Here is a 54,114-nt window from a genome sequence, read left to right as displayed (position 1 = left end):
GTTTTCCGCAGTTGGTTAACCGCTAGGGCCATTTGGTTAAGGTTTCGTGCTGATGACATGCTTCGCTGCACTGCAGCAACCCCTCCGATTCGTATCTAGAGGAGTGGGGCGGCCAGTCGCAGGACATTCTCCTGAAGGCGCCTGAATCGCGGCCTTGCTGTCCACTCTTCGTGCGTCAGCGGCACACAATTGGCCAGATACCGTTCGCGCAGGGCATCCATATCCCGGTTCAGCCCGCGATCATAGGCGATGAGGGTCAGCTCGAGATTCAGGTAGAAGCTGCGCGTATCCATGTTCACCGTGCCGACCATGGAAACCTTGTCATCAATCAGCACGCATTTGGTGTGAAGCAGGCCATCTTGATAGCGCATGATCGTGATGTTCGCGCGTAGCAGCTCGGAGAAGACCGACTCGCTCGCCGACTGCGCCATGCGGGAATCAATGCGCTCCGGTACAATGATGTCCACGGCCACGCCGCGCTTCTGCGCCGCCTTCAGCGCCAGGGTCAGTGTCTCGTCCGGTATGAAATAGGGCGTGATGATCGAGACACGCTTGCGCGCCGCGAAGATGGCCGAGACCACCCATTCATGGATAAGCGAGTCATGGATTTCAGGGCCCGAGGGCAAGAGCTGCAGCGCCACATCGCCCGGCGCCGTCTCGCGCGGATGGTCGGTCGGCAGGTCGCGAAGCGCCTTGCGATCAATATCGAGCCCGACCGTGTCGAAGATGTAATCGGCGTTGAACACGACGCCGAGGGAATCGACGATATGGCCTTCCAGCCGGAACATGATGTCGACCCATTCGCCGACCGCCTTGTTCTGCTTGAAGAAGCGCGGGTCGACCAAGTTGAAGCTGCCGACATAGCCAATCTGCTGGTCGATCGCGATCAGCTTGCGGTGATTGCGCAGGTCGGTTCGTTGCGACAGCGACTTGATCAGGCCGACGGGGAGCGACGCTTCGACATCCACCCCGGCCTGCCTCAGTCGTTGCAGCCAGCTTGACCGGAACAGGGCCTTGCTGCCGAAATGGTCAGCCAGAAGGTTGCAGTCGACGCCGCGCTTCGACGCCCGCACAAGCGCTTCCATCACAGCTGTCACCCGGCCTTCCGGCTCGACAATATAGAATTCGAGATAGCAGGTGTTGGTCGCCGCATCGATATCGGCCACCAGCCGGTCGAGAATCTCGCCGGCATCTTCCAGCATCTCGACCCGGTTATTGTGTGTGACATGGAAGCCGGAATCTGCGGCGATGCTTTCGCTCATGGCGCGGAAGGCGTCTGAGACGTCCAGCTCCTCGGCGGCGCCGCCATCATCATCAATGCCATAACGTTTCTGGTAAAAATTGCGCACCCAGGCGCTCTGATGCAGCCGTTTGCGGCCCATCCTGTGATCGCCGAACAGAAAATAGAAAAAGATGCCTATATAAGGAATGGCAAACAGGATGATGATCCATCCCAGCGTCGTGCTGACGGCCAGCTTGCGGTAAAGCAGGCGGAAGGTGAGCGCGACAGCGATCACGATATGGAGCGCAAAGACCAATGAACTTGGCAGCAAGGCCGTCCCCTTCAGTTTCTAGCGCCCAACGCTGCATGGAACCACCTGTTCCAGACTGCATATGAAGGCCATGACACAGACACTCCGGATCCTGACATGGAATATCCAGGCCGCCATCGGCACTGCACGATATTCACATTACCTGACACGCGCGCATCATCAGGTGTTCAATACCAGTGCCAAGCAATCCACGCTGGAAAAAATTGCCGAAATCGTCTCCGAACATGATGTCGTCTGCCTTCAGGAGGTCGACTTGGGCGGCAGGCGGTCGGGATTCGCATGTCAGGCCGAGCGCATTGCCATGCTGTCCGGCCACAACCACGTCGCCAAGCAGCAGAACCGCACCATCCCTGGCATCTCGCTGCACGGAAACGCCATCCTCAGTCGGTACGAACTGTCTCATATACATGATTTCAAGCTTCCGGGCCGCGTGAAAGGACGCGGCTGTCTGATCGCCAATGTACAGGTGGGACGGGGGATTTCGGTCGCCAACTTACACCTGAGCCTCGGTCGCAATGACCAGGCGTTGCAACTGGAGGCCATTGGCACACACCTGCCCCATAAAAAGGCCTTTCTGGTCGTCGGAGACTTCAACTGTACGAACAGTTCCACTCAGCTGGAGAGCTTCGCCGGGTCCGTCGGCGCGCAAATTGCCGACCAGCCGCCGATGCCGACCTATCCTTCCTGGCGCCCCAATCGCGACCTGGATCACATCATCTATTCCGACGCGGTTCGCCTCGAAGAGCGCCGCAGCCTGCCCCTTCAGCTCTCCGATCACCTGCCTCTGTCGGCTGAAATCAGTTTCTAGATCCCGCCAAATACATTGCGGGGCACCCTCCGGAGCCCCGCATGCAGGTGTCTTGACGGAAAAGCCCTAGTCTAGCGAGTCGATCTCGTCTTTCGCCGCATTCAGGATTTCGACGATCCGCCGTTGGCGCGCTTCGTCAGCCATCTTGTGACGCACGGTCTTGATGATGGCATGGCGCAACCGGTGCATCGCGGTGCGCACGTCTGTCGGATCAACGTCCTCCTCCGCCTTGAGCAGGTCTGCCAGCCGTTCATGGATCGCCTCGACCGTTGCGGCCTCGCGCTCCAGTTCGGCTTTGCCCTCATCGGTGATATGGAAGGTCTTCTTGCCATCCTCGGTGCGCACTTCAGCCAGGCCGAGGTCCTGGATGATCTCAAGCGCCGGATAGATGACACCGGGGCTCGGCTTGTAGGTGCCGCCGGTGCGCGTCTCGATTTCCTGGATCAGGTCATAGCCGTGGCGCGGGGTTTCATTGATGAGGCTAAGGATCAGCAGGCGCAGGTCGCCATGCCCCAGCGGGCGTCCGCCGCGACGTCCCATGCCACCGCGTCCATGGCCGTGTCGGCCGCCCATAGCCATTTTCATATGCCAGCGGGCGTGCCGACCGTGCCTGTGATGTCCGTGCATGTTCTCTCCTCTTTCCCGGCGCCTGTGGCTGCCAAAGATGTCGTCATTGTCCAAAAGCTCGCCTGACAGAACCATTCTGTCTTCGTTGTCTCTATTGTTCATTGATGCTCCTTTTAGATATATCGAAATCAAAAATAGTTTTCGATATATCTAAATGCAAGTGCCAAACGTGGGAAAATGGCTGCCGCAACGACTGCGCCACTCAATTCTTGACAATAAATCGAATAGTTACAGCGCTATGTCCGCCAGACAAAAGCGTCCAGATATTCAGCCACTTCCCGGATTGGCCGCCTCAGGCGCCCATCGGCATGGATCATTACGGCCGTAATCTCGGCTTCCGCGATGATCTGGCCATCGCGAAGGCAGGCCTGTTCAAAGCGAATACGCGGCCCATCCATACCGAGGTAACGCGTGCGAATATGCAGGAGGTCATCCACCTTCGCTGGCCGCTTGTAGGCGACGTTCACATTGGTCAGCGTGAAGGCCGCCGGGTCGGGTCGGTCGAGCAGCGACTGATGCGAAATGCCTGCATCACGCAAATGGTCCGACCGCCCCCGCTCAAAGAAGCGGAGGTAATTGGCGTGGTAGACCATGCCGGTGAAATCGGTGTCTTCGTAATAGACGCGCACACTGATCCAGTGCTGGCGGTCCGCATCGAAATTCTTGTCGTCGAGTACAGGCAGGGTCATGCCAATCGCGTTAGCAGATCACCCCTGATCCGTCATCACCAGCGGGTCGGTCTTGTAGCCGAGCGCCTCGGCGCGGGCCTTGATGCGGGCAAGCGTGTCAGCGTCCAGCGTTTTATCGCGGGCGAGGATCCAGAGATATTTGCCGCTTGGGTCACCCACGAGTACAGCCGAATAGTCCGGCTCGAGATGCAGGATCCAGTAATCGCCCCATGCGAACGGTACCCAGGACGGCGCGAACTTCACTTTCAGGCGCGCATTGCCGGAGCCTTCAACGACGCGTGCGACGCCATTGGCGACTTTCACTTTCCCCTCCGGGCTGCCCTTGTGGCACGTATTGGTGACACTGATACGGCCATCATCGCGCTGCGCATATTCGGCCGTCACGCCGGCGCAATCCTTCTCGAAACTGTTGGGATATCGGGCGATCTCGTACCAGAGGCCCGCATACTGATCGAGATCGACATTCGGCACGGTCGGCGGCGCAGTTTCCTGCGCGCGATAGTCGGGCTGGCTCATACAAGCCGTGAGGACGAGGCTAGCGATTGAGGCGGTTAGCAGATGCTTGATCATGAATAAGGTCTCCTGTGGCCTATACGCAGCCATGATGTGTTCGGTTGCAAGCCTGACTGGTCAGCAACTGTATGACGTGCAAAGCAGGAAACATCTGCCGGAGACGCCAATGACCCAACCAACTGATCCCGGCCTGAAACCCATCCTGCGCGGCCTGCGCGGACGATGCCCCGCCTGCGGCAAGGGCCGCCTCTTCTCGGGCTACCTGCGACAGGAACCGGCCTGCTCACATTGTGGCGAACCGACGGGCCTGATCCGCGCCGAAGACGGCCCGCCCTGGCTGACTGTGCTGATCCTCGGGCCCGTGCTGGCGCCGCTCTCGTTCATGGTATCGATGAAATCGCCAGCCCCGCTCTGGATCAGTCTCATCGCGCTTGGCGCGTTCGCGATTGGCGCAGTTCTGTTCCTGCTGCCGCGCATAAAGGGCGGTTTCATCGGCCTGCTCTGGCGCATGCAGCAGAAGGAACAGACTTAAGCCGGTTTCGGAAAAGCTTCAGGCAGGCGCGGCAGGCCGTCCTCGAAGTCGAAGAAGTCGGCCTTCTGGCTCGTCCAGATATGCACCACGGGCTTGGATGGCAGAGGGGAATCGAGGCTCCCGACACGAACGATCACCGCATCCTGATCGTGCCATTCGGCCATCATATGCGTCCCGCATTTCGGGCAGAAGTGCCGCGTTTTCCCGGGCGTGGATTCAATGCCCGCAACGACATCGGCGCCCTTCGTCCAGCGAAAGCCAGCGCGTGATGCGCGCGCGGTTGTGGCGAAAGCGGCCGAATGCGTCTTCTGGCATGTCTTGCAATGGCAATGGCCGACGGGCCCGAGCCCTTCCACTTCATAGGCCACCGCGCCACAAAAGCAGCTTCCTTGCAGAGCTTCCATCAGATCACTTCTCTCCAAAAAGGCCGGACTGGACACCGCCGGGAACGGGCAGGCCGAGCCGCTCATACGCAAGTGGCGCTGCCGTGCGTCCGCGCGGGGTGCGGGCGACATAGCCTTTCTGCATGAGGTAAGGCTCGATCACGTCTTCCACCGCATCGCGCGCCTCTGACAGCGCAGCGGCCAGTGTCTCTACGCCCACGGGGCCGCCCGCATAGGTGTGTACCAGCGCGTGCAGGTAGCGCCTGTCGAGCGAATCCAGCCCGTCCTGGTCAATCTCCAGCCGCTTCAGGGCGCGGCCTGCAGCAGCCGAATCGATCTTCGCGCCCTCGGCCTCGGCAAAGTCTCGCACACGGCGGAGCAGGCGCAGCGCAATGCGGGGTGTGCCCCGCGCGCGGCTGGCAATTTCGACCGCGCCATCTTCGGTAATTGCCGCACCCAGTTTGCGCGCCGCCGCCATGACGATGCGCGCCAGCTCTTCCGGCTCGTAGAATTCGAGCCGCAGCGGAATGCCGAACCGGTCGCGCAAAGGCGTCGCCAGGAGGCCTGCCCGCGTCGTCGCACCGACCAGCGTGAAGGGCGACAGGTCCAGCCGCACAGAGCGCGCCGAAGGCCCCTCCCCGATCACGATATCGAGGGCATAATCCTCCATCGCCGGGTAGAGGATTTCCTCCACGATGGCCGGCAGGCGGTGGATTTCGTCAATGAACAGAACGTCGTTCGGCTCGAGGTTCGTCAGGATCGCGGCGAGGTCGCCCGCCTTGGCAATCACCGGGCCGGACGTTGCCCGGAAACCGACGCCCATTTCCCGCGCCAGGATCTGCGCCAGTGTTGTCTTGCCGAGGCCGGGCGGGCCGAACAGCAGTACATGGTCGAGCGCCTCGCTGCGCCCGCGCGCGGCGTCGACATAGACTTTCAGGTTCGACTTGGCTTTGCGCTGGCCGACATAATCGTCGAAGGTCTGCGGACGTAGCGCGCGGTCCAGCGCGTCGCCGCCCTGCGCGTTGGGATCGGAGAGTTCACCCTCGCGGCTCATGCCGGCTCTCCGCTCCCGAACTCGCGCACAAGGGTGTTCAGTGTCAGCTGCGAGATTGGCACATCTTCCAGACGATCCCCGTTCTTTAGCCAGATGGTCATCGTCTCTTCGCCGCGTGCGGCGAGGATGTCCGTCAGGTTGACGAGGATCGAGCCGGACCCCTGCACATCGCGATTAATGACGCCCATGGAATTGCGGCCACTGCGCGATGTCTCGACCATGATATTGTCGATTTCGCGCGTGCCGACAGGCTTTTCCGGGTGATCGGCAATGAAGAAGAGTTCCTGTTCCGGAACATGATAGGTCTTGCGGTTCTGAATGTATTTCATCGCGACAGTTCCTTCAGCGCCGCCTTTACCAGCGGGCCGACCTCCTTGTCATCCGTTGTCGAAGCTGCTGCCGCAACGGCCCGCGCTGCATCGCCCTGCGTATAGCCAAGGTTGACCAGCGCCGAGATCGCCTCGGAGCGCGGGCCTGTCGTGGCGGCGGCAGCAGGCGCTGTTGCCATGCCGGCCGCGCTCGCCGCATCGAAGCGTCCGAACCGGCCCATGGGGGGCGCCTTGCCGGAGAGATCGAGCACGATCCGTTCCGCCAGTTTCTTGCCGACGCCCTTGGCGCGCTCCAGCACTTTGGCGTCGCCGAGCGCAATGGCATCCATCAGTTCGGCGGGCGTCAGCGCGTCAAGAATGGCCATTGCGGCCTTACCCGCCACCCCATGCACGTCCTGCAAGCGGACAAACCATGCCCGTTCTTCGTCCGTTCCGAAGGCATAGAGCGTGATCGCCGCCTCGGAAACCTTGGTCTCGACGTGCAGCACGGCATTTTCGCCCGCATGGACGCGGCTCAAGAGGCGCGTGCCCGCCTGGCAGACATAGCCGACGCCGTTGACGTCGATCAGCACATGATCGAGCCCCATGGCCGCGATCGTTCCGGTCAGGCGTCCGATAATCATGCAGCGCCCCGCTTCATCTCCAGTGGCATATGGTGCGCGGCGCAAATGGCACAGGCGAGCGCATCGGCCGCGTCTTCCTTCATCTCCCCGGCGCGGGGGAGCAGGCGTTTGACCATGAACATGACCTGCGTCTTGTCGGCCGTGCCGGTGCCCACAACCGAGAGCTTGATCTTGCGCGGGGCAAACTCGGCCACGCTTATGCCCGCCATGGCCAGCGCTGCCATGGCCGCGCCGCGCGCCTGGCCCAGTTTCAGGGCTGAACGGGGGTTTGCGTTGACGATGGTTTCCTCGACGCCGGAGGCATGCGGCGCGTGATGGCGCGCCAGTTCGCCCACCGCCTCGAAGATGCCGCCGAGGCGTTCCGACATGGGCAGGTTCGGATCAATCGAGATGATGCCATGGGCCACATGCTGCAGCCGGGCGCCGGTCTGCTCGATCACGCCCCAGCCGGTATGGCGCAGGCCCGGATCAATCCCGAGGATACGAATCGTCGCTGTCATGGCGCCTACCCTATCAGGCAGCGAGGTTAATGACAGCTTGCATTTTCCCCATTTGTTCCTGCGGATATGCAAAGCGATTACCAATCAGCTGTGCATCAAGCGCTATACCACTACCGATCACCCGCCTCGAACATATCAATCAACTCTGGAATGGAACCGATAGTGCGACTTATTCCACAATGCATCGGAGTTGAAATACTGAGTCTATATTTTTCGCACTCGTCTATCCAAAGAGCGTACCACTCGGTCTCAATTATGTCTGCGATATCCCCTCGATCAGCAGCCCGGAAAACGTCCGACAATTTGTGTACGTCTGCCTCTGCATCAGAATCGCCATAATGACTCGCATATGTTTGTGCTGATTCACTCATTTTCTGAATCGGATGTGGCACCCTTACGACCCACAGGTCTTGGGCAAGGCGGATCGCTTTTTCACTTGCCCCTACCTTGTGATAGGCATCGACATACCGCCACAGTGAATGTTGCCCCTCATCCATTGCCTCGTAACGACTACCGACAGATTCGTATAGGTAATCTACATAAGGCTCAGCAGCCACTGCGTTATCGCTGCGGATGAGCAGCCGAATTATCATCCATGCGAAATGCCCCTGAAGAGCTGTTAGCTCACCAGTCGCGAAAATGCGCTCGATTGTTTCGGCCACCAGAGTATACTGGCCCGCCCCCTCATAGGCCGTCATCCGCATGATCGCCGCATCAATCAGCTCACGGCAGTTCAACCCGGTGGCTTCGAGGGTGACGATGGCATCCAGTTTGGCCTCCAGCGGCGCATCGGACGCCACGAACTCGCTCGTTTCGTTTCGGAGGGACTGATAGGGCTCGGTTTTGCTCAACTTCGCTTCACACTGATCGGCCCATGACACCTGGCCAAACATACATGCAAGAACCACAGATATTGATATCACTCGAAAACGCACACCGGCCCCCACAAGAAGGTCCAAATTGTTACAGAATAACTTTCAGGAGTCGACATCTGCTTTCTGATTTTACTTCCAGAACCGGCCCATACGAATGAACTCAAACTAAAACGACCGCACCTCACGTGAGGCGCGGTCGCAAAATTAGATCAGGCTGGAATGCCTATTCTTCGAAGCGGGGCAGCAGCACCGTGTCGATCACGTGGATGACGCCGTTCGAAGCTTCGATATCGCCCATCTTCACGGTGGCGGTGTTGACCATCAGGGCGTCGCCGGTGCCGTCGATCAGCATGTCCTTGTTGTTCAGCGAGGCCAGCGGCACGGACTTGCCGGCGAGGTCAGACGAGCTGAGTTTGCCGGGCACGACATGATAGCTGAGCACGGTGACCAGCTTGGCCTTGTTCTCAGGTTTCATCAGGTCTTCCAGCATGGCCGGGTCCATCGCGGAGAAAGCCTCGTTGGTGGGCGCGAAGATCGTGTAGGGGCCAGTTCCGGAAAGCGTCTCGGTCAGATCAGCCGCGCCAATGGCGGCGACGAGCGTCGAGAAATCGGGGCTGGAGCCCAGCACGTCGACCAGTGTTGGGAGGGCGATCGGCTCAACCGGCGTTGCGGCCGTTTCGCTTGGCATCGTCTCGACCGTTTCAGCTGGCGTTACCGCCGGCGTTTCCGTCACGGTTTCGGTCTTGTCGGAACAGGCCACCAGGAAAAGCGCGCTGGCAGCAATCGTCGTCAGGAGCAGGGTCTTCATAGGTGTATCCTCGTAGCAGGACGCGCGCGGTGGTTCAGGGATATCGCGCTGTCAAATGGGTCCGCTTCAGTTATCCGAGCGGCTGAATGTAAAACGCGATGATGGCAGAATTGGTTCCGCGCGGGCGGCGTCAGCTCATCCAGCGCAGGACACGCGGCTCGATCGGGTTCGTGAACTCACGCCCCTCCGAGCGGGCTTCGACCCATTCGCGCTTGAGGCGCTGATACCATTTGGCCTGCACGTCGATATCGTCGATCCAGAGCATCGCCTTCTGGTGCGCCATGCCCTGATTTTGCAGGTCGACCATGTCGCCATCCTGACGCAGGAACTTGCGGCCCGCCGGCTTGGCGATGGGCACAGCGAGGCGCAGGAGCGGCGCGCCTGTCCACCAGGTGAACTGGGTGATGCGTGTACGCTTGGGGCCTTCCGGTGTCAGGCAGGTCAGCGTCAGCAGGCGCGCGGTCTCGTTCGAGACGATCTCCCAGCGAAAGCCGGGCAGCTGGAAGATGATCTCGGTTTCGACATTGCCGCCGAAAACCCAGCGATAGAGCAGTGAATTCGATGAAGGCTGGTGACGGTCAATCGCCCAGCCGCGCAGCGCGGGTACGAACTGTTTCTCTTTCAGCTTCAGGCCAACAGAGGGCGGGCGCCACCACCACTGATTATGCACGAAGGGCACATGCGCCGGGTCCATCAGGCCGACCACGGCATCATCCATATGCGCATTGAACACGTCATGGATGACAAAACCGGGCTTGTCCGGCAAGGGACCGAAATCAGGCGGCGGTACGGCGGGCGGCGCGTCAACGCGCGGATTATGCGCGATATAAATGAAGACCGCACCATTGGCCTCGTGCACCGGATAGCGGCGCACTTTCACTCTTGAGGCATCGTACGTGCTGTCTTCGGTCAGGCTCGGCATCAGCTTGCAGCCGCCATCCGTTCCAAAGCGCCAGCCATGATAAGGGCATTGCAGCGTCCACTCGCCATCGGTCTCCAGCTGCTTGCCGGCCGAGAGCGGCACCAGCCGGTGCGGGCAGATATCGCGCAGCGCAAAGGCCTCGCCCGCAGGTGTGCGACCGACAACGACCGGCTCGCCCAGCATCATGATGCGGTGCTGCTTGCCTTCCTTCAGCTCGGTCGAGGGCGCGGCGAGATACCAGCAATCGGTGAGATAGCCGTCATCCGTTATGCCGAGGCGCGGAGCCGAAGAGGTTTGGGTATCTGCCATGGGGCCTTATTGCGCTGGTGTGACCGTGACGTCTATCCGCCACTTGCCGATCTCGTCACCTCCCTCCCAAGGGCGGTGGTTCAGCATATTGATCGTTGCCTTGCCGGGCGCCGTGGCTTTCAGGTCAAACGACATGAAATGATTGCCGCCGGTAAAGCCTTCCTGGTTCTGGACTTCCGGATGGGTCGGGCGTGTGTTTTCGGCCACGAGGTCAAGGAAATCGGGCTTGTCCACGATCTCCCAGACATAACCAGCGGTCGGGATGGTTTCGAGTTCGATACGCAGGGTCTGACCGACGGTCATGGTCACCGCACTGCCATCCTGTTCGATGCCCGCATAGAGCATGCCATCTGCCATTTCGGTCACCGGCTCGGCCGGAAGCCGGGCGCAGGCGCCCAGCACGCTGCCCGCAAGGGCAAGCACGAGTAGGGGGCGCAGCAGCATGTAATCTCCTCCGGCATGTATCTTCCTTAGCAGGCTTAGCGCACCGCGCCATTACGTCCAATTCCGTATCAGTTCCGGATTGCGCCTTCGAATGTCACCGATGCGCCGCCTTCACGGAAGTATTCGGCCCAGAATTCCCGCAGGCGCGCGTCCAGTTCCGGGTCCAGCGGCGGACGGCCGGGATTGTGCGAGCGGCCAAAGCCGACAATGCGCACATCGGCGCCACGCACGGCTGGCAGGTAATTGAACTTCTCGGCCACTTTCAGGGCCGCATCCGGCGCCATTGAGCGGAACTCGGTCCAGGGCACGGCCTGGCTGTTCTCCAGCATGTCGGAGAAAATGTAGACATGGGTGAAAGGCTGGTCGCCGGGAGGCGCCTGCGTCCATTGCGCGATGGTCGACATGATCGCCGAATGATCTGCCGAGGATGAGCCTTCAACGGCGGGGCGCAGGGTCTGCGCGAGGCTGCCCATGAACTGGCGCTCGTCGGCCAGCGCCTTCATGCTGCTGCAGCCGCCCATCATGGAATCAAGCGCGCCCTGCCCGTCCGGGCAGCCGGGCTTGCAGGCATTAATCAGGCGGGCCGACTGGGTGTAGTGCTCGCCAATCGTTGCCAGCACGATCCGGTCGCCGGCGCCAAGCTGGTCGACCACCGTGCCGATGCTTTCGGAGATGACCGAACGGTCCGTGTCGTCATAGGGCGTCGTCTGGTCGATCAGGAACAGCGAGGACGTCTTGCCAAAGGCGCAATAGCCCGCCGCCTGCGCGCCCGGTTCGCTACCGGACGATCCCGAACATCCCGCGAGGACAAGTGTAACTGCCAGCAGTAACCGTCTCATTCAGGCGCCGAGCCTGCGCATCTGGTTGGCAAAGCGGCGCTTCTCGACGGCTTCCTCATCGGCGCGCTTGGCCTGCATCTTGGCGGCCTGCTTCTCCAGCTTGTGCTTCTTGCGATCCACGCGTTCGAAATCCGGGTGCGGGTCGTGGCAGAAATACGCCGCCGAGACGCCGACCGCGACAACGGCGAGGTTGATCAGCAGGAATATCCAGCCATCAAGGCCAAGGCCGCCCTTCAGCGCCATGATGGCGGCGCCGCCATATTCCTGGTTCTCCAGCGCCTGCCCGAAGCCCATTTCAGGTTGCGTGATGAAGGCGAGATAGCCCTGCCGCAGGATCGACACGCCATAGGCCAGCGCCACGATCAGCAGGACGACAGCCGCGATCTGCAGCACCTCGCCCCACCAGTTCTTGCGCTTCTTGTTATAACCAAACCGGCACATCATCATGCCCAGCCTGTGCGCCAGCGTGACCAGAAGGCCGCCCACGAGGAACGATACGAGCAGAGCCACAGCCGGGCTCTCCTGAAAGAACAGCTCAAAGCTGAACCGGTTGATCGGCACTTCGGCGACAGCCAGCGCAACCATGAAGGGCCAGTAGAACCAGGGCGAGGAATAGCGCGGCTGGCGCTCTTCGCTGGCCTGGATATCGTCCCAGATCTCGTTTGTGTGGTGCAGCTGGTCGCGCAGGGTTGTCTGGCGCGGGCTCCACCGGGTGTCGACGGCTTCCATCCGGCGCGCAAACTGGCGCTCAAGGATCTGCGCCTGCTCGCTCGAAGAGGGCGGCACGGCGGGCAGTTGCTCATCGTCTGGAATTTGCGTGGCTTTCAGCTCAGCCTGTCCGGGGACAACCTGCAAGGAAGACGGAGACCGGCCAGTCGTATCAGTGCTCATTGGACTTAAATCCCACGATTCGCCCCTGTTAACACCTTTGCCCTAATCTGTTTGGGGGATTGATGTGGCAGCTTCAAGGCGAAAAGCCAGTCTGCACTGCTACCGGGGCGGTCCATGCCCACTTCCCGTGCGGTCCAAGCGCCGCTATATGCGCCAGCATGACCCCACGCGACAAAATCCGTAACTTCTCCATCATCGCCCATATCGACCATGGCAAGTCGACCCTCGCTGACCGCCTGATCCAGGCCTGCGGCGGGCTGACCGACCGTGAAATGAGCGCCCAGGTGCTCGATACGATGGAGATCGAGAAAGAACGCGGCATCACGATCAAGGCCCAGACCGTGCGCCTCGATTACACGGCGAATGATGGCGAGACCTATACGCTGAACCTGATGGACACGCCGGGCCACGTCGACTTTGCCTATGAAGTCAGCCGCTGCCTGGCCGCCTGCGAAGGCTCGCTGCTGATCGTTGATGCCTCACAGGGCGTTGAGGCCCAGACGCTGGCCAACGTCTATCAGGCCATCGACCAGAACCACGAGATCGTGCCCGTCCTCAACAAGGTCGACCTGCCCGCCGCTGACGTCCAGCGCGTCAAGGACCAGATCGAGGATGTCATCGGCCTTGATGCCTCCGACGCGGTCGAAACCTCGGCCAAAACCGGCCTCGGCATTCCCGACGTGCTGGAAGCCATCGTCAAGCGCCTGCCGCCCCCGCGCGGCGGCGATGCGACCAAGCCCCTCAAGGCGGCGCTCGTTGACGCCTATTACGACCCCTATCTCGGCGTCGTGGTCATCGTGCGCATCCATGACGGCGTGCTGAAGCCCAAGCAATCCATCCGCATGATGCGCACCGGCGGCGTCTACGAGATCGACAAGGTCGGCACGTTCAACCCCAAGCTCACCGAAACTGACGCGCTCGGCCCGGGCGAGGTCGGCTATTTCGTCGCCTCGATCAAGGAAGTCGGCGAGACGGCAGTGGGTGACACGATCACCGAAGACAAGCGCCCCTGCGAAAAGGCCCTGCCGGGCTATAAGGAAGTGCAGCCGGTCGTCTTCTGCGGCCTCTTCCCGATGGACGCGGGCGACTTTGACGATTTGCGCGCTGCCATGGGCAAGCTGCGCCTCAACGATGCCAGCTTCACATGGGAAATGGAAACCAGTGCCGCGCTCGGCATGGGTTTCCGCTGTGGCTTCCTTGGCCTCCTCCACCTCGAGATCATTCAGGAGCGCCTCAGCCGCGAGTTCGACCTCGACCTGATCGCAACTGCGCCCAGCGTGGTCTACGAGATCACGATGACCGACGGCACCGAGATCGAGCTGCACAACCCGGCCGACATGCCGGACGTGGTGAAAGTGTCCGAGATCCGCGAACCGTGGATCGACGCCACGATCTACACGCCGGACGAATATCTCGGCGCGATCCTGAAACTCTGTCAGGACCGCCGCGGCGTGCAGAAAGAGCTGTCCTATGTCGGCGGCCGGGCCATGGTAAAATACGAATTGCCGCTCAACGAAGTCGTGTTCGACTTCTACGACCGCCTGAAATCCATTTCGCGCGGCTATGCCAGCTTCGACTATGAGATCGTCGGCCACCGCGCCGAGAACCTCGTGAAGCTGCAGATCCTCGTCAATGAAGAGCCGGTCGACGCGCTCGCCATGCTGGTTCACCGCGACCGGGCCGAAAGCCGGGGACGCCAGATGTGCGAACGTCTGAAGGATTTGATCCCCCGCCAGATGTTCAAGATCCCGATCCAGGCCGCCATTGGTGGCCGGGTCGTGGCGCGCGAAACCATCTCGGCCATGCGCAAGGACGTGACCGCCAAATGCTATGGCGGCGACGCGACCCGCAAGAAAAAGCTTCTGGAAAAACAGAAGAAGGGCAAGCAGCGCATGCGCCAGTTCGGCAAGGTCGAAATTCCGCAGGAAGCCTTTGTTGCCGCGCTGCGGATGGATAACGACTAGCCATCCCCCCACCTCCGAATCCCCGGCGAAAGCCGGGGTCTCATGCGGCTTTGTCCTTTCTTCAATTGCCTGAGGTCCCGGCTTTCGCCGGGAGCACGGATGTGGGGGGATCAGCCCTTTTAAGAATTCCACTCACCTCCCGGGGATCCCTGCGGAGGCAGGTATCCATGGACCGGATTGTTCCCAAAGCGCTGTGAGGCCCGGCCAGTCCATGGGCCCCTGCCTGCGCAGGGGCCATCGGGGGGAGCGTTGGGTGTACGAATTAGCGGGATGCAGGTGCGCCCGGACCATCCTGCGATGCCCGGCAAAATGGTCTGATTGACTGTCGGATCTACCCCGAGCTTTCCCAGCTTTTGAACGCGTTGCGCAGCAATTCCGGCAGCGCGGTTGCGATGGCGCCGAGTTCGGGCGGCATGCGGTGGGTGCGGGTCATGGGCAGCGCCATGGGGGCCGCTTCGCCCGCCTTGCGCTGACGCTCCAGCGTGCGGGCGAGGCGTTTGGCATGGGCTTCGGGGGCGGCGAGTAATTCTTGAAGCGCTGCGAGGCGCGCGAGGATAGGCGCGGCCTGAACGGGGCCGCAGGCGCGTGTCGCTGTGGCGAGCCCATCCCGGTCCATGTCCGGGCCCATGACGCGGGGCGACAGGCCGGTGAGGCGGCCGGAGGCTTTCGTCTCGACGCGCTCGGTATCCGGATGATGCCCGGACGATGCCCGAATGGAGACCGGCGGCAGCACGAGCCCCAACGCCATAAGCACGAGCAGGCGCCGGATAATGATTTCGAGCCGGGCAAGTTCGGCGCGGGCGCGCTGGGCAAGCGTGCGCTTCAGTGTTGAAGGGTTGAGGTGCGCGTTCGTTAGCGCGGCGACGCCTGCCAGCGCGCGTTGCGCGTGGGCAATGCCGTGACTGACGAAGGCGGATGGATTGGTCATGACGGCCAGTATAGGCCGGGCGGGAATGGGGTTGGATAAGGTGGGGTGAAACTTGGCCGCATCCCCGGCGAAAGCCGGGGTCTCTCGCGGGTGAAAACTTTCTTCAATTGCATGAGGTCCCGGCTTTTGCCGGGAACACGGCGGTGGGGAAAGAGCGTAGAGCCCTAACTTGCTTTCGCCCTAATCTCCTGCTTCAGTCACAGGTTCAGCGTGCCCCGGAGATGAACATGCAGATCGCCATCCTGACCTTCGACGGATTCAATGAACTTGATTCCTTCATCGCCTCGGGCATCCTGAATCGCCTCCACGCCAAGGGCTGGAAGGCCCATATCACTTCGCCGACGCCCCAAGTCACATCGATGAATGGCGTCAGGATCACGCGCCAGAAGCCGCTTGAATTCACTGCGGAGGCCGACGCCGTCCTCATCGGCAGCGGAATCAAGACGCGCGAGATCGCTCAGGATACGGATATGCTGGCGAAAATTCGGCTTGATCCCGCGCGCCAGATCATTGGCGCCCAATGTTCCGGAACGCTCCTCCTCGCCAAGCTGGGCCTGATCGGAAGCCTTCCGGCCTGCACCGACCTCATGACGAAGCCTTGGGTGATCGAAGCCGGGGTAAATGTGATCGACGCACCCTTCGTGGCCCACGGAAATGTTGCGACGGCAGGCGGCTGCCTTGCCTCGCAATATCTTGCCGCGTGGATGATCGCGCGCCTCGGCACGGTGCACGAGGCTGAAGAGGCCATGCATTATGTGGCCCCCGTCGGCCAGAAACAGGCATATGTTGCCCAAGCCATGGCGGCCATCAGCCCCTTCCTGCCTGTGAGCGCCGAGCCCGCCTGAGGAATATCCTTCATATAACGCCGCATCCTCAGCGAACGCTGCGGACTCATGCGGCAGGCACCGCTCTCCAATTGCCTGAGGTCCCGGCTTTTGCCGGGACTGCGGCGTGAGTGGGGCCAGCATATATGACACCGCCCTTCCCATTCTCCCCGTCCGGGCCTACATGCGCGGCATGACCCGTGCGCTCACCATTCTCGGTATTGAATCCTCCTGCGACGAGACCGCGGCCGCTGTGCTGCGTCTTGAGGGTGGGCGGGTGACGCTGCTGGCCGATGTGATCCATACGCAGCTGGAGGAGCATGCGCCCTATCAGGGCGTTGTGCCGGAGATTGCGGCGCGGGCGCATGCGGAGATTGCGGACAAGACGGTGGCCGCCGCCATGCGCGAGGCGGGCATCACCTACGCAGATCTCGACGGCGTGGCCGCGACGTCCGGCCCCGGCCTGATTGGCGGTGTGCTGGTGGGCATGATGACCGGCAAGGCGATTGCTCAGGCGGCAGGCAAGCCTTTCATCGCGGTGAACCATCTGGAAGGCCACGCGCTGAGCCCCCGGCTTGGCGGCGATTGCGCGTTTCCTTACCTCTTGCTGCTCGTCTCCGGTGGGCATTGCCAGTTTCTGGAAGTACGCGGGCTTGGCCAGTACAGGCGCCTTGGCTCGACCATTGATGATGCCGTGGGCGAGGCGTTCGACAAGACGGCGAAACTGCTGGGCCTCGGCTTTCCGGGCGGGCCAGCGGTGGAGCGGCGCGCAAAAACCGGCAACCCGAAGGCCTTTGACTTCCCCCGACCGCTGATGAACCGGCCCGGCCTCGACATGAGTTTTGCGGGCCTGAAGACCGCCGTTGCCCGCGCCGCCGCCGAAGCGCCGCTGACGGAGGAACGCCTCGCAGACCTGTGCGCCAGTTTCCAGGCAGCCGTCTGCGATGTGCTGGCCGGCAAGGCGCGCCGGGCACTTGAGGGGTTCGATCCGGGTGAAGGGGAAAGCCTGCGCTTCGTCGTGGCGGGCGGGGTGGCCTCGAACCAGGCGATACGCGCGGCGCTTGAAGCGGAAGCGAAGGCATTTGGCGGGAACTTGTTCGCGCCGCCGCTGCGGCACTGTACGGACAATGCCGCAATGATCGCCCTTGTCGGCGCCGAGCGGATGGCCGCCGGCGAGATAGGGGGGATCGGAGACCTTGGCGCCGGGGCGAGACCCCGATGGCCGCTGGATGAGGCGTCAGCGACGCGCGATCCGGCTTATGCCACAGGGCTCAAGGGCGCCAAGGCCTGATCAGGCACCACTACACTGCAAATTCAGCAAGGGCGAACGTGGCGGCCAGGATGGCAGCGGCGAACGGAATGGCTGCAAGCAGGGCGTAGAGGGATTGGCGGGCTTCGGTTTTCGAGAGGGTCATTGGATCGCTCATTGAGGGTCTTCTGGAAGGCACCATAGTCTTCCATGACCCTGATATAGCAGGCCCTGAAAAATAATCAATGAACAAATTCGATTTTATTCAGCGTTTAGGATTTGTTATCTATCCGGCGTCTTTGCGCCACAGGAAAGCGCGGCCAGAAGAATATCGAGAACACCGACCAGTTCGCGTTGTAGTTTCGGCAGGGAGAGGGCCGAAAACAGCTGAGGGAAACGGAATTTCATCAGCGCCGCCTGCATGTATTCGGCGGTTTCCTCCGGCCGGTCGAGCGGGCGGAACTCGCCCGTCTGGGCGCCGTCATTCAGGATCTGCACCAGGTAAACGCGCTCCTGGGCCAGCTGTTCGTTGAAATAGAGCGGGCGCTCCTGCTTCAGCACATTGGCGACTTCGAGAATTTTCGCATCTTCTTCAATGGCCGTGAACGTGCGGTCGAGGCTCATCTCGAAAAACTCGCGAATGCGGGCAGAGGCCGAGACAGGCTTGCGGGCGATGGCCGCATATTCCTCGAAAACCTTGGCGTTGAACTTGCGCGCCATGGCCTCGGCAATGTCGATCTTGGAGGCAAAGAAGCGGTAGATATTGCCCGCCGACATGCTGCAGTCGCGGGCAATTTCCGACATGGTTGTCTTGCCGTATCCATAGTGATGGATGCGCTCCATGGCGGCTTCAAGGATCTGCTGGCGGGTGTCTGTCGTGTCATTCATGCGAAAACCATACTATCAAATCCTGAAGGATCAATGATTCATTCAGTGAATATTCGCGCCAAGGCTCTGAGAGTAGGCAGCGCACCCTCAGTATGCCATAGGCGTTGCGACACTCAAACCTACCCGGAGAGACCCCCATGCCGCTGTTTTGCCTTCACTGCCTCGACAAGAAAGACGGCGGCGCCGCCCTGCGCGCCGCGACGCGCAGCGCCCATCTGGAATGGGTCGTAGGCAATGGCCCGGATGTGCGCATGGCCGGGCCGCTGCTGGCAGACGACGGCGAGACGATGATCGGCTCGGTCTTCCTGCTGCAGGCCGACAGCCTCGACGCCGCAAAGGCCTTCTCCGCTGCTGATCCCTATTCCAGGGCTGGCGTCTTCGGCGAGGTGCGCATCAATGAGGTCCGCTGGGCCATCGGCGAAGGCAAGCCTGCATGAGACAGCTGATCCTCGGCAATCTCAATTATTCCAGCTGGTCGATCCGGCCGCTGCTGGTCGCGCGCCATGTCGGCCTGCCGGTGGAAGAGGTGATCGTGCCGCTCGATTTCCCGGACACGACAGCGAAGCTGAAAGAGATCAGCCCGACGGCCAAGGTGCCGCTGCTGCTGTGGGACGGGCAGACCGTGTGGGAAAGCCTCGCCATCACGGAATGGATCGCGGAATGGGCAGAGCCGGGCCAGGTCTGGCCGGAAGACCCCGCCGCACGCGCCATTGCCCGCGCCGCCGCATCTGAAATGCATGCCGGCTTCCCGGCCCTGCGCAAGGACTGCCCGATGGACATTCGCGGCCGTGAAGCGACGCCGGAAATGACCGCCGCGCTGGCAGGAGACATTGCGCGTGTGGACGCGCTCTGGTGCGACCTGCGCATGCGCTTTGGCGAGGATGGCCCGTTCCTGTTCGGCCAGTGGAGCGCAGCGGATGCCTTCTATGCGCCCGTCGTCACGCGTTTCCGCACCTATGGCCTGCCACTCAGCCCCGCCGCGCAGGCCTATGCCGACGCCGTGCTGGCCGATGCGAAATTCCTGACACTGGAAGAACAGGCCACGGCCGAACCCTGGTGGATCAAGTACGGGCCGGATGGCCGCTCAAGTGGATCGCTCAAGCCGGAGGCGTGAAGAGGTCGTAGCCGAGATCATGCCGGAACAGGGTGCGCACCTGTTTGCGGTAAAGGTCCATGGCCGGGCCGGTGAACAGCTCTTCGAGTGAGGTCTTGCGGTTCTGCAGCACGTTTGGCTCGGCTTCGGGGTCTGTATGCTTGGCCATTTCCGACTTGGTGCCAGCCGCCAGCGCCGCATCGATCGCGTCCGGCGCCAGGTCAAGTGACCAATGCTCGGCCACGGCTTCCAGCACGGCGCGGGCATCCTTCAGCGTGTCCTCATAGTGGACATTGAGGATCAGGCCAGGCGCGTCATGGCGCACATCGCCCCAGCGGTTCCAGAACCGGGCGAGCCAGTAGATGTCGCAGCGATACTGTTTCCCGGCCGGGTCGCCTTCCAGATAGGTCCTCCAGTCGACCTGGATGTCATATTCCCATTTGGCATGATGGCTGGCGAGAATGGCCATCGGGTGGCGCACGGCCAGCACATAAGGCGGCAGGCTGGCGAGGCGCCGCGCCCAGCCCCAGTCGGCCAGACGATGCGGGATCGTATGGCTGAACGCAAGACGCGGGATCTGCGGGAAGACAGGCTTGTCCTTCGGCCAGCCGATATAAGGCCGCACCGCATTCTCGGAGAAGTATTTCGGTCGCTCGATACCGTGCGTGTCGGCAATGGCGATGGCCAGCATGTATTTCAGCCAGTGCGTGCCGGAATTCTTGGAGGTGACCAGCATGCCGTCAAAGGCGCCATGACGCAGAACCGAATAATTATGCCAATTGTCATTGCTGACACGGGCGCGATAGGCGGCGGGAAGAGTCTGGCTCATCTTTTTGCCCCTACAACCCCGTCAGGCATCGCGCAACTGACAGGCTGGTCATGTGCGCAGGCCCGCCTTGTCGCGGAACACCTGTAGCAGGGAGAGCTGGTCCTTCGTCGGCGCGCCTTCCGCCTCGGAGACGGCGACAAGCATGCTGTCGAGATCGACCACTTCCTTGGGACCGAGATACTTGTCGGCCACGATCTTCTGGCTCAACCGGCGCATCGTCTCCTGCGGCAGCGGCGCCTTGTTGGTGACCCATGCGGCATGCGCGACGAGTTCATGGGCCTCGTCCAGCGTGAAGCTGAAATGGCGGATCATCTCTTCCGAGATCACATCGCTCTGACGGTCCGTCAACGGCCCGCCCCGCGCGCGGGCAATCTCCATCATCATGATCGCGGCGGCCTCGCGCGGATCCTCGATCAGGTCGAGGCCGTTGCGTCCGGAGCGGTATTTGAAGGCCAGGCGCCGGGGCAGGTTGGCCGCCGTGCGGGCCAGGTCGGCCGCCTCACGCGCGCCATCCCGCGCCATGCGCAGGCGCCACGACCAGACGCCGATGGCCACAAGAATGGTGAGAATGCCAAGAATGAACTGCATCAAAAAAGTGTAGCGCGCCCCAGAGGGACGCGCCACATCATTCAGTCAGGTGACAAGACTATTGCTCGCCGCCCGTTGCGTCAGCTGTTGCATGGGCCTGAGCGAGGACATAGGCGCGGATGGCCTCTGACTCTTCGGGCGTCACGAACTCGGCGAACGAGACCATGCCATTGGCGGCAAGGTTGCCGTCGATGACAACGCCCTTCCAGGCTTCGGCATTACCGGTGATGGCCGACCAGCGCAGGTCCGGCAGCACGCCGGAACTCTTGGCGAGGGCGCCATGGCAAACCATGCAATTGCGCGAGAAGGCAATGGCGCCGTCCGCAACCATCGCTTCGTCGCCGAAGGCATCAGCCTTGGGTGTCCGGTCGATCGGAGGAAGGTTTGAATCGGCAATCAGGCCTGTGCCGCCCACTTTGAACGTGACCACCTTGCCGACGGATGAAGGCACAGCGTCGTCATAGGCATAGCCGGCAACCAGCGCAAAGGCGCTGCCCCAGCCGGTCGTGATCGTGACATATTGCTCGCCGTCGATCTCATAAGTTCCGGGGCCAGCGGCCGCGCCAGCTTTCACGTTCTGGCTCCAGAGCTTTTCGCCGGTCGTGGCATTATAGGCCACAAACTCGCCGCTGAGCTTGCCCTGGAAGACAAGATTGCCTGCCGTGGCCAGCACGCCGCCATTCCAGGCATTGTCATAATCGACTGTCCAGCGCGGTTCGCCCTTGACCGGATCCCACGCTATGAGATGGCCCTTGAGCGTCGAGCGGAGGAATTTCGCCACATCCGGCGGCGCAATTGGCGGAATGCCGGACGAGAAGTCAGCGCCTGTGTTCCAGCCGACGGCCTTGGACGCAAAACGCGGATCCTCGACATAGGCCTGCGGGATTTCCTGCGCCGGGATATACGCCAGCTTCGTTTCCGGGCTGTAGGCCATTGGCTGCCAGTTATGCGCGCCGAGCGGGCCGGGCAGCTGCTGGTGAGGCGTCTTACCGTAACGGGCCGCCGCCACTTCCATCGGGCGGCCATTCTCGTCGAGGCCGGTTGCCCAGTTCATCGCGCCGTAAGCGTTGCCTTTGAGGAATTCGCCGGTGGCAGCATCCAGAACATAGAAGAAGCCGTTCTTGGGCGCCTGCATGGCGACGCGGCGCGTGGCACCGTTCTCGCCAAGGGGCAGGTCAGCCAGGATGATCGACTGGGTAGCTGTATAATCCCAATTATCGCCAGGGGTGGTCTGGAAATGCCACTTGTATTCGCCCGTATTGGCATCCACCGCCACGATGGACGAGAGGAAGAGGTTGTCGCCGCCGGACGGGTCGCGGAACGTGCGGTTCCAGGGCGAACCATTGCCGACGCCGAAAATGATCTGGTCGTTGACTGAGTCATACACGATCGAATCCCAGACCGTGCCGCCGCCGCCATCGGTGACCCATGCGCCTTCATCACCCCAGGTGACGTTGCCGACAGTCTCGAAAGCCTTGTCGGAGGCTTCATGGTCAGGCTGCTTTGTCGGGTTTGGAACGGTGTAGAAGCGCCAGAGCTTCTTGCCGGTTTCGGCATCATAGGCGGTGAGATAGCCGCGCACGCCCAGCTCGGCGCCGCCATTGCCGATCAGCACCTTGCCGTTCACGACGCGCGGGGCGCCTGTGATCGTGTAAGGCTTGGCCTGGTCGACGGTGACCGTGCTCCAGACCTTTGCGCCGGTCTTGGCATCAAGCGCATCAAGGCGGCCGTCGATGACGCCGACATAGACCTTGCCCTTGTAGACAGCGACACCGCGGTTCACGACATCGCAGCAGGCTTTCACACCGACGGCGCGGTCGACATCAGGATCATAGGTCCAGAGCGCTTCGCCCGTCTTGGCGTCGAGCGCATAGACGACCGACCAGGCCGAGGTGACATACATCACACCGTCAACAACGATGGGCGTGGCTTCGACACCGCGATTGGTGTCGAGATCATGGGTCCAGGCAACGCCCAGACGCGAGACGTTCTCGGTATTGATACCGGTCAGTGTCGAGAAGCGCTGCTCGTCATAGGTACCGCCATAGGTCAGCCATTCCGCGCCGCCGCTGGCCGTTTCAATGCGATTGGTATCGACATCTGCGAAGGGCGCCTCGACCGCTGGCGCTTCCGGCGCCTTGGCCTCTTCCTTCGGTGCGCAGCCTGCAAGCAGGGCCAGCGCACTGCCAGCCATGATGAATGAACGCCAATGTGTCATGGCCGTCTCTCTCCCGTGTATGGTTATGGTCGCGATCTTGCGCGCGATCTCTGATCAGGCGCGCATGCTAGTACGTGATCGGCATTTGTCGAGACGTTTCGCTGGGTCAGCTGCCAGCGAGGGTTCCGGCGCGATCCGTAACGCCGCTGAGCGATGTGAGATCAGCCTGTGCCGCCTCGATGGCCGCCGCAATGATGCGCTGCCACGCGCCCAGGTCAGCAGCCTCGGCTGCACCTTCCGGGAAGTTCACAGAGCGGGAGGCATTGACCACGCCGCCTTCGAGATGGTTGCCGCGCCGCACGAAACCCGCCAGCGCATCGGCCGCGCCACTGCCCTGCGCGCCGTAACCGGGCACGAGCATCAGGCAAGTCGGCGCCAGAGCGCGCAGCTTGCGGGCCTCGTCCGGGCCGGTCGCGCCGGCCACCAGCATCAGGCTCGACCATCCCGACGCCCCTGTCAGGCGCTCAATGGCAGGCTGCAAGGCCTCAACAACGCGGGCATAGAGCGGCGCGCCGCCCATGTCCTGCGTCTGGAAGTCGGCCGAACCGGGATTGGACGTGCGGGCGAGCACGACGACGCCCTTGCCGTTCGCCTCGGCGGCCGCGAGGAAGGGCTCCAGCGTGTCCATGCCCATATAGGGGTTTACCGTGACCGCATCGGACGCAAACGGGGCGTGTCTGCCAAGATAGGCTTGCGCATAGCCCTCTGCCGTCGAGCCGATATCGCCGCGCTTGGCATCCGTGATCACAATCAGGCCTGCGGCCTTGGCCGCGTCGCAGACGCGCTGCAGGGCGCGCATGCCATCCGGGCCGAGGCGTTCGAACAGGCCGACCTGCGGCTTGAGGACACCGGCACGCCCGGCCACCTGTTCAACAATCGCTTCGCCCCAGCGGGCAAGGCCTTCAGGCGTGTCGCCGCCGAACAAGGCGGGCACGCGGCCGGGATGCGGATCAATACCGACGCAAAGCGGCCCAAGGGCCCGTGTTGAATCGACGAGGCGGCTGGCAAAATCAGTCATGGCCGCACCTGGCATGCAACCTTGACCACCTGCAAGCGGCGGCGGGCATTATCTGATTGCGGGCCATAGGTATTGGCCGTGAAAGGCTCGTTCGGGCCTTCGGTGATGGGCACATTCAGACTGGTCAGGAAGGCCTCAACCGACGAGGGCGCCGCCGTATAGATACGGCCCCGGCGCGGGCTCTCGGCAACGATCACGCCGCGCACGCCGCCATTCTTGTCAAAGACCGGGCCGCCGGAAATGCCGCCCAGCGTGCCGGTCAGGCCCTGCGTTCGGCCAATCTCGGCCCAGGCGAGGATCGGTTCCTGCCCGTCGCGGCGCCCGCGCGTGATGAGCTTCGAACGCGACATGAGACGGGTGGCCACTTCACCGGGCCGACCTTGCGGATAGCCAACATGATAGCCTTCGGCACCGACGCGCAGGGGCGAACCAAGATCGAGCTTCACGGCGGCGGGGCTGCGGCCGGTGGAAATCAGGGCGAGGTCATGGTCCGGATCGACGGTGACGCGCGCAGCGGGCACGTACTGGTCCGGCGCGATCAGCAAGCCGACGCTGTTGCAGCCATCGACGACGTGCCGGGCAGTGACCCAGTCGCCTTTTGTGTTGATGGCAAAGGCCGTTCCGATACCGTCTTTCGGCTCATCGACCTGGACGAGGATCTGTTCATCGAGAATGGAGGGGGGCGGCAGCGTGGGCCCGTCGGATTCCAGAACTGTTGGCGGCGGTTCGGGCGCGTCGGCGCTGCGCTCGTTCGCAAAAAGGGTTCCGACCACGACGGTGAAGACCAGCAGGTACAGGACCCAGTCAAACGATCTCATGGTCGGTGGCGCCTCCTGCGCGCTAGAACCTTTGCAAGGCCGGATCCCACAATCCGGCGGCCAGAATAAGGGCGGATGACAGCTTGGCGGCGATCAGCACGATGGCCGCGCCGGCCTGGTCATCCTCAATCCGCCTTGGCAGGTCGCGCAGCACGACATCCACCAATCGGTATACGATCAATTGAAGCAGCAGCGCGATGACGCCCCAGATCAGCAGGTCGAGCAGGGAGACGCTGGAGGCCAGCGTGGATGCAATCGGAATGGCGAGGCCGGTGATCGCGCCGGCCAGCGCGAGGCCGGCCGAGGCGTTTCCGCCTTTTACCAGTGCCAGTTCTTTCCACGGCGTCAGGAGTACATAAATAGTACTGGCGACAAGTAACATGACACCGGCCGCGGTCGTCCATATCAGAAAGCGAGGGAAAGCCTCAACGAAAGCACCGATTTCACCGCCCATCGAACCTGCCTATCCTCTACACTTACGCCTGCGACCCTCCCAAGGCCGCCTTTATCCCTAAACACAGCGCGCCTGCGCCTCAAGGAGACTTCATCATGCTGACCGGAAAAACTGCACTCGTCACGGGATCCACGAGTGGTATCGGGAAGGCGATCGCGACACGGTTCGCGCGCGAGGGTTGCAATATCGTGCTCAACGGGTTTGGCGACGAGGCGGAAATCGAGGCCGAACGGGCCGGGATGGCCAAGGAATTCGGCGTGAAAGTCGGCTATGCGAACGCTGACCTGACCAAGCCGGACGCGATTGAAGGCATGATGGGCTATGTCGCCCGCGACTTTGGCGGCGCCGACATTCTCGTGAACAATGCAGGCGTGCAATATGTTGCGCCCATCGAGGAATTCCCCATTGCGAAATGGGACCTGATCATTGCCCTGAACCTGACATCAGCCTTCCATACGACCCGCATGGCCCTTGGCGGCATGAAGGAAAAGGGCTGGGGCCGTATCATCAATACAGGCAGCGCCCATGCCAAGGTCGCTTCGCCCTTCAAGTCCGCCTATGTCACCGCCAAGCATGGCCTCGCGGGCCTCACCAAGGTGACCGCGCTGGAGGGCGCGCAGCATGGCGTGCGCTGCAACCTGATCTGCCCCGGCTATGTGCACACGCCGCTTGTTGACGGGCAGATTGCCGACACGGCCAAGGCGCGTGGCATGTCGAAGGAAGACGTGATCAAGAACGTTATCCTTGATGCCCAGCCGACCAAGCAATTCGTGACAGTCGAACAGATTGCCGGCTTTGCCGCCTTCCTCTGCTCGCCCGACGCCGACCAGATCAATGGCGCGGAACTTTCAATCGATGGTGGCTGGACCGCCGCCTAAGCCTAATGCCGCCTACTCGTCCAACACATCGGCGAGGCAGGCGGCAATGGTCTCGCTCGTGTCGTCATGGGTGAAGAAGGTCTTGAGGTTCCAGTCCTTGTCCATCAGGTAGAGCAGGCTCGTATGGTCCATCGTATAGCCGGCCGTGCTGCTGGGATCATCAACCCGGGAATAGTCGGCAATGAAAGCCTGCGCGGCGGCGCGAACCTGTTCGGGCGTGCCGGTGAGGCCGACCAGATTGTCCGGGAAGGCTGACGTCGCAACATATTCGGCAAGTTTCTCGGGCGTATCGCGCTCCGGATCGATGGAGATCAGCAGTGTTTGCGGCGGGTCGATACCTTCAGGCAGCATCTTGTAGGCGCGCGCCACGGTCACCAGCGTCATTGGGCAGACGTCCGGGCAATAGGTGAAGCCGAAATAGATCAGCGTCGGATGGCCCTTGAACGTATCCTGCGTAACCGCCTCGCCCTTGTCATTGACCAGCGAGATAGGCCCGCCAATCTCCGGATAGGCGCGGCTGAGACAGCCTGACTTGGTGCCGCCGGACTTGGCGCCTTCGGGCGTATCGGCAGGGCCGGACGGGGAACAGGCGGTGGCGGCAAAGGCGCCGAGCGCCGCGATCAGGGTGCGATAGGGAAAGGTCATGGCCGCGATATGCCGCCAACGCACCGCTTGGCGCAAGGGTCACGCTGACGCATAAGCATCGCATGGACGATATCACCCGCGACTCCCGTTACGGCCTCGACGATGCCGTGTTCACACTGGCCCCGGAAGGCCTAGGCTCGGCCCAGTCGGCGCTGGGACGCACGCGGCTGCGCACCTTCATCACGCTGCGCTGGCTGGCCGTGGCCGGGCAGACCATGGCCGTACTCTTCGTGGCTTTCGTGCTGGGTTTCGAGCTGCCGCTGGCGCTGTGCCTGGCGATTATCGCCGCCTCCGCCTGGCTTAACGTGTTCCTGGCCTTTGCCTTCCAGAGCCAGCGCCTGACGCGCGGCTGGGAGGCAAGCCTGCAGCTGGCCTTCGACACGCTGCAACTGGCGGCGTTGATTACCGCAACGGGCGGCCTGTCGAACCCGTTCCTGCTGCTGCTTCTGGCGCCGGTGACGGTGGCGGCGCTTTCCGTGTCACAGATGCGGGCGACTTTGGTGGCCGTTCTGGCCCTTTTGCTGGCCGCGTTGATGCCGTTCGTGGCCCTTCCCTTGCCCTGGCTGAATGGCGAAGTGATCAGCCTGCCGCCCCTGTTCCAGTGGGGCCAGTTCACGGCGCTCGCCGTGGGCCTTGTCTTCTTCTCGCTCTCCGCCGTACGCGTCAGCCAGGATGAAGCCCGCCTCGTGCGCGCGCTTGATGCCGCCAGCGTCGTCATGGCGCGTGAGCAGAAGCTGTCCGCGCTGGGCGCCATGTCGGCGATGACGACGCATGAGCTTGGCACACCGCTGGCCACGATCCACCTTGTCTCCAAGGAATTGCTGGCCGAGCTCGACCCTGATGATCCGAACATGGAAGATGTGCGCCTTATCGCGGAACAGGCGGACCGTTGCCGGTCCATTCTGGCCACCATCCGGGAGGCACGCGAGGCCACCGACATCGTACACGCCCTGATGCCGCTGGATGCGCTGGTGGAAGAGGCCGCCGCCCCGTTCAAGGGCCTTGGCGTCGACCTGGTCGTGCGCGCTGGTCCGGGCGACCGGGGCGAGGCGAAGGCGCCGATCCTCAATCGCAGCCCTGAAATCCTGCACGCCCTTGGCGCCTTTATCGAGAATGCCGTCAGCTTTGCCGACACGCGCGTGACGGCGGTGGCTTCATGGACGGATGACCAGGTGCTGATCACGATCACCGATGACGGGCCGGGCTTTGCGGCTGAAGTGATGCCGAAACTGGGCGAGCCTTATGTCTCGCAGCGGAGCGAGGCGCAGCTCGGCGGCGGAGACATGGGGCTTGGTTTTTTCATCGCCAAAACACTGATCGAACGCACTGGCGGGCGCATCGCCACGCGTAACCGCACACCGCCGAAACGGGGCGCCGTTGTGCAGGCCCTGTGGCCGCGTGCAGCACTTGAGGCTTCTAAATTGGCCTAAGCCGTGCAAAAGGCCTATATTGAATCTGAATCGCAAGAAGGAACGCGGCCATGGACCGCCCGGTGACAGTTAACGTGCACGAAAGCCTCAAGGGCGTGGAAGATCGTTCCTGCCTCGTGATGGATGACGATGGCCCGTTCGTACAACGCATGGCGCGGGCGCTGGCCCAGCGCGGCTTTGTGGTTTCCGCCGTCTCGACCGTCAGCGAGGGCAAGGATATTGCCCGCATGAACCCACCCGCCTTCGCCGTGCTGGACCTGCGCCTGGAAGACGGCAGCGGGCTTGATGTGGTCGAAGTACTGCAAAAATTTCGCCCTGATGCCCGCGCCGTGATCCTGACCGGCTATGGCGCCATCGCAACAGCGGTTGCCGCCGTGAAGGCTGGCGCGGTCGACTACCTGTCCAAACCGGCTGATGTTGACGATATCATTCGTGCGCTCACCGCCACGAAGGACGAAAAACCGGCGCCGCCGGAAAATCCGATGTCGGCCGACCGGGTGCGCTGGGAACATATCCAGCGCGTGTATGAGCTGTGCAATCACAATGTGTCCGAGACGGCCCGCCGCCTGAACATGCATCGCCGCACGCTGCAGCGCATCCTGGCGAAACGCGCGCCGCGCTGAGGGCGCTAACAGGTTTTTGACCCTCAAATTGCTGACGGCAGCGTCACGCAAATCGTAATATTTGCAACTGTTGCCAAGGATTCTCAACTGGCCTAATCGCGCCGGATGAAATCATCCTGCGCCCTCCCCGCCTCGCTTGTCCTGCTCTCCTTTGCCGCCCCGGCCCTCGCCCAGACCCAGGACGAGACCAAGCGTCTCGACCCGGTCGTGACGACGGCTGTTCCCGGCGCCACGCCGCTCAGCGACATTCCGATGTCGGTCAGCGTGATTGGGGCGGATGACCTCAAACTGGCAAAGGCCTATCTCGGCGCAGAGGACGTGACGGACCTGCTGACGGGCGTCGATGCGGCGGTGGCAAATGGCACGCAGGTGGCGTTCCAGATCCGTGGTATCGGCGCGGTGGACCATCAGGCGCTGACGCCCGGCGCAGCGGCGGTTTATGCAGATGGCGTCTATTTGGCCACCAATGTGCAGACCGGCCTGATGCTGTACGACCTTGAGCGGATCGAAGTGCTGAAAGGCCCGCAGGGCACGCTCTATGGCCGCAATGCCTCCGGCGGGGCGATCAATTTCATCACGGCCAAGCCGGGCGAGGGCCAGTCGCGCTATCTGAGCGCCGGATATGGCAATTTCAATCGTGTCGATCTTGGCGGCGCCTATGGGGAGAGCCTTGGCGGCGGCTTCAGCTATCGTCTTGCCGGGCGCTACCTGTCGCGCGATGCGGCGCTGGACAACACCGCCGGACCGGAAGACGCTGGCGGCGTGCGTGACGAGTTTGGCCTGCGCCTTGGCCTCAACTGGGACGAAATGCTGGGCGGGCGCCTTCTGATGCGCACGCATTACGAAGAAGACAATGGCGTCAATGCCTCGCCGCGCAATGACAGCCTCGACCTTGGCGACCATGAGATCGCGGTTGAAGGCACCGGCACGCAGGACACGGATAATGCCTTCTATGGCGCGTCGGTGGACTATACGCGCGACCTTGGTCGCTGGGAGCTTTCATCGCTGACGGCCTTTGAAGGCTATGCGCAGCAATACGGGTTTGACTTTGACGGCGCCCCGGCCCTTTTCGGCAATGCGGCGCTCAGTGCGAACCTTTCCTATGACCGCTCATTCCGTCAGTATTCGCAGGAGTTCCGCCTGCAGACGGACTGGACCGGCGGGCATACGCTATTCGGCCTCAGCGCATCGACCGATGATTTCAGCCAGACCTATACGATCTGGTGCGGCGAGCTGGACCCATCTACGCTGATCGGCACCTGCCCCTATGTCGGTGCAGCGAGCCGCGCGGGCCCGACGCCCGTCTCGCCCACCCGCGCCATGACGCTGGTGACCGATATCAACCAGTCGCGCGATACGCTCGCGGCCTTCACGCACAATGATTTTGACCTGACAGAACAGCTGACCGCCACGTTTGGCTTGCGCCTCACGCATGAGGAGATCGACGGGCATGGCAGCGGACGGCATGTCTTCGAGGATGGCACCATTGGGTATAACAATGTGAACGGGCTTGGCCTCGCCTATGGGTCGAACACGATTGATGAGACGCGCCTCAGCGGCAATGCGGCGCTTGCCTATGATCTCGGTGCTGGCACGGCCTATGCGTCTGTGGCGAACAGCTACAAGTCCGGCGGCTTCAATGGTGAAGTGCAGAACAATGCGACGCATTTTGCTGATGAGGGCCTGTTCTCTGCGGAGTCAGTCACGGCCTATGAGGTCGGCTACAAGGCGCGCCCTACGGAGGCGCTGACATGGACGCTGGCGGCCTTCTGGCAGGATTACGATTCGCCGCAGGCCCGCATCTTCGTGAACTTCCCGCTGCCGGACGGATCGAGCATTACCTCGAACTCGCTGTCGAACCTTGATGCCGCGACTGTCCATGGCGCTGAGGCGGACGTTACGTGGCGGGCGACGGAGGGCCTGACGCTGGATGCCGGGCTGACGCTGCTGGACACGGAGATCGACCAGTCATCCGATATTGGCGGCAATGCGGCCACCTTTGACGGCAATCCCCTGCCCTTTGCCTCGGACGTGTCGGCGACGCTGGGCGCGCGTTATGACTTTGCGCTGACGCCGGGTGTGGACGCCAGCCTTGCGGCCCATGCCAAGTATCGCGGCGACTATTATCTGGACCCGGAAGGCCTTGAGGCGCGGATGCAGAAGGGCTTCACCACGCTTCAGGCCGAGGCGACGTTCGCCTTTATCGACACGGGGCTGAGCCTGACACTCTGGGGCCGGAACCTCACCGATGAAGACTATGCCCTCTCGGGCTATGGCTTCATCGGCTACAACACGTTCCGTTCAGACCCGCGCACCTTTGGCGTACGGCTGGATTACAGCTTCTAGCAAGCGCCCATCACTCGGCAGGCGAGACGCCCGGGCAACCGCCGGTATCGAAGCGGATCGCCCGGAAATTGACCGGGTCGCCATTGGAATAGTTGAGGGCGTAGTGTGGCTCGGACTCGGTGACGCAGAGCTTCATTCTGGCGGCTTCTGCGCGCAGGTTTGCGACTTCATCGGCGATGGCGGGAACGGCTTTGCGATCCTCGAAGTTGACGAGATAGACGACCGGATAGGCGGCCATGTCTGTGGGCAGGTCGAGCGGGGTTTCAGGTGGGTGCAGGTTCTGCGTGCCCATGGTGAGGATGTAGGAGGGCTCTGCATAGCCGAGGGCCAGGATGCGTTGGGGCGCGACCGTGTTGCAATCCGCATCATCGCCGGGCACGCCGCAGACTTCTTCCAGCGCCGCGCGGGCCGTTTCGGTCGGCTGCAGCCAGACCTGGCTTGGCAGCATGAAGATGCGCACGTGCCAGCCGATCGTGATGCTGGCGGCGATGGCGAGCAGGATGGCGAGGCCGTCCTTGCGACGGGCAAATTCCACGATGGCAAAACCTGCAAGGGCAAAGCCGACCCACCAGAGCCAGAGCGGGAAGCTGCGATAGGCCGTCCAGGACTCGAGCACCTGGCTGGCCGCGACGGTTTTGAAGTCACCAGCGGTTTCTTCCATGTAGAAGACCGCGACACCGGGGAAGGAAACAGCGAGCAGCAGGATCGCGCCAATCGCGAAGAGAACCAGTGATATCCAGCGGGTGACCGGCATGCGCACACCGTCCATCAGCTGCACGGCGGCATAGCCGCAGAGGAGGCCCATGGCCGGATAGGCGGGGAGGATATAGTGGCTGAGCAGCGTGGGCATCAGTTCGAAGAAGACGAAGGTGAGCGCGGCCCAGGCGACGATGAACCGAATGGCGCGGGTCTCGTCGGTCAGGCCATCAATGCCGATGGGCCAGCGGGATTTCCAGTCGTCGCGCCCGGCAATGTACCAGAAGGCGGCGAGCAGCAGGGCGGGATGGGGCAGCAATGGCAGCGCGAACAGGAGAACCGTGAGAAAGGCGAACACGACAGCAGCGATGGCGGCGGAGTCGCGCAGCCATTTCCAGCCAAGCTCGTTGCGCGGTTTCAGGCGATGCCATGCCGCGACGCAGGCCGGGGCGAGCATCAGCGTGGCCGGGAAGAACCAGGCTGGCAAATGGGTGAGGTGGTAGAAGGGCCAGCCACCATGGCCTTCGGAGGCGCCGGTGAACTTGTCTTTCAAGTCCTTGCCGACGGCGCCCTTGATGAACTCGCCATGCGTCGCGGCTTGAATCCAGAGGAACCATGGCAGGACGAGCGCGACGAAGATGAGCGGCCCGGGCCACCAGAGGAGGACTTTCCACCAGTCCCCGCCCTTGCCGACGGTCGCTTTCGTCCACACCCATGCGCCGATACCGGCATAGGCGGCGACCATGGGGCCGACGGGGCCCTTGATGAGGAAGACGAGGCCCATGGCCGTCCAGAAGAGAAGCGCCATGCGTTTCGACTGGTCATTACGCATGTAGAGGCGGGCGAGCGCGCCGATGCTCAGCGTGGTCAGGAACACGAGCACGCCATCCGTCTTGGAAATATGCGCCTCGCTGGTCAGTAGCAGGGTTGCCCCAAACAGGGCCGCGCCGAGCCAGCTGGCGCGCCTTCCGATGAGGGGGATACCGCACCAGAAACAGGCGAGCGTGGCAAAGGCCGCGCCGAGCCAGCTGGGGACGCGATAGGTCCATATCTGTTTCGCTTCTGCGCCGGTGAAGAGGGCCGTCGACCCGGCCTGCAGCCAATGGATGCCTGCGGGCTTCTTGTTGCGCAGCTCGTCCTGGTAGCGCAGGCGGATATAATCGCCCGATTCCAGCATCTGCTTGGAGGCCTGCGCGAAGCGGCTTTCGTCGCGATCGAGCGCAGGCAGGTTGAACACGCCGGGCGCAGCGGCCCCGAACGTGATCACGAAAAGCAGGACCCAGGCTTTCCAGCCGGTCGAGATACGGTCGAGGAATGTCATGGCTTTGCCTTTTAGCGGCAGTCGCGCGCGCCGTCTTGTGGTTTTGGGCAGGAAAGCAGGACCAGCGCCAAGTGCGGTAGGGTCTCGCTTTTGCCGCCTTGCCTCGTTATGAGGCTTGGTTCGTTCTCCTGACAGCCCGAAGGCTTTCTGTTTTGGCCAATTCCCTCGAATTCTCAATCGTCGTGCCGCTGCATAATGAGGCTGGCAATGTCACCCGCCTGATCGAGGAGATCGCGCGGGCGCTGGACGGGCGCGCCTTCGAGATGCTGTTCGTCGACGATGCCTCCACCGATGACACACGTGCCGTGCTGGTGGAGCTGAAAAGCCGTTTCCCGATGCTGCGCGTTGTGGCCCACCGCAAGAATGCCGGCCAGAGCCGGGCCATTCGTTCGGGCGTGCTGGCGGCGCGGGCGCCGGTGATTGGCACGCTGGACGGCGACGGCCAGAACGACCCGGCCGACCTGCCGGACCTTTACCGCGCTCTGACGCGCGCCGATGCGCCCCAAGACCTGAAAATGGTGATGGGCCGCCGCGCCAGTCGCAAGGATACGGCATGGAAACGGTTCGGGTCGCGCTTTGCCAACAATATCCGCATGCGCCTGCTGAACGATGACTGCGATGACAGCGGCTGCGGCATCAAGGCCTTCTACCGCGACACCTATGTGTCCCTGCCCTATTTCGATCATATGCACCGCTACATGCCCGCGCTCTTCCGGGCCGAGGGGCACAAGGTGGAATATCGCGACGTGAACCACCGTCCACGCGCCACGGGCACCTCGAACTATACCAATTTCGGCCGCCTCGGCGACGCGCTGTCAGACCTGCGCGGCGTGATGTGGCTGATCCGCCGCCGGCGCAATCCGGGCGGCGCGGACGAGCTTTAGGCGCCAATACGCTGGCGAATGAAGGCGGCACGGCCCTCGACGGGCGCCAGCGGCACGTCCACCAGCGAAAAGCCAAGACTTTCATAGGCCTCGCGCACCAGCGCGCCGAAATCGAGCGTGCGTTCTTCATCCTGTGCGTAGATCGCGCGACACGACAAATCCAGAACGCAGTCTGCGGCGGCATAGCCCAAAGCAGCGGATTTTGTGATCAATTAGTTGACGGTTAGGAGTTCTATGCCTATGTTAGCTTCAACAACACCCCTCAGGCCTAGAGCGCAAGCTTGCCCAATACCGAGGGGTTACTTCTTTAAGGCCTTCTCGAGTTAGTCGAGAAGGCCTTTTTTGATGGACTATTCTAAGCCAGCGACAAACATTAATGATCAGGCTACCCTGCTGAAACAGCGGGGAATGGTTATTGTAGACGAAGATCTTGTCAAACGTTGGCTAGTCACTGTCGGCTACTACCGGCTCAGCGCATATTGGCTTCCATATGAGAAACCAGCCCAAGACAATCAAACACGTAGCAAAGTGTTTTTTCCAGGCACCCCGTTTGAATCCGTCGTCGATATCTACACATTCGACAGGCAGCTGCGCCTACTTGTAACAGAAGCCATCGAACGGGTTGAAATCGCGCTACGCACTAGTTGGACATATCATTTGTCTCATGCGAGCGGTCCGCATGCCCATATGAATGCAGAATTCTTCGATTCTGGCTGGAGTCATGCCAAGCGAATAGCAACAATGGCGGCACGTACTGAGCAAAGCCGAGAAGTGTTCATTACGCACTATCAGGAAAAGTACGGAAATCCGTACATGCCTCCGTTATGGGCTGTTACTGAGCTGATGACGTTCGGTGAACTGTCTAAATGGATTTCGGCTACTTCAAACTTAAAAATCAGCTCAGCAATAGCCAAGGATATCGGGCTGCCTTCAAGAGAAACGCTTGAGGGGGCAATTCAAACACTAGCGTATGTGCGAAACATCTGCGCGCATCACGGTCGATTATGGAATCGCCGTCTCGTCAAACGCATTCCAAACATCAAACGGTTTCGTGATGATCTTTGCATATCACAAAATGGGCGACAGGCTCAGCCCGAAAATCACATATATAATGTTTTGGTCATTCTCATGCGATTGTTGAATCATCAAAGTCCCGACACAACTTTTTCCACACGTTTAAAGGAGTTAATTCAAACACGCGAGCCTGTTCAGCGCAAAGCTATGGGATTTCCTGATGATTGGGAGAGCCGTCCGATCTGGAAGACGGCGTGATTGTTCTGCTTACAGAATAGATAGCCGATACCAACGCAGGGCGCGTAAGCACGCTCGACTTGCCGCTGCCAGGCGGACCGGTGAAAATATGAATGTCTGGCACGTATTTCTCCGTGGAGTGGCGTTTATGACCCGAAATTGCCGTGTTTACCGCTGTTTATGGGTAGAGGGCCGCACCGGGCGGCCAGCATGGGGAAATCCGCTCGCATCGCTGGGCGCATTACGGTAAACCTCGTGTTAACTCAGCCGCAGGACGGGTGGTGTTGAAATGAACAAAGACACGAAGATCGCGCTGGCGGGAGCAGCGGTCGCCAAGATGGAACGCAAGAAGCGTGAGAAACACGCTTCTGACGACTCGAATGAAAAGGGGTACTTCATGCGCGTAATTTTCGGGATCTTTCCGCTGCTGGTCATTCCGGTAGTGTTGTACAATCTGCTGGCGCTGGGCTTTGGCGGCGCTGTCGAGACAGTAAATGCGCAGGGCGAGCTGGTGCGCTCGACCGTGGCGCCGATCCTCAACCTGCTCAACGGGCCATTCATGCACCTGCCGATGATTTCCGGCGTGGACTGGATGCTGACCAAGGGCGACGCGATCCTGCTGGTGGCGGTGATCTTCCTGTTCCTGGAAATCCTGAAATCGACCAGCACGGGCACGTCGACCATCATCAATCATGCCGTTTCGATGATGCTGTTCATCGTCTGCCTGATCCAGTTCCTGCTGCTGCCGAACTTTGCGACCTCGACCTTCTTCATCCTCATGTCGATGACCTTGCTGGATGTTCTGGCCGGTGTGGTCGTGACCATCGTTTCCGCACGGCGCGACTTTGGCGTGGCGGGCGACGTCTAGGCCTTCCTATTCCCCGGCCGCCGCGAAAAAGGTTTCGCTGGTGCGCCGGGACGCGGCCGCCCTTGCGAGGGATTGCAGGAAAGTGGCCGTCCACCAGTCAATATCATGTCTCGCGATCTCGCCCCACATGGCCGCGTGCCGTGTGCGACGCTCTTCCAGCGGCATGGTGACGGCGCGTGTGATGCCACCGGCAATCGAGGCAGCGTCATAGGGATTGATGAGCAGGGCGCCTTCGGCGAGCTGTTCGGCCGCGCCTGCGAAGCGCGAGAGGATGAGCACGCCGGGGTCGGCTTCATCCTGCGCGGCAACATATTCCTTGGCGACCAGATTCATGCCGTCATTCAGAGGCGTGACGAGCGCAATGTCGGCCCGGCGGAAGAGACCGGCCAGCCGTTCGCGGGGGATGGAGCGGTGTATATATTGAACGGGCATGTAACCGATGTCGCCGAACTCTCCATTGACCTCTCCTGAGAGCTGTTCGAGGTCGCGGCGGATATCCTTGTAGGCCTGAACATCCTCGCGGGTGGGCGGGGCGATCTGCAGGAAGGCGATGCGATCCGCCTCGACATGCCGATCCCGCAGGAAGGCCTGGAAGCCGCGCAGCCTGTGTGGCAAGCCCTTGGAATAGTCGAGGCGGTCAACGCCGATCATGACCTTCTGGGCTGACGTCGTGATCTCCGGCAGTTCAGGCGCCTCTTCTGCAGCCTTGCGGAAGCCGGTGGCATCTATGCCGATGGGAAAGCTCGCAACCTGGATGAAGCCGTTATTGAAGCGCAGGCGCCCGTCAGACAGCAGTTCCGCGCGGCCAAGCGTGCGGAAGGCGCCGATGAAATTGGCGACGTCGCGCTGCGTCTGCAGGCCCACAAGGTCATAAGCTGAAAACCATTCGAGGAATTCGGCATTGTCCGAAAGGGCGCGGATGCCGTTGGCGACGGGAAACGGGATGTGCAGGAAAAAGCCGATGGGGTTTCGCACACCGAGCTTGCGCAGCTCATGCGCGAGCGGGATCAGATGATAGTCGTGGATCCAGATCGTGTCGTCGGGACGCAGGTGCGGCGCAGAGAGTTCGGCGAGGCGGCTGTTGACGGACTTGTAGGTCGTGAACTGGCCGACGCTGACGCTGAGGAGGTCGGCGCGGCCATGGAAAAGCGGCCAGAGGACCGAGTTGGAATAGCCGAGATAATAACCTGCATGTTCCTTCGGCGTGAGGCCCATGGCGAGGCGTTCAAAGGTTGCTCCGGGATGATTGATGAGTGCCTCCGGACCATTGCCGGACCGTTCCTTGACCGTTTCAGTGCCGATCCAGAGCCCGCCCTGCGAGGCCATCGTGTCGTTGAGGGCGACAACCAGGCCGCCGCTCGGCTTGTCGCCCAGTGGCACACGGTTCGAAAATACGACAAGTCGCGTCACGTCTCCCTCTCCTGATTGTCAGTTCAACCTCTGAACGTAGCGGCCCCCTCCGGGTTCCGCTTGTATCGCTAACATCTGCATCGGCGCGCGCGGAACGATCCGAGGTGACGCTTCGTTGGTTCTGCAAGCACACACTTTGAGCAGGAGACAAAACCCATGAATACGATTGCCCCCCAGATACATGAAGACGGCCTTCCCGGCAGCGAGGCAGACCTGTCGCCCAAGCCCGAATGGGAACCACGCTATCCGGGCTCCGGCCGGCTCGAAGGCAAGGTCGCGCTGATCACCGGCGCCGATAGCGGCATCGGCCGCGCGGTGGCCGTGCTGTTTGCGCGCGAAGGCGCCGATATCGCCTTCGTCTATCTTTCGGAAACCGAAGACGCGGATGCGACCTGCAAGATGATCGAGGATGAGGGCCGCGACGCGCTGGCCATCAAGGGCGATCTCGGCGATCCGGAATTCGCGCAGATGGTCGTTGCAAAGACGATTGCGCGGTTCCAGACGATTGACGTCCTGGTCAACAATGCCGGGGAGCAACACCCCGACAAGGAGATTGAGGACATTACCGATGCGCAGTTGAAGCGCACTTTCCAGACAAATATCTTTTCGATGTTCTACCTGACGCAGGCCGCGCGCCCGCACCTGAAAGAAGGGGCGTCGATCATCAATTGCACATCGGTGACCATGTATGCCGGTGCCAGTGAGCTGCTCGACTATTCGGCCACCAAAGGCGCCATCACGGCGTTCACGCGCTCACTGTCGGAGAACATTGTCGGCGACGGCATTCGCGTCAACGCCGTGGCGCCGGGGCCTATCTGGACGCCGCTCAATCCAGCCGGCGGGGCATCGCCCGAAAAGCTGGAGCATTTCGGTGAGGGAACCCCTATGGGGCGTCCCGGCCAGCCGAATGAAGTGGCGCCAAGCTTCCTGTTCCTCGCCTGCGAGGATTCAAGCTATATGTCCGGGCAGGTCCTGCACCCGAACGGCGGCATCATCGTCGGCTCGTAAGGGCTCGCGCCTAGTCTTTTTTGGCGAGGTCGGCGAGCTGGTCCTGGATGGCCTGCATCTGGGCCTGCATGGCGGCGAGCGCCTCGGCCTGGAAATCCATGATCGGATTTGATGGCGTCTGTTTCTCGTTATGGGACGCCTTGTGGAGCGTGGGCATGAACATTTTCATGCCCTGCTCGAACATCGCCATGTTGCGGCGCGCCTGTTTTTCGAACAGCGACATGGGATTGGCGGCCTTGGTCCATTCCTTTTGCGTGTCGGCAAAACTGTTCATCGACATGTCGAGGAAGGCCGGAAGGAAGGCCTGTCCGCCACCACCATAGAAACCGATCAGCTTGCGCAGGAAGTTCAGCGGAAGGGCGCCCTCCCCCTTTGTTTCCTGCTCGAAAATGATCTGCGTGAGCACCTGACGGGTCAGATCCTCTCCCGATTTGGCATCGCGCACTTCAAAATCCCGGCCCTCACGGACGAGTTCGGAAAGGTGTTCCAACGTCACGTAAGATGACGTGGATGTGTCGTAGAGACGCCGATTCGCGTATTTCTTGATGATGATCGTCTGGGACGATCCATTTGGCTTGGCCATATCCTACCCTCAGTTCTCCTCAATGGGAGAAGCAATTATTGTGCTATGCAGCAATATTTGCACAGAATTTGCGTGTGACCAATGCGCTATTGAAGTCTACCGGCCATGAAGGCTAGAGACGGGGCAACAAAAGCCGGAGGAAAATTAGGCATGACAAAGACAGTACTGGTCACGGGGGGCACGCGCGGTATCGGACGTGCGATCAGCGAGACAATGAAAGCAAAGGGCTACAAGGTTGCGGCCAATTACGGCGGCAATGACGAAGCGGCCAAGCTTTGCGAAAAAGAAACAGGCATCCGTTGCTACAAGTTCGACGTGGCTGACTATGAAGCCGTGGGCAAAGGCATCGCGGCCATCGAGGCCGATCTCGGCCCGATCGACATCGTGATCAACAATGCCGGCGTGACGCGCGACGCACCCTTCCACAAGATGACACTCGACCAGTGGCAACAGGTCATCAATATCGACCTGACCTCGGCGTTCAACGTGACGCGCCAGGTGTGGGACGGCATGCGCGAGCGCGGTTTCGGCCGGGTCATCAACATCTCGTCGATCAACGGACAGAAGGGCCAGTTTGGCCAGGCGAACTATTCCGCCGCCAAGGCCGGCCTGATCGGCTTCACCAAGGCGCTCGCCCAGGAAGGCGCCAAGAAGGGCGTGACCGTGAACGTGGTCTGCCCGGGCTATATCGATACGGAAATGGTTCAGGCCGTGCCGGAGAAAGTGCTGGAAAGCATCATCGCGTCGATCCCGGTCGGCCGTCTCGGCAAGGCTGAAGAGATCGCCTCGATGTGCGCCTATCTCTCCAGCGAGGAAGCCGCCTTCATCACCGGCGCAACCATGACGGTGAACGGCGCGCAATATATCGCGGGCTAGGCCTGCCGACATTGCAAGCAAAACGAAGAACCGGACCGGCCCCGTGCCGTCCGGTTTTTCTGTATTTAAAGACGCGGGAGGCGAGGTGCCGGGAACGCGTTTTTTGTATTTCAGGATAGAAGCAAGGTCGCGATCCCTTGCCCCGTCTCCCGCGCTGCCCGGCGAGATGGGAGCCAGCCGGACGAGAAGAGAATACGCCGGGACACGCGCTGTCGGACAAGTTTGTGCCGAAGGCCCGGCTGGCGGGCGATTGCGGGGTGTTTCCTGCTGGAAAGAGCAGGCTAGACCTTGGGCCGCCAGTCAGGCGGGGCCAGTTCAAAACCCTTGAACTCGAAGCCCGGCGCGACCGTGCAGCTGACGAGGGTCCACGCGCCGAGCGTTTCGGCCGTCTGCCAGTGATGGGCAGGGACGACGATTTGCGGATGCTGGCCAGCGCGCAGGTCCGGGCCGAGCTGGTAGGCGTCGGCGCCCCTCCCGTCCGGCGGTGAAAGGGTGAGCGCAAGCGGGCCGCCCGCATGCCAGAACCAGCATTCATCGGCATCGACGCGGTGCCAGGCGGACACTTCATCGGCCTGCAGCAGATAATAGATGGCCGTGGATGTGGGCCTGTAGCCATACATGGCCGGGGCGCGGAAGGTTTCGGCATAGTGGCCGCCTTCGGGATGCGGCTTCAGGCCGAGCAGGCGGATGATCTCATTGGCGCCAAGGTCCCCCGAAATGGCGTTCATCAGAACCGGTCCTTCCGGCCGCGGATTTCCGCGAATGTTGCCACAGGGTCGCCGGGATGGCCCATGGCCGCCTGAAGGCCCGGATCGTCGGCGCGCAGGAAGGGATTGGTTTTCAGTTCGCGCGCGAGCTGGGTGGGGACGGTCCATTCATTGCGGGCGCGCTTGTCGGTGATCTCGTTCACATAGGCGGCGAGCGCCTCATTGCCGGGGTCGACCGTAACGGCGAACTTGGCGTTCGACGCGGTGTACTCGTGCGCGCAGTAGAGTGCCGTCTCGGGCGGCAGGTTCTTCAGGCGCGAGAGGGAGGCCCACATCATTTCCGGATTGCCCTCGAAGACGCGGCCGCAGCCGAGCGCAAAGACGGCGTCGCCGACAAAGGCCGTGGCTTCGCCCGCCAGATGATAGGCGATATGACCAAGCGTATGGCCCGGCACATCGATGACATGCGCGGCCAGCGCGCCGAGGGAGACGACATCGCCAGTCTTCACGGCGCGGTCGATGCCGGGGATTTTTGCCGCTTCGCCAGCCGGGCCGGTAATGGTGCAGCCGGTGGCCTCCTTGATGGCGAGATTGCCGCCGGCATGGTCCGGATGCCAGTGCGTGTTCCAGATCTGCGTGATGGTCCAGCCGCGCGCGGCGGCTTCGGCGAGGTATTTCTGCGCGTCGGGCGTATCCACGGCAGCGGTCTCGCCGGACACGGAATCATGTGCAAGGAAGCCGTAATTATCATTCAGGCAGGGAAACTGGTGTATCTGGAACATCAGGTCGGATCTCCGGGCGGCTTCAATTCGTGGTCGTAAAACCCTAAATAACACAAGGAAGCCCATGCGTCAGGATGCCGTCACCTTGGAGCGATTTTATGCCTCCCCGCTGGGGAGCGCGGCCGCGCGCATCCTGTCGGCGAAGCTGGTCGACCTGTGGGGCGAGGCGAACAATTTATCGGTTCTGGGCCTTGGCTATGCCATTCCGGTTCTGGATGCGTTTGGCGACCAGCCCGGCCGCAGCGTGGCCGCCGTGCCGTTCGACCATGGCCCGGTGCGCTGGGACCCGACCGGGCGCGGCAATGCGACCGTTTCCGTTGGCGACCTGCGCCTGCCCTTCCCGGATGGCCAGTTTGACCGCGTGATCGTGCTGCACGGCCTTGAGGAAACGGGCGATCCACGCGCCTATTTGCGGGAGATCTGGCGCGTCATGGCGCCGGAGGGACGCATCGTGCTGGCTGTTTCCAACCGTGCGGGACTGTGGAGCCGGGCGACCCGGACGCCGTTTGGCCAGGGACGGCCGTGGAGCCGGTCGCAGCTGATGAACCTGCTGTCGATCGGTCTCTTCCAGGTAACGGCCAGCGCCAGCGCGCTCTATATGCCGCCTGTGTCAGCGCGGCTGGTGACCGCTGCGGCCGAGGGCTGGGACGCGATCGGACGGATCATCACGCCGGGCCTTGGCGGGGTCGTGCTGGTCGAAGCGGTGAAGAGACTGTATGCTGAACCGGGAGGCGGCGCCGTCGCGCCTGTGGCGGAGCGGGTCCGGATTGCCAAGCCTGCGGCGACGTCACGGCGCGAAAAACATTGACGCAAGCGGTGCGACCGATACGTTCGCACCTGCAAAAACCAAAGGGCTGGTGGACTATGAAACTCGTTACCGCAATCTTTAAACCAAGCCGTCTCGACGCTGTGATCGACGCACTGTCCGAGGCTGGCGCGACTGGCCTGACCGTATCGGAAGTGCGCGGCTATGGCCGGCAGCAGGGCAAGACGGAAGTCTATCGGGGGGCCGAATATGAAGTGCGCCTCCTGCCGAAAGTCCGCGTGGAAGTCGCCTGCAGCGAGGCCGACGCAGAGCGTTTTGCCGACGCGATCATCTCGGCGGCAAACACAGGCACGATCGGCGACGGCAAGATCTTCATCACGACGGTCGAATCCGTGGTGCGTATCCGCACCGGCGAGCGCGACGAGCAGGCCCTGACGGGCTGATCCGCCACGCCTCTATGGCAAACCATAGATTAACGCGGGCGGCATTGTTTTGCCGCCCGGCGCAAACCTTCATGAACGGGGGTTCTGTAAGGATGACCGCCTAGTATCGGGCGGGGTCATGCCATGCAGTATCTGTTTCACTCCTTCACAGGCAGGGCATTCTGATGTCCGTCCTGTCCGGGATTCTCCTCGCCAATATCTCGCTGGCCCTGCTGGCAGCCCTGATCTACTGGCAGGGCACAATGCATGCCGAACAACTGCGCGACGTGCGGCTTCAGTTCAGCAAACTCTCTTCGACCGATCCGGTCACCAATCTTCCTAATCGCGCCAAGCTGCATGAGCGCCTGACCGAGGCGCTTGAATCCGACGGGCCGGATCCGGCGCTGATGGTTATCGAGCTGGACGGGTTCAAAGTGGTCAATGACACGCTGGGACACGAGACCGGCGACGAGCTGCTGAAGGCCGTGGCGATGCGCATGACCAGCTGCCTGAACGACAAGGACATGCTGGCCCGCGTTGGCGGCGGCGAGTTTGCCGCGCTGATCACCCGGGCGGACGCCGAAGTCCGCGCCACGCAGACGGCGCAATCGATTGACGAGGCCATGCACGCCCCCTTCCGCATCGGCGAGGACGTGATCAGCATGAAAGCCAATATCGGCATCGCGCCGACGCTGAAAGGTGAAGTGCCGGCAACCGAAATCCTGCGCCGGGCGGACGTCGCCATGTTTGCGGCCAAGAATGACCGGCTGGAGACAATCCGCACCTATTCGCCCGCCATGGATGAAGCGCTGCAACTGCGCCGTACGATCAATTCCGAACTCGACCGCGCACTCATGAACAATGAGCTGACCCTGGTCTACCAGCCGCTTGTATGTGCACGGACGGGCAAGGTGATGAGTGCCGAAGCCCTGATGCGCTGGCCGAGCAAGCAGGGACTGGCCGGCTCGCCGGGCGTGTTCATCCCGATTGCCGAGGAAAGCGGGCTGATCACGAAACTCGGCGCCTGGGCGCTCGACCAGGCCATGCTGGAAATCAAGCGGCAGAAGACGATCCCGATCGCGGTCAATGTCTCACCCGTGCAGTTCCGCGTCGATGGATTTGCCAATAGCGTGGAAGCCGCGCTGGAGCGCCACGGCATCGAGCCCGCACTGCTGCACATCGAAATCACGGAAGGCGTTCTGATCTCGCATACGGGCGAAGCGCAGCGCACGATGAACCGCCTGCGCCAGATGGGCGTGCAGGTGCTGCTCGACGATTTCGGCACGGGGTATTCATCGCTGAGCTATCTGCAGCAATTCCAGTTCGACGGACTGAAGATCGACCGCGCCTTCATCCAGCAGCTCGATATCGGCCATACGGGCCGCGAACTGCTGAAATCCATTATTGCGCTGGGCCACAGCCTGAACATGAAAGTCGTCGCCGAGGGCGTCGAGACCGAGGACCAGGCGGCTGTGCTGCAGCTACTGTCCTGCGACTTCCTGCAAGGCTATGCGCTGGGACGCCCGGGTGCCGCCGACGCGCTGCATGCCATGACCGGCCCGGAGGAATTGCTGGGCGGACTGACCCGCAAGGGCGGCGGCTGGACCGGCGCGATCAACTAGCGATCCTTGATATCGGACGCGGTGACTTCTTCCGCGCCATGATGGAGCTGCAGGTTTAGCAGCACCGCCTTGGCGACAGGCAGGAGGATCATGCAAAGCCCGATCAGGACGACGCAGAGCGCCACGAAGGACAGGATCTTCAGGCCGGTGGGCAGTGGGCTCATCGGCAGCAGGAACAGGAACGGCGCCAGCAGAATCAGTACGCCGAAGCCGACAAAAAAGGCCGGGCCGTCTGCCGTATCAGCCGATGTCATGTCACGTCCGCAGACCGGGCATTCCGAATTGAGCTTCAGATAGCCCGAAAACAGCTTTCCTTCGCCGCACTTGCCGCAACGCAGGCGCAGGCCCGAGAGGATGGGGGATGCATTCGACATGTCAGACTCCGTGTTTCACCGCTCATGTAGGCGTTCAGACACGGCTTTAAGCCGTGCCAAACCGTCGCTGGAGCTCAAAGGTCGCAGTTGAGGCCCGCGCATTAAGCTCAGACCACCCTTGACCTTGGGCCCCGCTTTGCACACCAGAGCAGCGCAGATGACCTGAACAAGAGTATACACAATGACCGAACCTGTCTTTCCCTCGATTGCCATTATCGGCACCGGCCTTATCGGCGCATCCATTGCCCGGGCTGCCGCCGAGTATGGCGCAGCGGGATCGGTCAACCTTTATGACGTGAGCGACGATGTGCGCCAGCGCGCGGCCGGCCTTGGCCTGGGCGATGTTGCGGAGACACTGCAGGCCGCTGTGGCAGACGCTGACTGCGTGCTGCTGTGCGTGCCCGTTGGCGCGCTGGCGGCTGTTGCAGCCGCCGCTGTGCCACATATGAAGACCGGGGCGATCCTGACCGACGTAGGCTCGGTGAAGGGGGAAGCTGCCGCCGCCCTCATGGCCGCTGATGACGGCCGCGTGCATATCATACCCGGCCACCCGATTGCCGGCACCGAGCAATCCGGCCCGGAGGCCGGGTTTGCCACCCTGTTCCGCGACGCCTGGCATATCCTGACGCCGGGGCCGAGCACGGACGAGGCCTATCTCGCGGGAGTCGATGCGCTGACGCGTTTCTGGCAGGCGCTGGGCTCGAAAGTGGAGACCATGGACAGTGCGCGCCATGACCGCGTTCTGGCCATCACCAGCCACCTGCCCCACCTGATCGCGTTCAATATCGTGGCGACCGCCTTCGACATGGAAACCGTGGAACAGGGTGAAGTGGTGAAATATTCCGCTGGCGGTTTTCGCGACTTCACGCGGATTGCAGCCTCTGATCCCGTTATGTGGCGCGACGTGTTCCTGACCAACAAGGAAGCCGTGCTTGAATGCCTCGGGCGGTTTTCCGAAGACCTCGCCGTGCTGCAGCGCGCGATCCGCTGGGGGGATGGCGACATGCTGATGCGCGAATTCACGCGGGCCCGGACGATCCGCAAGGCGATCATTGATGCAGGGCAGGATTCCAGCGCGGTAAACTTCGGCCGCAACCCGCACCTGGACAAGGAGACGGGCGAGTCATGAAAGAGATCACGCTGACGCCCGAACGCCGCGAGGCGCTGTGCCGCGAAGTGCAGAAGACGTTCAGCGTGGCCTTTGACGAAACGCTGAGTGATTTCCGGGCGGGCGAGATTGTCGACCTGATGCTGAAGACGATGGGGCCGGCAGTGTATAATCAGGCCGTGCAGGATGTGCGGGCACACCTTCAGGGCAAGCTGGACGACCTTGATGGCGAAGTCTGGGTGGATGGCGGCGTTTAGGCCCTCACGGCCTTGTGTGTGTTGCGTGTCTGAACCGGCGACTAAATCTGTGCGTATGAAACACATGACCCATTCACTCCTCTCCCGCCGCGCCCTGTTGCTGTCAGGCTCTGCCGCCCTTGCGGTTGCTGCCTGTTCGTCTGCCGGGGCGGACAAGAAGCCACCTGAAGCCGCCGCCGACCGCGACAAGTATGTCGGCAATGAATGGCGTGACCTGACCGAGGACCAGTGGCACGAGCGCCTGTCTCCAGCCGCTTTTGGCGTGCTCCGCAAGGCGAACACCGAACGCGCGTTTACCTCGCCGCTGGAGCACGAGAAGCGCGAAGGCATTTATCATTGTGCAGGGTGCGACCTGCCGCTGTTTTCATCGGACAAGAAGTTCGACAGCGGCACAGGCTGGCCGAGCTTTTTCGATGTGCTGCCGGGCGCTGTTGCGACAAGCGTTGACCGCAAGCTGATCTACACGCGCACGGAATATCATTGCGCCCGCTGCCTTGGCCATCAGGGCCATGTGTTCAAGGATGGCCCGGCCCCCACCGGCCTGCGCTGGTGCAATAATGGCGTGGCGCTGAGCTTCAAGCCCGCCTGACCCTATTCGGTGATGACATAGCCTTCGGGAATGACAAACGGCGCTGTGGCGACGGCGACATTCTGTTCGACTTCCTCGCCGGGACCATTCTCGCGCCGTTCATAGGCCTCGACCAGTGACAGATAGGGCGGGACATAGACCCAGCCCTGATCGGCCATGTTCTGTACGATTTCGAAATGGAGATGGAACGTGGTGGCCGAGCCGCCAAAATCATTCGAAACATAGCCGAGCGGCTGGCCGGCGGTGACGGTGTCGCCGGTCTTTACCTTGAGCTTGGCCATGTTGAGGTGGAGGTATTTGTAGATACGGCCACCGGCGCGCAGGCTGATCGAATAGGAGCCGACATTGGAGATGACGCCATCTTCGGTGGCGACGACTTCCTGCAGCGCGCGGTCAGCCTTGGCGGTGCGGCGCATCGTGTTGCATTGCTCCGGTGTGCCGACGCGGATGTCCTGGCCCTGGTGGATTTTCTGGGCCGGGCAGAAGGGCGATCCCCTGTTGGCGCTGCGGGTTTCGCAGAAATTGTCGCGCCATGGATAGGCGAAGTTGCGCGGGTCGCACTGGTCGCCGCCGCCGATGCCGCCGCCGAAGGTGAAGACCTGGGACTGGAGGTAGGCGGGCGCTGATTTTACAGGGAAAACAATGCCGGGCGCGTGGACGATCTGGTCGATGTCACCCTGCCCTGAACCCGGCAGAAGCGCGCCGGGGGCATGGTAGCTGAAGGCCGGTTCGACGGGCGGTGTGACGGGTTCCGTGGGTGTTTCAGCCGCGTCTTCGGGGGGCGTTACGGTATCTTCCGGTGTATCGACGGGGGCTTCCGTGTCCGTTCCGGGGACTTCGGAGTCCGTTCCCGGGGTATCTGTGGCCGGCGTGTCGGTTTCGGCAGGGGTTTCGGGTGTCACGTCCGTGTCAGTCGGAGGTGTTTCGGTTGGCACCTCGGCGCTGGTGTCGGGGGGCGTGACAGTGTCCTCGCCGGAGACGGGGTCGGTGGCCGGTGTATCCGTTTCAGGATCGGTCGGTGTCTCGCTGCCATCGGTTGGCTCCGCAGGATCGACCGGCGTTTCGCCATAGGGGTTTTCGACCGGTGTGCCGGGAGGCGGTGGACCGGGCGCGCCGGGCGGAATGGCCGGGCCGGGCTCAGGCGTGGACGGCGGCGGGCCGCCATCGCCCGGGAAGCGGATGAAGTCACAGCCGGCCAGGCCGGTGACGGCCAATGCGGCCAGAACGTACGCAACAGTCTTCTGCATCAGCGTGTCCCCGCGATGACCAGTTTACGGGCGATTTCGAGCGCCTCGTCCTCTCCGATGCATTCAGGGTCTTCACCCGTTGCATTCTTGCATTCGAATTCGATGAGATAGTCGGCGCCATAGCGCGAGAAGGCGACCTGCGCGCCGGAGGCGGTGGCCAGATAGCTCGGCTCGGTATCGGCGGATGTGTCGCCGGCATCGCGCGCGCCGATGACTTCATTGGTGCCGTTGACCACGATGTCATAGTCGACGCCGGGATAGGTGGCGAAATAGCCATCGCTCATGGGCATGAATTTCACGCCGCCCTCGGCTGACTGGGGCACAACGATGCCGGTGGGGAGGAGGACGGGCACAGGCGGGGCGGATGCGCCGGACTGGACCTGAAAGGCGCCTTCGCCGCGTTCCTCGCTGGGCACCGAGGCCATGTCGCGGCGGGCGGCTTCCCAGTCGATACCGGCCGTGCTTTCGACCGCTTCAGGACGGACGGGCAGGTCGGGCTCGGCCGGGGTTTCGGTGGCGGCAGGCGCAGCGGGCTGTTCGGGCGCCTTGATCCGGTCACAGGCTGACAGTGTCAGGGCCCCTATCGCCGCGAAGGCCAGAAAATGCTTTGTGGTCATCATCAGTTTTTCTCTCCGGGATGGGCGACATAGTCGGGGTCAGCATAGGCCACCCCGTCAACGGACATGATCTTTTTCTGTACATCGCTGATGGCGGCGCGGGTGGGCTCGGTGCCGGGCGGCATCTGGTAGGCGAGCTTGATCTCGCCGGAATAGCTGGCGCCGACGAGGGCGAAATCCGCCAGTTGGGGCGTGCGGTCCACATAATCGGCATAGGTCTGCTGGGCGGCGGCCGGATCTTTCTTGTAGAGGCGGGCAATGGAATCGATTTCCGGCGCGCCCTTGATGCGGACAATGAAGGTGACTTCCGCGCCCTTTGCCTGGGCCGTGATGACCGCAGGCGGGGCCTGTTCGGGCCGCACGAGCGGCGGCTCGGTCGGCACTTCATCCGGCACAATGTCTTCCGGCAGGGCGCCGACCAGCGGACTCTCGTCCCGGTTGACACGGGCATCAACCTGCGAACCGGACTCGCGCTCTGACATGCCTGACAGCGGCACGGCTGGTTCGTCCCTGTCTTCCGGCGAGCCGGCCAGCACAAACAGGCCCGTCGCGCCCGCAAGCGTGGCGAGGCCTGCCAGCCCGAGCGGGCCGCCGAGATGGAAAGGCGTGCGGAAACCGGCCATGCCTAGTTGGCACCTCCGCTGGTGGTGCTGAGGGCCGGCACATTGGCGAGGTTCAGGAGACCGCCGCAGGGACGGGCGCACATGTCCGGGCTGCCCGGAATGGGCGTCGTGCCGGGATAGAGGGCGCAGGACCCGGCGCATTGCAGCGGCTCACGCGGATCAAGCGCCGCGATCAGCGTGGCTTTCAGCTCCTGCGGGGTGGCGTCAGGCTGGCGGGCCTTCAGCAGGGCCAGCGCAGCAGCGACGTGCGGGGCGGCCATGCTGGTGCCCTGCTCGTAGGCATAATAGCAATTGTCGACGCCTTCGCCTGTGACCGGATCGTAGCAATTGGTCGAGGCCTTGGTCGAGAGGACGCCATCAGGGCGGCCATCGCCATTGTCGTCGCGGGTGAGATCGCCGCCCGGTGCAATGACCGAGACATTCGGCCCGAAGTTCGAATAGGGCGCGATCTGGCCACGGGCATCACCGGCCGCAACCGAGATGACGTTCTGGCAGCCGCCGGGCGCGTAATACTGCGTCGAAACGCGGGCATTGCCGGCAGCGGCGACAACGATGACGCCGCGATCGGTGACGGCATCGATCGCATCCTGCAGCGAGGCGGGGCAGAATTCGAAAAGGCCGATGGAGAGGTTGATGATGTCGGCCGGATTTTCGTTCCAGACCTCATTGCCTTCGGTATCCTCACCCGGGATCAGGCCGCCAGCCCAGCGGATGGCGTCGTTGATGTCGGAGAGGCGACCGCCGCATTTGCCGAGCGCGCGGACCGGAACGATCTTGACGTTCCAGGCGCCGCCGGCAACGCCGGTACCGTTATTGGAAGCCGCAGCGCCAATCGTGCCAGCCACATGCGTGCCATGGAACGTGTCAGCGGCGAGCGGAGCCGTGGGGTCGCACATGTCGCCCGGATCGTTCGGGTCATTGTCGCGGCCATTGCCGTCATTACCCATGCGCGGATCGGAGACCATGTCCCAGCCAGCCGCGACATTGGGCGAGTTCTTGATGTCAGGGTGGACCATTTGCAGGCCGGTATCGACCACGGCAACAACGACTTCGCTGGAGCCCTCATTGGCCTGACGCGTCCAGAAATCCTGGAAGCCGGCACCGCCGGCAGACTTGCCTTCGCCTGCGCCCTGGTTCTGGAAATTCCATTGCAGGCTCCAGAGCGGGTCATTTGGCGTGATTTCAGAAGTGATCGTGACAGGCGGGGTACCGGTGTTGCCAGGTGTCTGGCCGCCCGTTGAAGGCGTGGTGCCGGGGTCGGTCGGCTTAGGATGGCGGACGAACTGGTTCTCGAAGATGTAGTCCTTCTCGACATATTCGAACTGGCCGGAGGCCCGCAGGTCCTGAACGATACATTCGGTGGCCAGCGCCGGATTGGACTGGACCGTTACCATATCGGTTGTTTCCGGGCAGCCTGCGCCCGTATCGACCGCAAGGTAGCTCTGCTGGGCATTGGCGACCTGTTCGGGCGTGAAGCGCGTGGGGTCAGCGCCGTCAGAGCCGATCTGGATAACCATCTGGCCTTCGCGCGAGAGGGCGACCTGCCCGTCCATGCCGTATTTCGACAGCGTGTCGAGCATGACGGAGTTGGCATCTTCCTGCTTGCGGATGGCGTCACCCGTGATCAGCGAGCGGCGGGCGAGCTTGCGAGCGACTTCGCGCGTGGGCGCGGGCGCAGCAGACGACGGAGCGCGCGGGGCAAGGCTGCGCGTGCGGGGAACGGGCACAGGCTCTGACGCGGCGGCACGTTCAAGATCCTGCGTTGCCTGCGCGATCTGCTGCTGGGACTCTTCGGGGGCGTTCGGGTCAAGCTTCACCCTCGGCATAAGCCGCGCGGGCTGCGCCAGTTCCATTGACGCAGCAGGCGGAGGCGGCGCGGCGGGCGCCGGCGCAGGTGCCGGGGAGCCTGCCGGCACTTCCTCGGTGTCGACAAAATCTTCCTCAAGGTCGCTCAGGACGTCCTCGTCCTCCATCATCAAGGCCTCTTCCTCGGCAATGGCGGAGGGCTGGATGTTCTTCGGCTTGGCAATGATCGAGCCGATGGCGAACATGGATCTCTCGCCGACTGACGCGACCGCCATGTCATTGACGAGCGTTCCGGCAATGGCGCGGTCCATGACCGAAGCGGTCATCAGCGTCTTGTCGGCGTCGGGTTCGACCACGGCGCGGCCGCTGATCTGGTCGAGTGTGGCATCAGCCAGCTCCCGGGCCCGGTCGAGCCTTGTGCCCTGCTGGTCGCAGGCGGCCAGAACAAGCAGGCTCGCCATGGCAGCACCAATTGCGATTTGCGTGGTTTTCCGCGTGAGGTTAGGCAGCATGTCAGAATGTCCCCTTACAATTGCCAACGTGACCCCAGCTCCCCTACATTAACCCTGTGTTTAGATTATGACGAGGCCGACTACATGTCCAATGCAAACGCACCACGCGGTATCGTGGTGCTTACCGGGGCCGGTGTGTCCGCAGAAAGCGGGCTCGGCACATTCCGAGACGTGGATGGCATATGGACCAAGTATCCGCTCGAAGACCTGGCGACGCCGGAGGGCTTTGCCCGCAATCCTGACTTTGTGCAGGGCTTCTACAATGACCGCCGCGCACAGCTGAAGACATCAGAGCCCAATGCGGCGCATGTCGCGCTGGCACGTCTGGAGGCCGCGCTGCAGGCGGCGGGCCGCCGGTTCACGCTGGTGACGCAGAATGTCGACCATTTGCACGAGAGCGCCGGCAGCCAGAATGTGCTGCACATGCATGGCGAACTGCTGAAAGTGCGCTGTCAGGCGTGCGGCAGCGTGGTGCGCTGGCCCGATGACCTTACCAGCAAGACGCACTGCCCCGTCTGCGAGGCGACCGGCCTGATGCGGCCGCATGTGGTGTGGTTTGGCGAAATGCCCCTCTATATGGACGAGATCGAGGTGGAACTGTCACGCGCGGACCTGTTCGTATCGATCGGGACCAGCGGGAATGTGTATCCGGCGGCGGGGTTTGTGCAGCTGGCGCGGCGCGCCGGGGCGCGGACGCTGGAGCTGAACCTTGAGCCATCGGACGGCGCGACGTTTTTCGACGAGGCGCGCTATGGCAAGGCCAGCGATGTGGTGCCCGGCTGGGCAAACGACATCATGAAGTGGCTTTAGACCCGGCTTCACGGAAGAGGATGCCGGCCATCGCCTCGTGCTGCCACACGAGTTCGCAATGGACCATATGCACTTTCTGGCCAGACCTGCTTTCGAGGCGAACGGTAAACCGGGGCGGGAGAGGCTTTGGCGACGCGAGCTCGAGGCAGGCGCCTGCGGCTGACATGTCGACCATGCTCGCACGGGTGATGAGCCGCTGGTCAAGGCTCCAGATCGAGCCGGTGCGGGTCATTTTCGTGCGCGTATAGCGGCGGTTCTCCGGCGACGCGCCGCGTTCATCCGCGAGCTTTTTCAAGACGATCATGGCATACCTCCTTCCGCCGTGTCTGGCAGCGACTCTATACGGAGGAGGCTGAAACCGTTCCATTTGCAGAACGGTTTGTGCAAGAGAGGCCATTACAGGATGCGATCAGGTGGGTGTCAGTGCCGGCCGATCAGGGCCTGGCTGATGACGGCCTTCACCAGGTCCACGCGGAATGGCTTGGGGATCAGGAAGACAGGTTCCTGCCCTTCGCCGGTCAGCAGAGCTTCCGGATAAGCCGTGATGAAAATGACCGGGCCATTCCATGTCTTGCGGATGTCATTGACAGCATCGATTCCTGAGGATCCATCCGCCAGCCTTATGTCAGCCAGGATCAGGCCGAACTCTTCCTGGCTGGCCATTTCCACCGCGTCAGCATGGGTCGTGGCAACCGCGACGGTGGCATGCCCGAGCGACGCTACAATTTCCGACAGATGGGCCGCGATCATGGCTTCATCCTCGATGATGAAGACGCGGGTGGTGAGGGCTTCCATGAGCGCAGCTTCTGCATTGCTCAGGGCAGTTTCGACTTCGGTGTCGGATATGCCGAGAATCAGGGCGATATCATCCACCGGGAAAGCTTCGACGGAGGCCAACAGGAGGGCCCGCCGCTCCAGTGCGCCCAATTTCACGAGTATGTCGTCAGGTGGAGAGGCCTCGCGCGGCTCGGCAAGGACTTCGTCCAGACTCTTGTAAAGCCGGGTGCGGTTAAAGTCGGTATCGCCCGAAGCAACCTGCGGGAGCAGATGGAGCTCCATCATGGTCGAAACAAGCTGATCGCCGACCTCCTGAGAGCCGACAACAGCACGCGCATAACGTCGGAGGAAAGGGAGTTCGGACTCAATCAGGTCGGAGAGCATCTTTTGGCCTAGCGTCGGTCAAAGGGTCAGAATCTAAACTGCCTTTTTGGTGTATTCGTACTATATCCGACATAGTTTAGAGACGGAAATTTAACAATCGTTTGCACATTATGCACAGTGCTAGGACCAGGGCTCTGCAAGGAATGCTTAACAGGTTTTCCCCAGACTTCATCTTCCAAGCAGGAGTAGAATATACAGGATGTAGGGATCGCCACGATAGAGCATACGCGGCATTTCCGAGTCTGAGAAATTGCAGTTAGCCAAAGGATTTGGCGCCGATGAGTATCGCCGAGATCGTGTCCCAGCGCGTGGTGTAACTGAC

The 54,114-nt window shown here is 62.1% G+C and carries 61 protein-coding genes; 23 read left to right on the top strand and 38 right to left on the bottom strand.

The annotated features are described in order from the left end of the window. Positions 1-95 precede the first annotated feature (95 nt). A complete protein-coding gene (gene cls, locus HOC_RS08715; RefSeq protein ID WP_035537620.1) occupies positions 96-1,553 on the bottom strand; it encodes a cardiolipin synthase in 1,458 nt (485 codons plus the stop codon). Positions 1,554-1,623: 70 nt separating this feature from the next. On the opposite strand from cls, the gene HOC_RS08710 reads away from it, so the two are divergent. Continuing rightward, a complete protein-coding gene (locus tag HOC_RS08710) occupies positions 1,624-2,361 on the top strand; it encodes an endonuclease/exonuclease/phosphatase family protein (RefSeq protein ID WP_084146231.1) in 738 nt (245 codons plus the stop codon). Between the two features lie 66 nt (positions 2,362-2,427). Here the strand turns inward: HOC_RS08710 and HOC_RS08705 are convergent, their stop codons facing one another. The 3 genes from HOC_RS08705 to HOC_RS08690 all read right to left on the bottom strand — a co-directional run bounded on the left by HOC_RS08705 (position 2,428) and on the right by HOC_RS08690 (position 4,247). Next, positions 2,428-3,090 carry a PadR family transcriptional regulator gene (locus HOC_RS08705; RefSeq protein ID WP_084146223.1) on the bottom strand — a complete coding sequence of 221 codons (663 nt, stop codon included), beginning with the start codon at positions 3,088-3,090 and terminating at the stop codon, positions 2,428-2,430. Between the two features lie 134 nt (positions 3,091-3,224). Continuing rightward, positions 3,225-3,677 carry a YbgC/FadM family acyl-CoA thioesterase gene (locus HOC_RS08695; protein WP_035537615.1) on the bottom strand — a complete coding sequence of 151 codons (453 nt, stop codon included), beginning with the start codon at positions 3,675-3,677 and terminating at the stop codon, positions 3,225-3,227. An 18-nt stretch (positions 3,678-3,695) separates the two neighbouring features. Further along, entirely contained in the window at positions 3,696-4,247 is a 552-nt protein-coding gene (locus HOC_RS08690; RefSeq protein WP_035537613.1) for a lipocalin family protein, read from the bottom strand. Positions 4,248-4,356: 109 nt separating this feature from the next. Between HOC_RS08690 and HOC_RS08685 the strand changes: the two genes are divergently transcribed. Beyond that, a complete protein-coding gene (locus tag HOC_RS08685) occupies positions 4,357-4,722 on the top strand; it encodes a DUF983 domain-containing protein (RefSeq protein ID WP_035537611.1) in 366 nt (121 codons plus the stop codon). Here the strand turns inward: HOC_RS08685 and HOC_RS08680 are convergent. From HOC_RS08680 to HOC_RS08630, 11 genes are all read right to left on the bottom strand, one after another. Then, positions 4,719-5,126, bottom strand: coding sequence for a GFA family protein (locus tag HOC_RS08680; RefSeq protein ID WP_156950429.1), 408 nt, complete (start codon positions 5,124-5,126; stop codon positions 4,719-4,721). The two genes, HOC_RS08685 and HOC_RS08680, sit on opposite strands and share 4 nt — an antisense overlap. Positions 5,127-5,130: 4 nt before the next feature. Next, positions 5,131-6,159 (bottom strand): Holliday junction branch migration DNA helicase RuvB, encoded by a 1,029-nt coding sequence (gene ruvB / locus HOC_RS08675; RefSeq protein ID WP_035537610.1) that lies wholly within the window; start codon positions 6,157-6,159, stop codon positions 5,131-5,133. Beyond that, a complete protein-coding gene (locus HOC_RS08670) occupies positions 6,156-6,488 on the bottom strand; it encodes a hypothetical protein (protein ID WP_035537609.1) in 333 nt (110 codons plus the stop codon). Before HOC_RS08670 ends, ruvB begins: the two co-directional genes overlap by 4 nt. Further along, positions 6,485-7,111, bottom strand: coding sequence for a Holliday junction branch migration protein RuvA (gene ruvA / locus HOC_RS08665; RefSeq protein ID WP_199285879.1), 627 nt, complete (start codon positions 7,109-7,111; stop codon positions 6,485-6,487). Before ruvA ends, HOC_RS08670 begins: the two co-directional genes overlap by 4 nt. Further along, a complete protein-coding gene (gene ruvC / locus HOC_RS08660) occupies positions 7,108-7,611 on the bottom strand; it encodes a crossover junction endodeoxyribonuclease RuvC (RefSeq protein WP_035537607.1) in 504 nt (167 codons plus the stop codon). The genes ruvA and ruvC overlap by 4 nt, the downstream gene beginning before the upstream one ends. A gap of 110 nt (positions 7,612-7,721) precedes the next feature. Then, on the bottom strand, positions 7,722-8,462 hold the full coding sequence (locus tag HOC_RS08655; protein WP_156950428.1) for a hypothetical protein: 741 nt from the start codon (positions 8,460-8,462) through the stop codon (positions 7,722-7,724). A gap of 247 nt (positions 8,463-8,709) precedes the next feature. Beyond that, positions 8,710-9,294 carry a fasciclin domain-containing protein gene (locus tag HOC_RS08650; protein ID WP_051624667.1) on the bottom strand — a complete coding sequence of 195 codons (585 nt, stop codon included), beginning with the start codon at positions 9,292-9,294 and terminating at the stop codon, positions 8,710-8,712. 130 nt (positions 9,295-9,424) lie between these two features. Further along, positions 9,425-10,525: an aromatic ring-hydroxylating oxygenase subunit alpha gene (locus tag HOC_RS08645; protein WP_035537603.1), complete on the bottom strand. Its 1,101-nt coding sequence runs from the start codon at positions 10,523-10,525 to the stop codon at positions 9,425-9,427. Between the two features lie 6 nt (positions 10,526-10,531). Continuing rightward, positions 10,532-10,969, bottom strand: a complete 438-nt coding sequence (locus HOC_RS08640) for a protease inhibitor I42 family protein (RefSeq protein WP_035537602.1) — start codon at positions 10,967-10,969, stop codon at positions 10,532-10,534. A 68-nt stretch (positions 10,970-11,037) separates the two neighbouring features. Continuing rightward, complete coding sequence (locus HOC_RS08635) at positions 11,038-11,808, bottom strand: hypothetical protein (RefSeq protein WP_035537601.1); 771 nt, start codon at positions 11,806-11,808, stop codon at positions 11,038-11,040. Further along, positions 11,809-12,699, bottom strand: a complete 891-nt coding sequence (locus tag HOC_RS08630; RefSeq protein WP_156950427.1) for a hypothetical protein — start codon at positions 12,697-12,699, stop codon at positions 11,809-11,811. 158 nt (positions 12,700-12,857) lie between these two features. Here HOC_RS08630 and lepA point away from each other — a divergent pair, with 158 nt between their 5' ends. Continuing rightward, positions 12,858-14,663: a translation elongation factor 4 gene (gene lepA, locus HOC_RS08625; protein WP_035537599.1), complete on the top strand. Its 1,806-nt coding sequence runs from the start codon at positions 12,858-12,860 to the stop codon at positions 14,661-14,663. Between the two features lie 331 nt (positions 14,664-14,994). Here lepA and HOC_RS08620 read toward each other — a convergent pair whose 3' ends face one another. Further along, entirely contained in the window at positions 14,995-15,591 is a 597-nt protein-coding gene (locus HOC_RS08620) for a hypothetical protein (RefSeq protein ID WP_035537598.1), read from the bottom strand. A 227-nt stretch (positions 15,592-15,818) separates the two neighbouring features. On the opposite strand from HOC_RS08620, the gene HOC_RS08615 reads away from it, so the two are divergent. After that, complete coding sequence (locus tag HOC_RS08615; RefSeq protein WP_035537597.1) at positions 15,819-16,436, top strand: DJ-1/PfpI family protein; 618 nt, start codon at positions 15,819-15,821, stop codon at positions 16,434-16,436. A 163-nt stretch (positions 16,437-16,599) separates the two neighbouring features. Beyond that, positions 16,600-17,706, top strand: coding sequence for a tRNA (adenosine(37)-N6)-threonylcarbamoyltransferase complex transferase subunit TsaD (gene tsaD / locus HOC_RS08610; RefSeq protein ID WP_156950439.1), 1,107 nt, complete (start codon positions 16,600-16,602; stop codon positions 17,704-17,706). A 10-nt stretch (positions 17,707-17,716) separates the two neighbouring features. On the opposite strand, the gene HOC_RS22810 is transcribed toward tsaD, so the two are convergent. Continuing rightward, positions 17,717-17,842 (bottom strand): hypothetical protein, encoded by a 126-nt coding sequence (locus HOC_RS22810; protein WP_277813045.1) that lies wholly within the window; start codon positions 17,840-17,842, stop codon positions 17,717-17,719. 104 nt (positions 17,843-17,946) lie between these two features. After that, the gene (locus HOC_RS08605) at positions 17,947-18,552 is read right to left on the bottom strand and encodes a TetR/AcrR family transcriptional regulator (RefSeq protein ID WP_035537595.1); all 606 of its coding nucleotides are present in this window, start codon (positions 18,550-18,552) and stop codon (positions 17,947-17,949) included. Positions 18,553-18,689: 137 nt separating this feature from the next. Between HOC_RS08605 and HOC_RS08600 the strand changes: the two genes are divergently transcribed. Beyond that, positions 18,690-18,989: a YciI family protein gene (locus tag HOC_RS08600; RefSeq protein ID WP_035537594.1), complete on the top strand. Its 300-nt coding sequence runs from the start codon at positions 18,690-18,692 to the stop codon at positions 18,987-18,989. Continuing rightward, the gene (locus HOC_RS08595; protein ID WP_035537593.1) at positions 18,986-19,666 is read left to right on the top strand and encodes a glutathione S-transferase family protein; all 681 of its coding nucleotides are present in this window, start codon (positions 18,986-18,988) and stop codon (positions 19,664-19,666) included. The genes HOC_RS08600 and HOC_RS08595 overlap by 4 nt, the downstream gene beginning before the upstream one ends. Here the strand turns inward: HOC_RS08595 and HOC_RS08590 are convergent. From HOC_RS08590 to HOC_RS08565, 6 genes are all read right to left on the bottom strand, one after another. Continuing rightward, positions 19,650-20,474: a sulfotransferase family protein gene (locus HOC_RS08590; protein WP_035537592.1), complete on the bottom strand. Its 825-nt coding sequence runs from the start codon at positions 20,472-20,474 to the stop codon at positions 19,650-19,652. The genes HOC_RS08595 and HOC_RS08590 overlap by 17 nt on opposite strands. Before the next feature lie 48 nt (positions 20,475-20,522). Then, positions 20,523-21,062, bottom strand: coding sequence for a hypothetical protein (locus tag HOC_RS08585; RefSeq protein WP_035537591.1), 540 nt, complete (start codon positions 21,060-21,062; stop codon positions 20,523-20,525). Between the two features lie 58 nt (positions 21,063-21,120). Beyond that, complete coding sequence (locus tag HOC_RS08580) at positions 21,121-23,280, bottom strand: PQQ-dependent dehydrogenase, methanol/ethanol family (RefSeq protein WP_035537589.1); 2,160 nt, start codon at positions 23,278-23,280, stop codon at positions 21,121-21,123. Between the two features lie 106 nt (positions 23,281-23,386). Then, positions 23,387-24,298: an orotidine-5'-phosphate decarboxylase gene (pyrF, locus tag HOC_RS08575; RefSeq protein ID WP_035537731.1), complete on the bottom strand. Its 912-nt coding sequence runs from the start codon at positions 24,296-24,298 to the stop codon at positions 23,387-23,389. Next, the gene (locus tag HOC_RS08570; RefSeq protein ID WP_035537587.1) at positions 24,295-25,116 is read right to left on the bottom strand and encodes a S1 family peptidase; all 822 of its coding nucleotides are present in this window, start codon (positions 25,114-25,116) and stop codon (positions 24,295-24,297) included. The genes pyrF and HOC_RS08570 overlap by 4 nt, the downstream gene beginning before the upstream one ends. A gap of 22 nt (positions 25,117-25,138) precedes the next feature. After that, complete coding sequence (locus HOC_RS08565; protein WP_035537585.1) at positions 25,139-25,570, bottom strand: DUF350 domain-containing protein; 432 nt, start codon at positions 25,568-25,570, stop codon at positions 25,139-25,141. A gap of 95 nt (positions 25,571-25,665) precedes the next feature. On the opposite strand from HOC_RS08565, the gene HOC_RS08560 reads away from it, so the two are divergent. After that, on the top strand, positions 25,666-26,448 hold the full coding sequence (locus tag HOC_RS08560; RefSeq protein WP_035537583.1) for a 3-hydroxybutyrate dehydrogenase: 783 nt from the start codon (positions 25,666-25,668) through the stop codon (positions 26,446-26,448). Positions 26,449-26,460: 12 nt separating this feature from the next. Here the strand turns inward: HOC_RS08560 and HOC_RS08555 are convergent, their stop codons facing one another. Then, on the bottom strand, positions 26,461-27,093 hold the full coding sequence (locus tag HOC_RS08555; protein WP_035537582.1) for an SCO family protein: 633 nt from the start codon (positions 27,091-27,093) through the stop codon (positions 26,461-26,463). 62 nt (positions 27,094-27,155) lie between these two features. Here HOC_RS08555 and HOC_RS08550 point away from each other — a divergent pair, with 62 nt between their 5' ends. The 3 genes from HOC_RS08550 (at position 27,156) to HOC_RS08540 (ending at position 31,492) form a co-directional block, all read left to right on the top strand. Continuing rightward, positions 27,156-28,523: an ActS/PrrB/RegB family redox-sensitive histidine kinase gene (locus HOC_RS08550; protein WP_035537580.1), complete on the top strand. Its 1,368-nt coding sequence runs from the start codon at positions 27,156-27,158 to the stop codon at positions 28,521-28,523. A gap of 50 nt (positions 28,524-28,573) precedes the next feature. Then, entirely contained in the window at positions 28,574-29,146 is a 573-nt protein-coding gene (locus HOC_RS08545) for an ActR/PrrA/RegA family redox response regulator transcription factor (protein WP_034740167.1), read from the top strand. Between the two features lie 105 nt (positions 29,147-29,251). After that, entirely contained in the window at positions 29,252-31,492 is a 2,241-nt protein-coding gene (locus HOC_RS08540) for a TonB-dependent receptor (RefSeq protein WP_035537579.1), read from the top strand. Between the two features lie 10 nt (positions 31,493-31,502). On the opposite strand, the gene HOC_RS22530 is transcribed toward HOC_RS08540, so the two are convergent. After that, entirely contained in the window at positions 31,503-33,509 is a 2,007-nt protein-coding gene (locus HOC_RS22530; RefSeq protein WP_035537576.1) for an ArnT family glycosyltransferase, read from the bottom strand. 152 nt (positions 33,510-33,661) lie between these two features. On the opposite strand from HOC_RS22530, the gene HOC_RS08530 reads away from it, so the two are divergent. Beyond that, positions 33,662-34,393 (top strand): glycosyltransferase family 2 protein, encoded by a 732-nt coding sequence (locus HOC_RS08530; protein WP_156950426.1) that lies wholly within the window; start codon positions 33,662-33,664, stop codon positions 34,391-34,393. Here the strand turns inward: HOC_RS08530 and HOC_RS08525 are convergent. After that, a complete protein-coding gene (locus tag HOC_RS08525; protein WP_035537573.1) occupies positions 34,390-34,605 on the bottom strand; it encodes a hypothetical protein in 216 nt (71 codons plus the stop codon). The two genes, HOC_RS08530 and HOC_RS08525, sit on opposite strands and share 4 nt — an antisense overlap. A gap of 133 nt (positions 34,606-34,738) precedes the next feature. Between HOC_RS08525 and HOC_RS21750 the strand changes: the two genes are divergently transcribed. Together HOC_RS21750 and HOC_RS08520 are read left to right on the top strand one after the other, a co-directional pair. Next, a complete protein-coding gene (locus tag HOC_RS21750; RefSeq protein WP_084146222.1) occupies positions 34,739-35,665 on the top strand; it encodes an Abi family protein in 927 nt (308 codons plus the stop codon). 268 nt (positions 35,666-35,933) lie between these two features. Next, entirely contained in the window at positions 35,934-36,512 is a 579-nt protein-coding gene (locus HOC_RS08520) for a hypothetical protein (RefSeq protein ID WP_241766950.1), read from the top strand. 6 nt (positions 36,513-36,518) lie between these two features. Here HOC_RS08520 and HOC_RS08515 read toward each other — a convergent pair whose 3' ends face one another. Further along, complete coding sequence (locus tag HOC_RS08515; protein ID WP_051624666.1) at positions 36,519-37,922, bottom strand: alpha,alpha-trehalose-phosphate synthase (UDP-forming); 1,404 nt, start codon at positions 37,920-37,922, stop codon at positions 36,519-36,521. Between the two features lie 156 nt (positions 37,923-38,078). Here HOC_RS08515 and HOC_RS08510 point away from each other — a divergent pair, with 156 nt between their 5' ends. After that, the gene (locus HOC_RS08510) at positions 38,079-38,930 is read left to right on the top strand and encodes an SDR family oxidoreductase (protein WP_035537570.1); all 852 of its coding nucleotides are present in this window, start codon (positions 38,079-38,081) and stop codon (positions 38,928-38,930) included. Between the two features lie 10 nt (positions 38,931-38,940). Here the strand turns inward: HOC_RS08510 and phaR are convergent, their stop codons facing one another. Beyond that, positions 38,941-39,513, bottom strand: a complete 573-nt coding sequence (gene phaR, locus HOC_RS08505; protein ID WP_035537567.1) for a polyhydroxyalkanoate synthesis repressor PhaR — start codon at positions 39,511-39,513, stop codon at positions 38,941-38,943. A 150-nt stretch (positions 39,514-39,663) separates the two neighbouring features. Here phaR and phbB point away from each other — a divergent pair, with 150 nt between their 5' ends. Next, a complete protein-coding gene (gene phbB / locus HOC_RS08500) occupies positions 39,664-40,389 on the top strand; it encodes an acetoacetyl-CoA reductase (protein WP_035537566.1) in 726 nt (241 codons plus the stop codon). A 281-nt stretch (positions 40,390-40,670) separates the two neighbouring features. On the opposite strand, the gene HOC_RS08495 is transcribed toward phbB, so the two are convergent. Together HOC_RS08495 and gloB are read right to left on the bottom strand one after the other, a co-directional pair. Beyond that, the gene (locus tag HOC_RS08495) at positions 40,671-41,117 is read right to left on the bottom strand and encodes a cupin domain-containing protein (protein ID WP_035537564.1); all 447 of its coding nucleotides are present in this window, start codon (positions 41,115-41,117) and stop codon (positions 40,671-40,673) included. Continuing rightward, the gene (gloB, locus tag HOC_RS08490) at positions 41,117-41,878 is read right to left on the bottom strand and encodes a hydroxyacylglutathione hydrolase (RefSeq protein ID WP_035537562.1); all 762 of its coding nucleotides are present in this window, start codon (positions 41,876-41,878) and stop codon (positions 41,117-41,119) included. The genes HOC_RS08495 and gloB overlap by 1 nt, the downstream gene beginning before the upstream one ends. Before the next feature lie 64 nt (positions 41,879-41,942). Between gloB and HOC_RS08485 the strand changes: the two genes are divergently transcribed. The 3 genes from HOC_RS08485 (at position 41,943) to HOC_RS08475 (ending at position 44,688) form a co-directional block, all read left to right on the top strand. After that, positions 41,943-42,686: a class I SAM-dependent methyltransferase gene (locus tag HOC_RS08485; RefSeq protein ID WP_035537560.1), complete on the top strand. Its 744-nt coding sequence runs from the start codon at positions 41,943-41,945 to the stop codon at positions 42,684-42,686. Positions 42,687-42,742: 56 nt separating this feature from the next. Then, positions 42,743-43,087 (top strand): P-II family nitrogen regulator, encoded by a 345-nt coding sequence (locus HOC_RS08480; RefSeq protein WP_035537557.1) that lies wholly within the window; start codon positions 42,743-42,745, stop codon positions 43,085-43,087. 164 nt (positions 43,088-43,251) lie between these two features. After that, on the top strand, positions 43,252-44,688 hold the full coding sequence (locus HOC_RS08475) for a putative bifunctional diguanylate cyclase/phosphodiesterase (RefSeq protein ID WP_051624665.1): 1,437 nt from the start codon (positions 43,252-43,254) through the stop codon (positions 44,686-44,688). Here HOC_RS08475 and HOC_RS08470 read toward each other — a convergent pair. Then, on the bottom strand, positions 44,685-45,062 hold the full coding sequence (locus HOC_RS08470; protein ID WP_035537554.1) for a DUF983 domain-containing protein: 378 nt from the start codon (positions 45,060-45,062) through the stop codon (positions 44,685-44,687). The genes HOC_RS08475 and HOC_RS08470 overlap by 4 nt on opposite strands. 181 nt (positions 45,063-45,243) lie before the next feature. Between HOC_RS08470 and HOC_RS08465 the strand changes: the two genes are divergently transcribed. The 3 genes from HOC_RS08465 to msrB all read left to right on the top strand — a co-directional run bounded on the left by HOC_RS08465 (position 45,244) and on the right by msrB (position 47,016). Then, complete coding sequence (locus HOC_RS08465) at positions 45,244-46,191, top strand: prephenate/arogenate dehydrogenase family protein (RefSeq protein WP_035537551.1); 948 nt, start codon at positions 45,244-45,246, stop codon at positions 46,189-46,191. Continuing rightward, positions 46,188-46,427, top strand: a complete 240-nt coding sequence (locus tag HOC_RS08460; protein WP_034740142.1) for a DUF2164 domain-containing protein — start codon at positions 46,188-46,190, stop codon at positions 46,425-46,427. Before HOC_RS08465 ends, HOC_RS08460 begins: the two co-directional genes overlap by 4 nt. A 64-nt stretch (positions 46,428-46,491) precedes the next feature. Beyond that, positions 46,492-47,016 (top strand): peptide-methionine (R)-S-oxide reductase MsrB, encoded by a 525-nt coding sequence (gene msrB, locus HOC_RS08455; RefSeq protein ID WP_156950425.1) that lies wholly within the window; start codon positions 46,492-46,494, stop codon positions 47,014-47,016. 2 nt (positions 47,017-47,018) lie between these two features. Here the strand turns inward: msrB and HOC_RS22125 are convergent, their stop codons facing one another. Genes HOC_RS22125 through HOC_RS21145 form a run of 4 tightly spaced genes read right to left on the bottom strand, consistent with a single transcriptional unit; the run spans position 47,019 to position 51,821 of the window. Next, positions 47,019-48,263 carry a M23 family metallopeptidase gene (locus tag HOC_RS22125; RefSeq protein ID WP_051624664.1) on the bottom strand — a complete coding sequence of 415 codons (1,245 nt, stop codon included), beginning with the start codon at positions 48,261-48,263 and terminating at the stop codon, positions 47,019-47,021. Then, on the bottom strand, positions 48,263-48,883 hold the full coding sequence (locus tag HOC_RS08445; RefSeq protein WP_035537545.1) for a hypothetical protein: 621 nt from the start codon (positions 48,881-48,883) through the stop codon (positions 48,263-48,265). Before HOC_RS08445 ends, HOC_RS22125 begins: the two co-directional genes overlap by 1 nt. Next, a complete protein-coding gene (locus HOC_RS21150) occupies positions 48,883-49,503 on the bottom strand; it encodes a hypothetical protein (protein WP_051624663.1) in 621 nt (206 codons plus the stop codon). The genes HOC_RS08445 and HOC_RS21150 overlap by 1 nt, the downstream gene beginning before the upstream one ends. A 2-nt stretch (positions 49,504-49,505) precedes the next feature. Next, the gene (locus HOC_RS21145) at positions 49,506-51,821 is read right to left on the bottom strand and encodes a S8 family serine peptidase (protein ID WP_051624662.1); all 2,316 of its coding nucleotides are present in this window, start codon (positions 51,819-51,821) and stop codon (positions 49,506-49,508) included. Between the two features lie 84 nt (positions 51,822-51,905). Here HOC_RS21145 and cobB point away from each other — a divergent pair, with 84 nt between their 5' ends. Next, on the top strand, positions 51,906-52,631 hold the full coding sequence (cobB, locus tag HOC_RS08435) for a Sir2 family NAD+-dependent deacetylase (protein ID WP_035537544.1): 726 nt from the start codon (positions 51,906-51,908) through the stop codon (positions 52,629-52,631). On the opposite strand, the gene HOC_RS08430 is transcribed toward cobB, so the two are convergent. Together HOC_RS08430 and HOC_RS08425 are read right to left on the bottom strand one after the other, a co-directional pair. After that, positions 52,615-52,935 (bottom strand): PilZ domain-containing protein, encoded by a 321-nt coding sequence (locus HOC_RS08430; RefSeq protein ID WP_035537543.1) that lies wholly within the window; start codon positions 52,933-52,935, stop codon positions 52,615-52,617. The two genes, cobB and HOC_RS08430, sit on opposite strands and share 17 nt — an antisense overlap. 116 nt (positions 52,936-53,051) lie before the next feature. Next, complete coding sequence (locus HOC_RS08425; RefSeq protein ID WP_035537541.1) at positions 53,052-53,792, bottom strand: PhyR family response regulator anti-anti-sigma factor; 741 nt, start codon at positions 53,790-53,792, stop codon at positions 53,052-53,054. Positions 53,793-54,114: the final 322 nt, after the last annotated feature.

Source organism: Hyphomonas oceanitis SCH89 (genome assembly GCF_000685295.1).
Lineage (GTDB): Bacteria > Pseudomonadota > Alphaproteobacteria > Caulobacterales > Hyphomonadaceae > Hyphomonas > Hyphomonas oceanitis.
This window is presented reverse-complemented; position numbering and strand designations above follow the sequence as displayed.

Excerpts from the sequence above, each read along its gene's own strand:
- HOC_RS08630 (WP_156950427.1), bottom strand. The coding sequence starts at position 12,699 with ATGAGCACTGATACGACTGGCCGGTCTCCGTCTTCCTTGCAGGTTGTC.
- HOC_RS08670 (WP_035537609.1), bottom strand. The coding sequence starts at position 6,488 with ATGAAATACATTCAGAACCGCAAGACCTATCATGTTCCGGAACAGGAA.
- lepA (WP_035537599.1), top strand. The coding sequence starts at position 12,858 with ATGACCCCACGCGACAAAATCCGTAACTTCTCCATCATCGCCCATATC.
- HOC_RS08570 (WP_035537587.1), bottom strand. The coding sequence starts at position 25,116 with ATGAGATCGTTTGACTGGGTCCTGTACCTGCTGGTCTTCACCGTCGTG.
- HOC_RS08645 (WP_035537603.1), bottom strand. The coding sequence starts at position 10,525 with ATGGCAGATACCCAAACCTCTTCGGCTCCGCGCCTCGGCATAACGGAT.
- HOC_RS08690 (WP_035537613.1), bottom strand. The coding sequence starts at position 4,247 with ATGATCAAGCATCTGCTAACCGCCTCAATCGCTAGCCTCGTCCTCACG.
- ruvB (WP_035537610.1), bottom strand. The coding sequence starts at position 6,159 with ATGAGCCGCGAGGGTGAACTCTCCGATCCCAACGCGCAGGGCGGCGAC.
- HOC_RS08550 (WP_035537580.1), top strand. The coding sequence starts at position 27,156 with ATGGACGATATCACCCGCGACTCCCGTTACGGCCTCGACGATGCCGTG.
- HOC_RS08605 (WP_035537595.1), bottom strand. The coding sequence starts at position 18,552 with ATGAATGACACGACAGACACCCGCCAGCAGATCCTTGAAGCCGCCATG.
- HOC_RS08510 (WP_035537570.1), top strand. The coding sequence starts at position 38,079 with ATGAATACGATTGCCCCCCAGATACATGAAGACGGCCTTCCCGGCAGC.
- pyrF (WP_035537731.1), bottom strand. The coding sequence starts at position 24,298 with ATGACTGATTTTGCCAGCCGCCTCGTCGATTCAACACGGGCCCTTGGG.
- HOC_RS08520 (WP_241766950.1), top strand. The coding sequence starts at position 35,934 with ATGAACAAAGACACGAAGATCGCGCTGGCGGGAGCAGCGGTCGCCAAG.
- HOC_RS08600 (WP_035537594.1), top strand. The coding sequence starts at position 18,690 with ATGCCGCTGTTTTGCCTTCACTGCCTCGACAAGAAAGACGGCGGCGCC.
- HOC_RS08640 (WP_035537602.1), bottom strand. The coding sequence starts at position 10,969 with ATGCTGCTGCGCCCCCTACTCGTGCTTGCCCTTGCGGGCAGCGTGCTG.
- HOC_RS08545 (WP_034740167.1), top strand. The coding sequence starts at position 28,574 with ATGGACCGCCCGGTGACAGTTAACGTGCACGAAAGCCTCAAGGGCGTG.
- HOC_RS08635 (WP_035537601.1), bottom strand. The coding sequence starts at position 11,808 with ATGAGACGGTTACTGCTGGCAGTTACACTTGTCCTCGCGGGATGTTCG.
- HOC_RS08460 (WP_034740142.1), top strand. The coding sequence starts at position 46,188 with ATGAAAGAGATCACGCTGACGCCCGAACGCCGCGAGGCGCTGTGCCGC.
- HOC_RS21150 (WP_051624663.1), bottom strand. The coding sequence starts at position 49,503 with ATGGCCGGTTTCCGCACGCCTTTCCATCTCGGCGGCCCGCTCGGGCTG.
- HOC_RS08620 (WP_035537598.1), bottom strand. The coding sequence starts at position 15,591 with ATGACCAATCCATCCGCCTTCGTCAGTCACGGCATTGCCCACGCGCAA.
- HOC_RS08560 (WP_035537583.1), top strand. The coding sequence starts at position 25,666 with ATGCTGACCGGAAAAACTGCACTCGTCACGGGATCCACGAGTGGTATC.
- HOC_RS08685 (WP_035537611.1), top strand. The coding sequence starts at position 4,357 with ATGACCCAACCAACTGATCCCGGCCTGAAACCCATCCTGCGCGGCCTG.
- HOC_RS08430 (WP_035537543.1), bottom strand. The coding sequence starts at position 52,935 with ATGATCGTCTTGAAAAAGCTCGCGGATGAACGCGGCGCGTCGCCGGAG.
- HOC_RS22530 (WP_035537576.1), bottom strand. The coding sequence starts at position 33,509 with ATGACATTCCTCGACCGTATCTCGACCGGCTGGAAAGCCTGGGTCCTG.
- tsaD (WP_156950439.1), top strand. The coding sequence starts at position 16,600 with ATGCGCGGCATGACCCGTGCGCTCACCATTCTCGGTATTGAATCCTCC.
- HOC_RS08585 (WP_035537591.1), bottom strand. The coding sequence starts at position 21,062 with ATGCAGTTCATTCTTGGCATTCTCACCATTCTTGTGGCCATCGGCGTC.
- HOC_RS21750 (WP_084146222.1), top strand. The coding sequence starts at position 34,739 with ATGGACTATTCTAAGCCAGCGACAAACATTAATGATCAGGCTACCCTG.
- HOC_RS08555 (WP_035537582.1), bottom strand. The coding sequence starts at position 27,093 with ATGACCTTTCCCTATCGCACCCTGATCGCGGCGCTCGGCGCCTTTGCC.
- HOC_RS08565 (WP_035537585.1), bottom strand. The coding sequence starts at position 25,570 with ATGGGCGGTGAAATCGGTGCTTTCGTTGAGGCTTTCCCTCGCTTTCTG.
- HOC_RS08705 (WP_084146223.1), bottom strand. The coding sequence starts at position 3,090 with ATGAACAATAGAGACAACGAAGACAGAATGGTTCTGTCAGGCGAGCTT.
- HOC_RS08475 (WP_051624665.1), top strand. The coding sequence starts at position 43,252 with ATGTCCGTCCTGTCCGGGATTCTCCTCGCCAATATCTCGCTGGCCCTG.
- HOC_RS08615 (WP_035537597.1), top strand. The coding sequence starts at position 15,819 with ATGCAGATCGCCATCCTGACCTTCGACGGATTCAATGAACTTGATTCC.
- HOC_RS08590 (WP_035537592.1), bottom strand. The coding sequence starts at position 20,474 with ATGAGCCAGACTCTTCCCGCCGCCTATCGCGCCCGTGTCAGCAATGAC.
- msrB (WP_156950425.1), top strand. The coding sequence starts at position 46,492 with ATGACCCATTCACTCCTCTCCCGCCGCGCCCTGTTGCTGTCAGGCTCT.
- HOC_RS08710 (WP_084146231.1), top strand. The coding sequence starts at position 1,624 with ATGACACAGACACTCCGGATCCTGACATGGAATATCCAGGCCGCCATC.
- HOC_RS08425 (WP_035537541.1), bottom strand. The coding sequence starts at position 53,792 with ATGCTCTCCGACCTGATTGAGTCCGAACTCCCTTTCCTCCGACGTTAT.
- HOC_RS21145 (WP_051624662.1), bottom strand. The coding sequence starts at position 51,821 with ATGCTGCCTAACCTCACGCGGAAAACCACGCAAATCGCAATTGGTGCT.
- HOC_RS08495 (WP_035537564.1), bottom strand. The coding sequence starts at position 41,117 with ATGAACGCCATTTCGGGGGACCTTGGCGCCAATGAGATCATCCGCCTG.
- gloB (WP_035537562.1), bottom strand. The coding sequence starts at position 41,878 with ATGTTCCAGATACACCAGTTTCCCTGCCTGAATGATAATTACGGCTTC.
- HOC_RS08580 (WP_035537589.1), bottom strand. The coding sequence starts at position 23,280 with ATGACACATTGGCGTTCATTCATCATGGCTGGCAGTGCGCTGGCCCTG.
- ruvC (WP_035537607.1), bottom strand. The coding sequence starts at position 7,611 with ATGACAGCGACGATTCGTATCCTCGGGATTGATCCGGGCCTGCGCCAT.
- HOC_RS08480 (WP_035537557.1), top strand. The coding sequence starts at position 42,743 with ATGAAACTCGTTACCGCAATCTTTAAACCAAGCCGTCTCGACGCTGTG.
- cobB (WP_035537544.1), top strand. The coding sequence starts at position 51,906 with ATGTCCAATGCAAACGCACCACGCGGTATCGTGGTGCTTACCGGGGCC.
- HOC_RS08695 (WP_035537615.1), bottom strand. The coding sequence starts at position 3,677 with ATGACCCTGCCTGTACTCGACGACAAGAATTTCGATGCGGACCGCCAG.
- HOC_RS08465 (WP_035537551.1), top strand. The coding sequence starts at position 45,244 with ATGACCGAACCTGTCTTTCCCTCGATTGCCATTATCGGCACCGGCCTT.
- phbB (WP_035537566.1), top strand. The coding sequence starts at position 39,664 with ATGACAAAGACAGTACTGGTCACGGGGGGCACGCGCGGTATCGGACGT.
- phaR (WP_035537567.1), bottom strand. The coding sequence starts at position 39,513 with ATGGCCAAGCCAAATGGATCGTCCCAGACGATCATCATCAAGAAATAC.
- HOC_RS22125 (WP_051624664.1), bottom strand. The coding sequence starts at position 48,263 with ATGCAGAAGACTGTTGCGTACGTTCTGGCCGCATTGGCCGTCACCGGC.
- HOC_RS08650 (WP_051624667.1), bottom strand. The coding sequence starts at position 9,294 with ATGAAGACCCTGCTCCTGACGACGATTGCTGCCAGCGCGCTTTTCCTG.
- HOC_RS08470 (WP_035537554.1), bottom strand. The coding sequence starts at position 45,062 with ATGTCGAATGCATCCCCCATCCTCTCGGGCCTGCGCCTGCGTTGCGGC.
- HOC_RS22810 (WP_277813045.1), bottom strand. The coding sequence starts at position 17,842 with ATGAGCGATCCAATGACCCTCTCGAAAACCGAAGCCCGCCAATCCCTC.
- ruvA (WP_199285879.1), bottom strand. The coding sequence starts at position 7,111 with ATGATTATCGGACGCCTGACCGGAACGATCGCGGCCATGGGGCTCGAT.
- HOC_RS08485 (WP_035537560.1), top strand. The coding sequence starts at position 41,943 with ATGCGTCAGGATGCCGTCACCTTGGAGCGATTTTATGCCTCCCCGCTG.
- HOC_RS08540 (WP_035537579.1), top strand. The coding sequence starts at position 29,252 with ATGAAATCATCCTGCGCCCTCCCCGCCTCGCTTGTCCTGCTCTCCTTT.
- HOC_RS08595 (WP_035537593.1), top strand. The coding sequence starts at position 18,986 with ATGAGACAGCTGATCCTCGGCAATCTCAATTATTCCAGCTGGTCGATC.
- HOC_RS08680 (WP_156950429.1), bottom strand. The coding sequence starts at position 5,126 with ATGGAAGCTCTGCAAGGAAGCTGCTTTTGTGGCGCGGTGGCCTATGAA.
- HOC_RS08445 (WP_035537545.1), bottom strand. The coding sequence starts at position 48,883 with ATGATGACCACAAAGCATTTTCTGGCCTTCGCGGCGATAGGGGCCCTG.